General features: G+C 67.6%; 47 protein-coding genes (1 of these 47 running past the window's edge). 34 read left to right on the top strand and 13 right to left on the bottom strand.

From position 1 onward, the window contains the following. From asnB to KY462_09150, 6 genes are all read right to left on the bottom strand, one after another. On the bottom strand, window positions 1–1684 hold the 5' portion of the coding sequence (gene asnB, locus KY462_09175; GenBank protein MBW3577894.1) for an asparagine synthase (glutamine-hydrolyzing). Its footprint begins 80 nt before the window's first position; only the first 1684 of its 1764 coding nucleotides appear in the window; its start codon is at window positions 1682–1684; its stop codon lies off the left edge, out of view. A 17-nt stretch (window positions 1685–1701) separates the two neighbouring features. Next, on the bottom strand, window positions 1702–2802 hold the full coding sequence (locus tag KY462_09170) for a glycosyltransferase family 4 protein (protein MBW3577893.1): 1101 nt from the start codon (window positions 2800–2802) through the stop codon (window positions 1702–1704). Further along, window positions 2799–3362: a glycosyltransferase gene (locus KY462_09165; protein ID MBW3577892.1), complete on the bottom strand. Its 564-nt coding sequence runs from the start codon at window positions 3360–3362 to the stop codon at window positions 2799–2801. The genes KY462_09170 and KY462_09165 overlap by 4 nt, the downstream gene beginning before the upstream one ends. Window positions 3363–3763: 401 nt before the next feature. Further along, window positions 3764–4978 carry a hypothetical protein gene (locus KY462_09160; GenBank protein ID MBW3577891.1) on the bottom strand — a complete coding sequence of 405 codons (1215 nt, stop codon included), beginning with the start codon at window positions 4976–4978 and terminating at the stop codon, window positions 3764–3766. 338 nt (window positions 4979–5316) lie between these two features. Then, on the bottom strand, window positions 5317–6507 hold the full coding sequence (locus KY462_09155) for a glycosyltransferase family 4 protein (GenBank protein MBW3577890.1): 1191 nt from the start codon (window positions 6505–6507) through the stop codon (window positions 5317–5319). Window positions 6508–6933: 426 nt separating this feature from the next. Continuing rightward, window positions 6934–8088 (bottom strand): glycosyltransferase, encoded by a 1155-nt coding sequence (locus tag KY462_09150; protein ID MBW3577889.1) that lies wholly within the window; start codon window positions 8086–8088, stop codon window positions 6934–6936. 726 nt (window positions 8089–8814) lie between these two features. Between KY462_09150 and KY462_09145 the strand changes: the two genes are divergently transcribed. Next, on the top strand, window positions 8815–9537 hold the full coding sequence (locus KY462_09145) for an FkbM family methyltransferase (protein ID MBW3577888.1): 723 nt from the start codon (window positions 8815–8817) through the stop codon (window positions 9535–9537). Window positions 9538–9551: 14 nt separating this feature from the next. Here the strand turns inward: KY462_09145 and KY462_09140 are convergent, their stop codons facing one another. After that, on the bottom strand, window positions 9552–11660 hold the full coding sequence (locus KY462_09140; GenBank protein MBW3577887.1) for a bi-domain-containing oxidoreductase: 2109 nt from the start codon (window positions 11658–11660) through the stop codon (window positions 9552–9554). A gap of 158 nt (window positions 11661–11818) precedes the next feature. Here KY462_09140 and KY462_09135 point away from each other — a divergent pair, with 158 nt between their 5' ends. The 8 genes from KY462_09135 to KY462_09100 all read left to right on the top strand — a co-directional run bounded on the left by KY462_09135 (window position 11819) and on the right by KY462_09100 (window position 23400). After that, window positions 11819–12742 carry a glycosyltransferase family 4 protein gene (locus KY462_09135; GenBank protein ID MBW3577886.1) on the top strand — a complete coding sequence of 308 codons (924 nt, stop codon included), beginning with the start codon at window positions 11819–11821 and terminating at the stop codon, window positions 12740–12742. Between the two features lie 4 nt (window positions 12743–12746). Then, window positions 12747–13988 (top strand): glycosyltransferase family 4 protein, encoded by a 1242-nt coding sequence (locus tag KY462_09130; GenBank protein ID MBW3577885.1) that lies wholly within the window; start codon window positions 12747–12749, stop codon window positions 13986–13988. Beyond that, complete coding sequence (locus KY462_09125; protein MBW3577884.1) at window positions 13985–14854, top strand: NAD(P)H-binding protein; 870 nt, start codon at window positions 13985–13987, stop codon at window positions 14852–14854. The genes KY462_09130 and KY462_09125 overlap by 4 nt, the downstream gene beginning before the upstream one ends. A gap of 236 nt (window positions 14855–15090) precedes the next feature. Then, a complete protein-coding gene (locus KY462_09120; protein ID MBW3577883.1) occupies window positions 15091–16539 on the top strand; it encodes a heparinase II/III family protein in 1449 nt (482 codons plus the stop codon). Between the two features lie 198 nt (window positions 16540–16737). Further along, complete coding sequence (gene wecB, locus KY462_09115) at window positions 16738–17778, top strand: UDP-N-acetylglucosamine 2-epimerase (non-hydrolyzing) (protein ID MBW3577882.1); 1041 nt, start codon at window positions 16738–16740, stop codon at window positions 17776–17778. A 282-nt stretch (window positions 17779–18060) separates the two neighbouring features. Next, a complete protein-coding gene (locus KY462_09110) occupies window positions 18061–19911 on the top strand; it encodes a DUF4012 domain-containing protein (GenBank protein MBW3577881.1) in 1851 nt (616 codons plus the stop codon). Between the two features lie 179 nt (window positions 19912–20090). Then, the gene (locus KY462_09105; GenBank protein ID MBW3577880.1) at window positions 20091–22085 is read left to right on the top strand and encodes a polysaccharide biosynthesis protein; all 1995 of its coding nucleotides are present in this window, start codon (window positions 20091–20093) and stop codon (window positions 22083–22085) included. Beyond that, window positions 22078–23400 (top strand): nucleotide sugar dehydrogenase, encoded by a 1323-nt coding sequence (locus KY462_09100; protein ID MBW3577879.1) that lies wholly within the window; start codon window positions 22078–22080, stop codon window positions 23398–23400. The genes KY462_09105 and KY462_09100 overlap by 8 nt, the downstream gene beginning before the upstream one ends. A gap of 69 nt (window positions 23401–23469) precedes the next feature. Here the strand turns inward: KY462_09100 and KY462_09095 are convergent, their stop codons facing one another. Together KY462_09095 and KY462_09090 are read right to left on the bottom strand one after the other, a co-directional pair. Further along, window positions 23470–23730, bottom strand: a complete 261-nt coding sequence (locus tag KY462_09095; GenBank protein MBW3577878.1) for a hypothetical protein — start codon at window positions 23728–23730, stop codon at window positions 23470–23472. Window positions 23731–23852: 122 nt separating this feature from the next. Further along, complete coding sequence (locus KY462_09090; GenBank protein MBW3577877.1) at window positions 23853–25448, bottom strand: hypothetical protein; 1596 nt, start codon at window positions 25446–25448, stop codon at window positions 23853–23855. Between the two features lie 235 nt (window positions 25449–25683). On the opposite strand from KY462_09090, the gene KY462_09085 reads away from it, so the two are divergent. From KY462_09085 to KY462_09075, 3 genes are all read left to right on the top strand, one after another. After that, on the top strand, window positions 25684–25884 hold the full coding sequence (locus KY462_09085; GenBank protein ID MBW3577876.1) for a hypothetical protein: 201 nt from the start codon (window positions 25684–25686) through the stop codon (window positions 25882–25884). Window positions 25885–26054: 170 nt separating this feature from the next. Then, complete coding sequence (locus tag KY462_09080) at window positions 26055–27668, top strand: hypothetical protein (GenBank protein ID MBW3577875.1); 1614 nt, start codon at window positions 26055–26057, stop codon at window positions 27666–27668. Between the two features lie 189 nt (window positions 27669–27857). After that, window positions 27858–28238 carry a hypothetical protein gene (locus tag KY462_09075; GenBank protein ID MBW3577874.1) on the top strand — a complete coding sequence of 127 codons (381 nt, stop codon included), beginning with the start codon at window positions 27858–27860 and terminating at the stop codon, window positions 28236–28238. Window positions 28239–28319: 81 nt separating this feature from the next. Here the strand turns inward: KY462_09075 and KY462_09070 are convergent, their stop codons facing one another. The 4 genes from KY462_09070 to KY462_09055 are packed head-to-tail and all read right to left on the bottom strand — an operon-like array spanning window position 28320 to window position 31729. Beyond that, window positions 28320–29459: an RnfABCDGE type electron transport complex subunit D gene (locus tag KY462_09070; GenBank protein MBW3577873.1), complete on the bottom strand. Its 1140-nt coding sequence runs from the start codon at window positions 29457–29459 to the stop codon at window positions 28320–28322. Between the two features lie 10 nt (window positions 29460–29469). Next, complete coding sequence (locus KY462_09065; GenBank protein MBW3577872.1) at window positions 29470–30348, bottom strand: DM13 domain-containing protein; 879 nt, start codon at window positions 30346–30348, stop codon at window positions 29470–29472. 3 nt (window positions 30349–30351) lie between these two features. Further along, a complete protein-coding gene (locus tag KY462_09060) occupies window positions 30352–31278 on the bottom strand; it encodes a hypothetical protein (protein MBW3577871.1) in 927 nt (308 codons plus the stop codon). Between the two features lie 52 nt (window positions 31279–31330). Further along, a complete protein-coding gene (locus KY462_09055) occupies window positions 31331–31729 on the bottom strand; it encodes a hypothetical protein (protein MBW3577870.1) in 399 nt (132 codons plus the stop codon). Between the two features lie 254 nt (window positions 31730–31983). Here KY462_09055 and KY462_09050 point away from each other — a divergent pair, with 254 nt between their 5' ends. From KY462_09050 to KY462_08945, 22 genes are all read left to right on the top strand, one after another. Then, window positions 31984–32598, top strand: a complete 615-nt coding sequence (locus tag KY462_09050) for a hypothetical protein (GenBank protein MBW3577869.1) — start codon at window positions 31984–31986, stop codon at window positions 32596–32598. A gap of 305 nt (window positions 32599–32903) precedes the next feature. Next, window positions 32904–34661 carry an ATP-dependent zinc metalloprotease FtsH gene (gene ftsH / locus KY462_09045; protein MBW3577868.1) on the top strand — a complete coding sequence of 586 codons (1758 nt, stop codon included), beginning with the start codon at window positions 32904–32906 and terminating at the stop codon, window positions 34659–34661. Between the two features lie 83 nt (window positions 34662–34744). Beyond that, complete coding sequence (locus tag KY462_09040; GenBank protein ID MBW3577867.1) at window positions 34745–35932, top strand: alpha/beta hydrolase; 1188 nt, start codon at window positions 34745–34747, stop codon at window positions 35930–35932. Window positions 35933–36148: 216 nt separating this feature from the next. Next, window positions 36149–36766, top strand: coding sequence for a hypothetical protein (locus KY462_09035; protein MBW3577866.1), 618 nt, complete (start codon window positions 36149–36151; stop codon window positions 36764–36766). Window positions 36767–36836: 70 nt separating this feature from the next. After that, window positions 36837–38498 carry a glycoside hydrolase gene (locus tag KY462_09030; GenBank protein ID MBW3577865.1) on the top strand — a complete coding sequence of 554 codons (1662 nt, stop codon included), beginning with the start codon at window positions 36837–36839 and terminating at the stop codon, window positions 38496–38498. Between the two features lie 41 nt (window positions 38499–38539). Then, window positions 38540–40225, top strand: coding sequence for an exo-alpha-sialidase (locus tag KY462_09025; protein ID MBW3577864.1), 1686 nt, complete (start codon window positions 38540–38542; stop codon window positions 40223–40225). Window positions 40226–40248: 23 nt separating this feature from the next. Next, entirely contained in the window at window positions 40249–41805 is a 1557-nt protein-coding gene (locus KY462_09020) for a glycoside hydrolase (protein MBW3577863.1), read from the top strand. A 140-nt stretch (window positions 41806–41945) separates the two neighbouring features. Further along, window positions 41946–43310 carry a hypothetical protein gene (locus KY462_09015; protein ID MBW3577862.1) on the top strand — a complete coding sequence of 455 codons (1365 nt, stop codon included), beginning with the start codon at window positions 41946–41948 and terminating at the stop codon, window positions 43308–43310. 256 nt (window positions 43311–43566) lie between these two features. After that, entirely contained in the window at window positions 43567–43893 is a 327-nt protein-coding gene (locus KY462_09010; GenBank protein MBW3577861.1) for a hypothetical protein, read from the top strand. A 206-nt stretch (window positions 43894–44099) separates the two neighbouring features. After that, the gene (locus KY462_09005) at window positions 44100–45425 is read left to right on the top strand and encodes a PASTA domain-containing protein (protein MBW3577860.1); all 1326 of its coding nucleotides are present in this window, start codon (window positions 44100–44102) and stop codon (window positions 45423–45425) included. A gap of 63 nt (window positions 45426–45488) precedes the next feature. Beyond that, complete coding sequence (locus KY462_09000; protein MBW3577859.1) at window positions 45489–46805, top strand: PASTA domain-containing protein; 1317 nt, start codon at window positions 45489–45491, stop codon at window positions 46803–46805. A gap of 17 nt (window positions 46806–46822) precedes the next feature. Beyond that, on the top strand, window positions 46823–47428 hold the full coding sequence (locus KY462_08995) for a glycine zipper family protein (protein MBW3577858.1): 606 nt from the start codon (window positions 46823–46825) through the stop codon (window positions 47426–47428). A gap of 216 nt (window positions 47429–47644) precedes the next feature. Further along, entirely contained in the window at window positions 47645–48322 is a 678-nt protein-coding gene (locus KY462_08990; GenBank protein ID MBW3577857.1) for a carboxypeptidase-like regulatory domain-containing protein, read from the top strand. A gap of 1 nt (window position 48323) precedes the next feature. Beyond that, complete coding sequence (locus tag KY462_08985) at window positions 48324–49568, top strand: phage tail sheath subtilisin-like domain-containing protein (GenBank protein ID MBW3577856.1); 1245 nt, start codon at window positions 48324–48326, stop codon at window positions 49566–49568. Between the two features lie 10 nt (window positions 49569–49578). Continuing rightward, on the top strand, window positions 49579–50085 hold the full coding sequence (locus KY462_08980; GenBank protein ID MBW3577855.1) for a phage tail protein: 507 nt from the start codon (window positions 49579–49581) through the stop codon (window positions 50083–50085). A 715-nt stretch (window positions 50086–50800) separates the two neighbouring features. Further along, on the top strand, window positions 50801–51181 hold the full coding sequence (locus KY462_08975) for a hypothetical protein (GenBank protein ID MBW3577854.1): 381 nt from the start codon (window positions 50801–50803) through the stop codon (window positions 51179–51181). Then, on the top strand, window positions 51181–51921 hold the full coding sequence (locus tag KY462_08970) for a hypothetical protein (protein ID MBW3577853.1): 741 nt from the start codon (window positions 51181–51183) through the stop codon (window positions 51919–51921). Before KY462_08975 ends, KY462_08970 begins: the two co-directional genes overlap by 1 nt. Then, window positions 51918–53435, top strand: a complete 1518-nt coding sequence (locus KY462_08965) for a type IV secretion protein Rhs (GenBank protein ID MBW3577852.1) — start codon at window positions 51918–51920, stop codon at window positions 53433–53435. The genes KY462_08970 and KY462_08965 overlap by 4 nt, the downstream gene beginning before the upstream one ends. Beyond that, window positions 53435–53782 carry a hypothetical protein gene (locus KY462_08960; GenBank protein ID MBW3577851.1) on the top strand — a complete coding sequence of 116 codons (348 nt, stop codon included), beginning with the start codon at window positions 53435–53437 and terminating at the stop codon, window positions 53780–53782. The genes KY462_08965 and KY462_08960 overlap by 1 nt, the downstream gene beginning before the upstream one ends. Beyond that, window positions 53775–54209 (top strand): GPW/gp25 family protein, encoded by a 435-nt coding sequence (locus tag KY462_08955; GenBank protein ID MBW3577850.1) that lies wholly within the window; start codon window positions 53775–53777, stop codon window positions 54207–54209. The genes KY462_08960 and KY462_08955 overlap by 8 nt, the downstream gene beginning before the upstream one ends. Beyond that, a complete protein-coding gene (locus KY462_08950) occupies window positions 54209–56836 on the top strand; it encodes a baseplate J/gp47 family protein (protein MBW3577849.1) in 2628 nt (875 codons plus the stop codon). The genes KY462_08955 and KY462_08950 overlap by 1 nt, the downstream gene beginning before the upstream one ends. Further along, a complete protein-coding gene (locus KY462_08945) occupies window positions 56836–57402 on the top strand; it encodes a phage tail protein (GenBank protein ID MBW3577848.1) in 567 nt (188 codons plus the stop codon). Before KY462_08950 ends, KY462_08945 begins: the two co-directional genes overlap by 1 nt. Window positions 57403–57671: the final 269 nt, after the last annotated feature.

The following is a 57671-nucleotide window of genomic DNA, read 5'->3' as shown; positions in this document are numbered from 1 at the left end:
AAATATTGACAGAGTTGAGCATCCCTGCACGCCATCGGTTCACAACTTCTGAGACGCCATCTACGTCGAGTAATCCATTGAGAGGCCCCTTATCAAGTTGCCGAACATGAGAAGACAACGGGCCACGGAGATAGTCTCGGTATGGTATCCGAAAGCCAGTCTTCCGGCGCCTCGCTCGATCTCGCAGCAACTGATCGTTGAACCGTGCAGTGAGGACTCTCTTGCGTCGGAGCATGAGTTCCAATGGGGATTGCTCCCTGAGATGTCGATGAAAGACGTGATCCACGAAGGGCATCCGGAGCTCAAGCGAATGGATCATGGAGTAAGTGTCAGCGTCTCTCAGGAGCGTGAACCGGAGGTAGTTCTCTATTTCAAGAGAGGCTAGCCGAAAGTGCAGAGGCAGCTCATCCGACACTCCAACTGGGGGATGAGGATCGCGCCCCGCCAATTGCCTGACATCCTCTATGGTAAACACTGAGCGTAGTACTCCGTACGTGGCGACTAGAGATTGGCGATGAGTGGCGATTTCGCGCGCCTTGTCAGAGGGGCCCCCCAAGGCACGTAAGACTGGGTGTGTGAGCGGCCGGCCCAGTCGTGCAAGTGCGGTGAGCGCAGGGACTAGCCAATGTTTCGAATATCCTCCGAGTATTTCGTCTGCTCCTAAGCCGGTCAGCGCCACCTTCAGTGATTGTTGACTTGCCGCTCTTGAGACCAGATAAGTGTTGAAACCATCGATCGATGGGAGGTCACCGGCGACCAAAAAGTGGTCTAAGTGCTGGGTGTCTATGTCTTCTCCTGCGACAACGGTGTGCCGAAGCCCGTAGGCGGCCGCTGTAGATCTCGCCAATCCCGACTCATCGATGTGGAGGTCTTTGAATCCCAGGGTCACGGCTGTGAGATCTTGTGTGGACTCCTTTGCGATCAGTGCAAGCAGAGTTGAATCGACACCGCCGCTTAGGAAGAGGCCGACAGGGACGTCGGAGACAAGATGCGCGGAAACTGACTGGCGAAAGGCATCTTCGAGGGAGTTGCCGTCTGAAGCACTGTTGCAAATGAGTTGGGAACTAAGGTTCCAGTAGCGTCGTACTCGGGACTGGAGTCCCCGCCCGCATCTCTTAACCGATCCTGGGTCGACCTCTTCGACTCCCTTGATGAGCGTTCCCTTGCTCCAGACCGATCCGTAGCGCAGGTACTGCGCTAGCGCCTGCGTGTCTATCTCTTCGAGTCTCGCGATAGCCCCTACGATCCGTGCAGACGATCCGAAGACGACATGGTCTGGGCGCTCGGCGACATAGAGCGGTTTCATTCCATACCTGTCGCGGACCAGCCAGAGTTCGCGAGCAGCGCGATCCCACAGTGCATATGCAAACATGCCTCGAAGCAGTTCTGGGCTGGTGGCGAGCGGGCGGCCTTGGAGCAGTGCCTGGGTGTCTCCTCGGGCGCCGGGAGCGAGAGCACGGAAGTTGTAGATCTCGCCGTTGAAGGCCAGTACGAAACGGCCATCTGGGGAGGCAAGTGGTTGATCGGAAGAGGATGTCGGGTCGATAATTGAGAGTCTGCGGTGAGTTAGAGCGAGATCGTCGTCGTGCCAGGTTCCCTCGGCATCTGGTCCGCGATGCTGGATCCTGGCGCTCCACTCCTCAAGACGAGAAGCCCATGCAGATGCCTCTCCGAAAGCGAGCACACCGATGAATCCACACATCAGACGGAGACGCCGACTTCGTGTAAGGCAACTCGTAGTCTCTCTGCGAAGGCAGCCAAGCCAAAGCGCCGCTTAGTCCACGTTGAGATAATCTCCGGCCTTTCTGCCGCCGCAGCAGTGTCTACGTACAGTAGCGCTTGGACGGCTCTGGCTATCGCGGATGGGTCACCTGGTGGTACCAGTAGGCCTGTCACGCCGTCTTCAACGGTGTCAACGGATCCGCCCTGCTGACCCACCACGACCGGCACGCCCGCTGCGGCTGCTTCAAGGGTGGCGAGACCCAGGCCTTCACCCATGGGATTCGGCCCCTCGGCGTATCGGCTAACCAGCACGAACACGTGCGCGCGGCGGTATTGAGTCAGTAGTTCTGCTTCGGAGACGGCCCCGAGTACCTCGACGCAGTCCGAGAGGTCCTTGTCATCGACCATCGTTGCAAGCGCCGCTCGAGCGGGCCCGTCTCCAACGATGACGTAGTGAACTTCGGTTCCTGTCTTGCGCAATAGCTTAAGAGCGTCGAGGACGACGTCGATCCCCTTGTACTTGAGATCATCTAATCTGGTAACCGTCAGCAGCGTCGGAGGGCATGTGCCGGCATCTGTCAGTGGTTCGAAGAACGAGTTGCGTATTCCGGTGCCGATCATGACGGGCCGCGATGCACTTGGGTAGAGTTCGCCCACCTTGGCTGCTGTGAACGTTGACACGGCCCAGGTTCCGGCTGCATTCGAGAGCAATCTGTGCTTCTTGCAACTCTCGATGCCCCATATCTCAACGCCGTAAACTATGACCACGTAGGGAGTGTTCAAGATGCGGGTGGCGAAGAGACCGATCGGGGCAAGACCGACATGCGTGCACAAGACTAGGTCAGGGCGGGAGTGGAAGAGGTGGAAGAGGCCGCGGCTCAATCCCGCTACACGACGTATCCAGGTGCCGTCGAGACGTAGGTCGCAAGTCTCAACCGCTAGTCCGAGGTGCCCGCGCAGCACCTCGATCAGTGTTCGGGAGTGCCGTTGTATCCCTCCGCGCCCTCCGAGATCGGAGGTGACCACTAGTATGTTCCACTGCCGCGAGTGGCTCATCTTCGTCCCATCTCCGCTGCTCACCGGATTCCGAGCTCTGCCAGTACCGAGCGTGCTCGTGCCGCGTAGGTATGGGCGTACAGCCACTTGGGCGGCTCGGTTATGTCAAATCTGGGTCGCGAGAGCGCAGAGTCGACCGCCGTAGCTAGCTCTTCATAGGAGTCAAACAAGATGCAATCTTGCGGGGTCAGCCACCGTTCATGGTCGTGCGTCCGCGGCGCGACCTGAAGAGCGCCACACGCTGGCAACTCGAACGTACGCATGTTGTGTGAGTCGGCATTCTGGGTACGGAGAAGGTTGATCGCACATCCTGCAGACGCAACCACGGTCCGATAGTCATCTTCGTAGACGGCGGGCATCACTTCGAATCCAGAGTCCCTCGGCCACCGGTGACCAAAGACCACTACTGCGGAGGAGCGCAGCGAAGAAAGTGCCCGCTGACGCCGCTGCGTCCAAGTTCCCACGAACACCGGTCTCTCGACAAGTTCTTTGATGCGATGCTTAGGAGGGAAGTACGACATGTCGTCCCATCCGAACGGAACGACGATCGTCCGTTGGCCGAGTCGCGCCAAGTCGTCGGCCAAGGATTGACTCCATGTGACATAGAGATCGTAGTGACCGACGGCATGTCTGAGGTGCCCGCCCCGGTTGGAGACTGCTGAATCGAATGGGCTATCAGGATTCCAGCAGACGACAGGAGCGTCAGCTTTGCTCCGGATGGATGCTATGGATCTGGGAGAGAGGAGGCCTCCTTTCACGACGATTACGGCATCCGCGCCGTCAATACGAGACATCTGAGAAACGAACCGCTCTCGCGCTGACGTGGCGATGAGGGGCCAACGAAAAGCGATCCGCTTGACGCTCGGACGCAGGTAGGCATCGGGCCAATTGAAGTGAGTTACGCGAGCGCCGGACTGCTCCAGTCCTCGATGAAGAGACCGAATAAGGCCCCCGGGCACTCTCTCGCCCACGAGGACAACCTTGGTCATGGCTTTTCCGTGCGAAGAGGCGTAAGCCAGCGGACCAAGGGCACTCCTAGTACGAGGATGGCCGGCAGGAAACCTATGGCGTGTGTACTGTCCGTTTCGATCCCAGAGATCACAACCGTGCTGGCCATCGCCGATAGAAGCACAGCGCTAGGAGATCGTCCCCGCAAAACCAACGATAGCACCCCCAGGAGGCCTCCCAGCGCGATCGCAACCGTCAGGATCCCTGTCCACCCGAACGTGATGTATGCCTCGGCGACCATCGGCAGATTCGCTGACGTCCTGAAGTCGTTCCCGGCCAGAAGTCCGAAGGCACGGCCGAACTCATTTCCGAACGTGGCTTCTGGCTTCCATGGAAACAGGGCGCGAGGAACGATCACAACTGGTAGGAACGCGTAAGTCCGGGCATCCCACTGATCGTAATGGTCGCGATTGTCGCCCATGACGACCGCTAGTAAACCGCCAGACGAGTAAGCGAATCGACGGGCGGACCATGATAGCCCTTCTTCGGTTCCAAGGGCCGACATCCCCTCCGGGATGTTGCGGACGAACTCTAGGCCTGCTGGGATAAGTTCAACGTCAGCGGTGTTACCACCGACGCCATATGTAACTCTGAACTGGCTCTTCTGTGCATTCAATGCGAGCCCTGCGACCAGCGCGGCGACCAGCAGCATCCATGGAACCCGTCGCCAGCGATGGACGACCAGTGAGAAGGCGGCAATCGGAGCTAGTAGTCCCGCATAGAGGCTGCCGGTCCCAAGCCCTGTGACGACGTCGATAGCGACGACGACGAGGGCCAGCAGCAGATGTGGGAGGGGCAAGCGACCGTCCTGCCAGAGAAGGAGGAGCGCCAAGAAGGACAGGATCCATGCCCAGCGTGCCAGTGAAGGGATCTGCCCAAGCTGAATGACGTCAGACATTGCGTGAAGCGAGAGGTAAGCGACGTATCCGATCGTGACGCCTATCCATGCGCGCCGAGCGGAAAGCCCTCCCCCGGTACGCAACCAGTCGTGGGAGTCTATTCTCGCACGATGAGCGACGAAAATGGCAGCCAACACAGATATCAGGAGACTGCCCGCGAAGACCAACGTGCCCATGGCTCGCTCCTGGGCTGAGACATGGGCGGCTAAGAAGCTCTCCTCAGAGCTAAGGATAGCGCCGGCGAACGCATACATGCCAGCTACAACCGCATAGACGTGGATTATGGGTGCCACGTTGCTTCTTCGAAGGGGCAGTAGTAAGAATGGGAGGGATGCCACCGCCAATGCGGCCAATCCAGACGCCCGGAGTGGCCAGGATATGTCGACTGGATTAAGTCGCACGACGGCTGCGGCTAGTAGGATGAAGGCTACGGAACTCAGCGTTGGCAAGCTGGGCCGCAACAAGAAAGCCAGTATCAATGATACTGTCAGCGCCGCAATGATCGGAAAGGTAGGAGAGAGTCCGGGGGACACCAAAATCGGTACCGTGAGTCCAATCGTGCTCACCCAGTAGCACCGCTCGCGCGACAATCCCTCTTGACGCAGGTTGATCCTGCGTGAAACTACGGCGCTCATCTGGCCTCCTGGGCGTATTCGATCGCACGCTCGATGCCTCGCGCTGTAGTGTCGATGCTGAAGCGGCGGACCCTCTCTCTTGCTCTATCCTTCATCTCCCCAAGGACCAGCGAATCCCCCATCAGCGCGCGGAGCTCATCTGCGAGGCGTTCGATCCCTGCAATCGGGAATATCAGTCCAGCACCGCCAGCGACCAAGTCTGGCGCGCACCCGACGGCCTCAGAAACTGCGGGAACGCAACCGCCAGCCATCGCCTCGTTGACGGCCAAGCCCCACGGTTCATGTTCTGATGGAAGAACAAATACGTCCGCCACGCCGTACCATTGGCCGATCTCCGACTGGTTCACAAAGCCGAGCAGCCGGACGTTCGGAAGCACTCTGGCTTCCTCGGCGAGTCGTCCTCGCAGTGGCCCATCACCGATGATGACGACGTTGAACTCCGGACATGCGTGAGCTAATCGGAGCATGTCGAGCGGTCGCTTCCAGGGCTGCAGCTTCGCAGCGAATAAAATCGTTGATCGCTGGGGATCCAGTCCCAGCCCACCGAGCCGGCGATCTCGGAAAGCGCGACCTATGCGCCCTGCCTCCGCAAAGGAGTCATTGGATACGGAGTAGGGCGAGAAAAAGATGCGCCGGTGTGGGACGCCGTGCATTCGATAGAAATCCGCGTTGCGTTGACCGATCGCTAGGCAAGCGCCGCATCGCTCGAGAAGCCAATGGATGAGCGAGTCTTTGACCATACGCTTCCAGCCCCGCCGGATGCTTCCCGTGTCTGTCCGGGACTCCCCTCGGAGGAGAAGAGGTACCCCCTGTCGTACACAGGCGCCGAAGGTGAGCCAATTCGAGATGTGAGCGTAACCATGAACGAGGACAGCATCGAAGCCGTAGCGTCTGATCGCCCTCGCGATGCCGAAGTTCACAAGTCCCCAAGGCCGATCCACGCCTGGCTTCGGTGAGACGTTCGGTAGGAACTGGTGAGGATACCCCTCCAGAAGATCAACGTCATATCGGATCGTCTGATTGAACCCACCGTCATACGTCGGATCCACCCCGTGACGGCTCAGGAATAGGACAGTGGGTGAAAGAACGTCCGACTCAACCAGACGACGATAGAGCGGGACGTGGTACTGGATGGGGTGTGAGACCACGATGCCGAGCTGATATTTGTTCTCGGTCCCCTTGGTCAAGTTGCCAATCTCCTTGGAAAAGGCTGGATGCGATCCTGTCACCGTAGGTGCCCCAACCGCCGACTCCACGCGTTCGTGTCGTCGCCGCGCTTCCGATCTGCTCACGCCGCAGCGGGTCACCGCGGAGCCGGCTCAGGCTGTGACAAGGGCGTCCGCGTCGCGCGGGGGGAGCAGGAACCCGTGCACTCCGTCGGCCACGAACTCGGAAGCGCCTGCGGCGGTTGCGAGCGATTGCTTCGAGAAATCACCCGAGCCAGACGTTCTTGGACGGAAGCTAGCGCGAACACCATATGCTCTCCGCCGGGATCCCGGATATGCCCGACCGAGGCATCGGCGTGTAGAGCGCATGAAGCATACCATGTCGCTGAGGTTGGGCTGCTTGTGCGAACATGTGCAACCGGTGAGCACTGGCGACTGAGACCTGCATCAAGCGCGCAACTGGAGGGACGGCTGCAAGGATTCGATGATAGCGACGACACGCTGAGCGTTCGCGGACCAACTAAAGGATTTGGCTCGCGCGACTCTTCGGTGCACCAGCGCAGGTGGTCTTCCAGAAGCCAGTGCTCGCAGTGCTGCGTCCCCCGCGGAGTCAGGATCCTGTGGATCGTGGTATGTAGCCAAGTTCGCTGCGACCTCGTGGTTCGAAGGAATCGAACTGGCGGCGATGGGCGCTCCTCCTCCCATTGCCTCAACCAATGGAAATCCGAAGGATTCAGTCAGTGATGGATAAAGAACGAGATCCGCCTCGCTGTAGAGTTGGTATACGGCGTCTTGTGCGACCGTTCCGAGGTAGACGATCGATTCCCCAAGCTGATGACGTTCCACCCGATCTCGGAACAGATCAACTGCTGGCCACTGTGACTTTTGGTTGAAGGTGACGCCAAGCCCAGCATGGGGATGTACACGCTTAACGCGTTGCAGGATCTCCGGAAGGAGCTCGACATTCTTGTGTGCGGCCGGAGTACTGACGTAAAGAAGTCGAGGCTCGAACCCTCTCCAACGCTTGGCAACGCTGGGAAGCTGAACGGAGGCAGGTTGCGTTGGCTTCCAGCCGTGTGGGACGATATGGAATCTTTCATCGATTGAAACGAAGCTGGCCAACATGTCGAGCATCGCCTGGCTAGGAACGATGATCGCATCGGCCCGCCGGACACAGAGCAATGCCCATTGCCGGTAGGCCGCGACTACAGTCCGACGTCGGATGTCGCAGGTGTGCAAGTAACCCTCATCGAAGTAGGTAGGATTGCGCTGCCACAAGACATGAGGCACTGTCAATATTGGTGGGCCGAAGTTCATAGGCGACAGGAGGGCGGAAGCTGTACTAGCCAGCCGTGTCGCGTCCCATAACTCCCACCTAAGCCGGCGTGGATGTGCGCCTTGGGGTATCTCTGTCGGTATGTGCGTCACTCCTCGAACGGGGAGACTGACGCTGGGCGGCGCCAAGACGTCGATGGCGACATCGCTAGACAGCTCGCGTCGTAGCGCGTCCGCGAAATTAGCGATGTGTCGAGCCCCGCCACCGATCCGGGCGGCCACGGCATTGACCAGGATTCTACGCTGCGGGGTAGCGGCTGACTTCATGTGTGCGATTCCGTCCGAATGAACTCTCGTCCTTGTTTCGACCGACTACTTCGCAAGGGGCAAGGCTGGGCGAATCGACTCGAGGGGCAACAAGTTGAGTGACGTGTAGGGCAGCCAAGGCGAGGGAAACACGACTGCTCTCCGTTCGGATGATCGTTTCGTCATCGGAGCAGCCAGATCCGAACGAGTGACCAGTGTAGCGCACTTCACCGACGTGACCCTTTCGAGGGTCGGTAGTCGGAGCCGACCAGCCACTAGGTAGCGGCGATCCTTCAGTAGACGCCTGAGGCGTCGGTCGGCATTGCCTCCCAGACCTGTATGCTACGCGTGATCAGAAACGCCTTCGACGTCGCGGACGGATTAGTGGCAAGATGGCCCGCGAGCTCAACCGGTCGCACCGGCACCCAGCGATCAGACCGTCGAGGGACGCCTCCTTGAGTTCTTAGAGACGTGGGGCGGGACGGTACCCGGCGACCAGCAGTTGGGCCAACGCCTGACCGAGTCCCCGCTGTTCGTGGACTACGGCCCGCAAGATTCCGAAAGTCATCCACCTAGTGTGCGGTCCCGCCGAATACGCTAAGCTAATGGCTCGGCGGGTGTAGATTCCCGTGCGGCAGGCTCATGGCTGGATAGGATGTGCCAGGCAATCTCCGTAGCAAATTGCGCTCTATTCCATGGCTTCGTCACCCTAGAAGCGCATATCGTGCTCTATTCGTCCGGCGACGAATGCTGAAGGATGCACCCCGTCGCGCAATCGTCCAGGTCGCAAATCGAGAGATCGTATTCGAAGGCGAATCGTGGGAGACTGCGAATACGCTTATCAACCATGCCGTCGGTGGCGAACTAATCTACGAGCCGGCAGAGACTGCCGTATTCCGGGACCTGATTTCACCCAATTCCGTTGTCTTCGATGTTGGCGCGCACATCGGCTACTACTCGCTTATGGCGGCTGCTATCCATTCGTCCGTCCGGGTCTTTGCCTTCGAAATATTAGACAGGTTCGCGTCCGAGATCGCTCGTCATGCATCGCGGAATTCGCTAGCGTCGCAGATTGAAATCATCCCAGAGCCGATCGGAAAGACTGGGGCGCCGGTGGCTTATGAGAGCTTCGCAGGCTATGGAAGAAAACAAGCTACGAGCTTAGACGACTTCTGCTTCCAACGTGGTCTTAGACCCGATGTGATCAAAATGGATATCGAGGGGTATGAAGTCGATGCACTGAACGGGGCAAATTGGATTCTTCGTGAGGCGCGTCCGACTCTGATTGTAAGTATCCATCCAGCAATGATTATAAATCTGGGCTCAGAACCGGGTGCCCTCCTCGACATCCTTCGGGCGCACCAATATGCCATTTTTCGATTGGCGGGTGACGAGTCAGAGCCGCTTACGTCGGTCCCACGCGAGCTGTGCACCTTGCTGTGTCTCCCGGACATATCCGCTACGACTTAACGTGACTTGGTTGCTCATCGTTGCGCGGCATGCAACGTAAGCGCGGACACTTCTAGGAGTTCGTCGACGGGGATGGGGGGTGGTCCACCAGCCTGGACCGCTTGGATGAAGGCCGAGAGACACGATGCGTGGCCCTTTTCCTGGCTGCGTAGCTTCTCACGCTTGAAATCCGGCCAGCCGAACCCACGCAGGGCACGGAAGTTATCGAGCTGCAGAACGCGGCCCTGTACGAACGCTTCGACGCGCTCCTTGGGGAAGCGCCTGCTACCCGTGGCCACATAGTGCACAGTAGCGATCGATCCGTCTTCGAAGGTCATCTGGATGCTGGCGGTGTCATTCGTGGACGTATCGAGGTAACTGCTGTGCACATGCTGTACGGGGTTGTTCGCTAGATGCCGCAGCAGATCGATGAAATGACAAGCCTCGCCGACGATCCTGCCACCGCCGATATCCAAGTCCTGAGTCCAGTGATCGTCGGGGACCCGACCCGCATTGACGGTGGCGATCAGTGTCTTCGGTTGACTGACCATGGAGAGGAGGCGCTTCATGGTAGCCGTCAACGGAGAGAAGCGTCGGTTGAAGCCAACGCAGAGGATCCGGTTGGGATGGTCTGCGACTACCCTCCGTATCTGGTCGACGTCCTGGAGTGCTAGCGCAAGAGGCTTCTCGACGAAGACGTGCTTGCCCGCTTCGAGGCCTCGAACCGTGAGGGCCGCGTGCGTATCGTGCCGCGTAGCGACGATGAGGGTATCGATCGACTCGTCGTCGAAGAGCGAGTCGATGTCAGTGGTCGCTCGCTCGAATCTGAACCGTTTCGCAGCTCGGGCGGCGTCCGATCCCCCGCGCGAAGCGACGACGGCCAGCCGCGCGTCGGTCTTCGCCAGGGCCGGAAGGAGCACGCGTTGAGCGTAGTTGCCCGCACCTATCACACCAACGACACCGTTGGCTCGCTGGATCGGCATGGGTCGGGAAGTGGAACTTGTCGTGACGGTCCTCGACTCGGTAACGCCTGAGACCCGCGGATACCTCAGCAGGACGCCGATAGCCGAGGGCTCGCTGAGTTCCTTGTATGCGGTGGCCGCATCGGCCAACTCATGGTGCGAGGTAGTGAGCGATGCAACATCCAGCCGACCCTGTGCCATAAGGCCGAGCACGGCTTCGAAGTTCCGTCCTGCAGTCCAGCGGACAAACCCCTGGGGATAATCTTGACCACCTCCCTCGTAATCCGGGTCGTAGCGGCCCGGACCGTACGAGCAGGAGACTTGGAACCTAAGTTCCTTCTCATAGAACTGCTGTCGCTCCAGCTCTAGACCCACGACTCCCACCAGCACGATGCGGCCCCGCTTCCGGCACATCTCCGCCGCTTGCCGGATGGGGTCGTTCGAAGACGTGGTGGCCGCGATGATGACCCCATCGACGCCAGCGCCGCCTGTGAAAGCTTCGGCAGCGGCAACAGGATCCTCTCCGGCGGACAGGTCCACCGGCGCAGCACCGAACCGCTCCGCGAGTTGCAGCCGCTCCTTCCGATGGTCGATCCCGAGGACCTGGCAACCCTGCACCCGGAGCAGCTGCACCGCGAGCTGTCCGATGAGTCCGAGACCCGTGACGACGAAGCGCTCACCGATTGTGGGTTCTGCAAGACGGAGACCTTGAAGAGCGACCGCTGCAAGTGGCGTGAAGGCGGCCTGCTCGAACGCAACGTGGTCGCCGGGGATGCCCGCGCAGAGGTTCGCCGGGACGCTAACGATCTCAGCGTGCGGCCCGTTCGTTGCGACGCGATCACCCACCTTGAAACTTCGAACGCCCTTCCCAACGTCGATCACCTCACCTGCCGCGGTGTAGCCGAGCGCCACAGGTTCAGAGAGCTTCGCCTTCACCGCATCGATGGTGGGACGGATCCCATCCGTCGCCATCTTGTCCAGTACGTGGCGTACCCGTTCCGGGTGCTGGCGCGCCTTCGTGAGAACGTTCGCTCGTCCGAACTCAACGAGCATCCGCTCCGTCCCAGCAGATATCACCGAGGAATTAGTGCGGACGAGCAGGTGGCCGGGCCGCGAAGCAGGAGCGGGGACCTCTTCGACCCTGGTCGCGCCGTCCTTCAGGTCCTGGAACACCTGCTTCATGCGGTCGCTCGATCCGTCATAGCGCTGAGCCGGCGAGTGCGTAGGATACTGCGAACTGTGGGGGGACCGCCGCGCTGCCCAGGCGATCGTGTGAGGAGGGGAGGACGTCGCTGTACGGGTTCGCCGCCTTGCTCGGGACCCTAGCGTTGTCGCCGGTCGTGATCGATTTCCTGTCGTCCCGAGAAGTGTTCGACGTCCCAAACCATCGTTCCTCGCACGAAGGACGAGTCGTCCGTGGACTCGGGCTCTCGCCAGCCATCGTCTGCGGCACCGTAGGTGCCATCGCAGCCAGCAGAGGCGCCGTGGATCTCTGGACTGTCGTAGCAGCCGGAACGGTCCTCGCCTTATTGGGCTTTGTGGACGACGCTCGAGGCCTGTCGGTTGGCTTGCGATTGCCTGTGCAAATGGCCGTCGGAGTGGCGGTGAGCGTCGCGATTCTACAAGACGGTCTTCTGTCGGTGCCCGCCGTTATCTCTGTCCTGTGGTTCGCAGGGTACGTGAACGCGTTCAACTTCATGGACGGGATCAACGGGATCTCCGGTACGCATGCGGCGATCGCCGGCTCAACGTGGCTTCTGGCTGGCGCGCTGACGGGTGCTTCGACGGCTGCGGCGATCGGTTCGATCGTGGCGGCCGGAGCGTTGGGGTTCCTCCCTTTCAATTTCCCATCGGCCCGTGCGTTCCTCGGCGATGTCGGCAGCTACTTCTTCGGTGCTTGGTTGGCTGCCGGCGCGCTCATCATCGCTACCGAGATAGGAATCGCCGTTGCGGTTCTGCCGCTGAGCCTGTACCTGTCCGATACTGGTTGGACCCTTCTCGCCCGGCTACGTCGTGGTCTCCCATGGCACCAGCCGCACCGAGACCACGTCTACCAGCGCTTGGTTCGAGGTGGCTGGTCCCATGCTCGCACAACCGGTGTCGTTGCCGCCTTCACCCTGTTGCTTGGAGCATCCGGATTCGCTGCGAGCACGAGCGGGCTGGTGGGTGTACTTGTACCGGTTGTTTCGGCAGTGGTGCTCAACGTCCTGTACCTCTCCGTACCGAGCCTGGTGTTCGATGACGTACCCGCTGTCGGAGGATGACGCCATGCAGGTATTGGTGGTCACCCACTACTTCCCGCCGGAGATCGGGGCGCCCCAGGCTCGCCTGAGCGAACTGGCGGCCCACTGGGTGCAGGGTGGGTGCGACGTCACGGTACTGACCGCCATGCCGAATCATCCCACAGGGGTGGTACCGCCCGAATACCGGGGCGCATGGCGTCGTGATGAGCGCATCGACGGTTACAGGGTCGTCCGCACATGGCTCTACGCGACACCCAACGTGGGGGTCGTCAAGAAGACGCTCGGACACCTCTCGTTCATGATCACCAGCGTCATACTGGGCCTGTCTCGAGTCGGACATCCGGACGTCGTCGTGGTGTCGTCCCCGACGTTCTTCTCGATACTGTCGGCCTGGCTGATCGCTCGCGTGAAGCGTGCTCGTCTGATCATCGAGGTACGCGACCTATGGCCGGCTATCTTCGTGGAGCTCGGTGTCCTGAAGAACCGCGTCGTCATCCGTGCGCTTGAGGCGGTGGAGCTGGCTGCGTACCGTAGTTCGGACGCGGTGGTCGTCGTTACTGAGGGGTTCCAGCGGAACATCGTGGACCGAGGCATCGATCCGTCGAAGGTTCACACAATCCGCAACGGTGTTGACCTTTCGCTTTTCTCACCTGATCTACGCGTCGACCCGGACATGCGCGAGTGGCTGTGTGCCGGACCTGAGCAAGTGCTCGTCCTCTACATCGGCGCCCACGGGATCTCCCACGGCCTGCATTCCGTCGTTGAAGCAGCGGCATGCCTCGCGGACGAGCCCGTTCACCTGGCTCTCGTCGGCGAAGGAGCCGAAAAGCGAGAGCTAGAGGAGGAGGTCAACGAACGGGGGCTCACAAACGTCACGATGCATCCTGGCGTCTCGCGGGAGCAGGTTCCGTCCATCCTTGCTGCAGCTGATATCTGTCTGGTACCGCTAAAGGATGTTCCGCTGTTCCGGACGTTCATCCCTTCGAAGATCTTCGAGTACCTGGCGTCCGGGAAGGCGGTGGTCGGAGCGGTACGCGGAGAGCCCGCAGAAATCTTAAGCGAGGCCGGAGCCGTCGTTGTGCGGCCGGAGGCGGTAGAGGATCTGGTCAGGGCGATCATGCACTTGGCGAACGACCCGGAGCGACGGGCGGAGATGGGACGGAGAGGCCGCCGGTACGTCGAGGAGCATTTCGACCGGCGACAGCTGGCAGCCGATTACCTGGACATCCTCAAGGCCGCTGTCCATGAGCATACGGCGCTGCAGTGAGGATCCTGCTCACTGGCGGCAGCGGGTTCCTCGGAGGCCACGTCTTACCGAAGCTGGTTCAGCGTGGGCACCAAGTGGTGGCGATCGCCCGTAGCCGAACGGCGGCGTCCAAAGTCGAGTCTCGACGTGCTGAGCCACTGATCGGGGACCTCGGCGACGCGGATGGATTGAAGAGAGCTTTTCGATCAGCGAACGCGGATGCGCTCATGAACGTCGCCTCACTTGGCCTCGGCCACGCCCCGGGGATCATCGAGGCTGCGGAAACGGCCGGCATCCGCCGCGCCGTCTTCGTTTCCACAACCTCGGTATTCACGCGCTTGCCTGCCGGTAGCAAGGCGGTACGCCTAGCAGCCGAGGATGCGATCCGGAACTCGGAGCTGGACTGGACCATTGTGCGCCCGACCATGATCTACGGCACACCCGAGGATCGGAACATCGCCCGGCTGCTGCGATTCCTGAAACGGAGTCCGGTCTTCCCACTACCGGCTGGTGGAACGGGTTTGCAGCAGCCCGTGCACGTCGACGACCTCGCTGATGTCCTCGTGGCAGCCCTCGGGCGCAGTGCCGCAGTCGGTCGCATCTACGACGTTGGCGGTCCTGGAGCCATCACGTTTCGACAGCTTGTCCTCGAAGCCGGCCGCGCCGTTGGCCGAGAACCATTCCTCGTTCCCGTGCCGCTACGCGCGATGGCGTGGACAGTCCGCATGTACGAGCGCATCTCGTCGCAGCCGCGACTAAGAGGAGAACAGATCCTACGTCTGCAAGAACACAAGGTATTCGACAACTCCGACGCAGTTCGTGATCTCGGCTACGATCCGCGCAGGTTCTCGGAAGGGGTCCGCCAGGAAGCCGAGCTACTGCTGTGAAGTTGCCCTCGACCGAGGAGTGGGGGCTGCTTCTGCGAACAGCTCGACATCTCTCCCCGGCGCAGATGGCTCACCGCATCCGCCTGCGGGCCCAGAGAACAGTCCTCGGCGCTATGGGGGACCGGGCGCGGGTACTGTTGACACGCCGCAGCGTACCAGTCGAAGTTGGGTGGCCGAGATCATTCGAGCCGATCGGTACACGACTGTCCCGGGATCTTCAGAGCGCAGGTGCCCTTGTGGACGGCGCGATCTCCCTTCTCAACGAGCACCGTGAGCTGGGCTGGCCCCCCGTGCGGGCACCGGAGGACGCCTCGCAGCTATGGCGGTACCACCTTCATTACCTCGAGTGGGCCTGGAGCTTGCTCCGAGACTCCGGAGAAACGGGAAAACGTTTCGGACAGCTCTGGTTGTCCTGGCGCCAAGCCAACCGGTTCGGGGGCGGTGAGGCATGGTCGCCGTACGTCGCGTCAGTACGCGCGTGGGTGCTCTGCCATCTCTACGGCGAACTCGCAGACAACAGCGAACTCAAGCGCGACCTCGTTGAAGACCTCCGCCTACATGCCGGATTCATCCGGACACATCTGGAGCTCGACGTCGGTGGCAACCACTTGATGAAGAACCTGAAGGCCCTCGTCGGGCTCGGGATCTTCTTCGATGACAAGCTCCTACTACGAGCCGCACTGAGATTGCTCCATGTCGAATTGGATCGGCAGGTGCTGCCAGACGGAGGTCACTTCGAGTTGTCGCCCTCCTACCACGTCCAGGTCCTCGGCGACCTTACCGACATCGCTGGGCTGTTGAATGCTTACCGAGGGACCTGTCCTTCCACACTCTCGGATGCCATCCGCCGAATGAAGGACTGGATGGTGGCGATGCTCCTTCCGGACGGCGACGTTCCTCTGTTCAATGATTGTGTCAGCGTTCCACGCCGTTTAGTGGACGTACTCACCGGCGGCGCCCGCCCTTCAGAACTCTTCAGGCTCCTATCCGATTCCGGCTACTTCGTCGCGAGGATGGGACCGTTTCACCTGGTCGGTGACATCGGCTCGCCTTGTCCCGACGAACTTCCCGCTCATGCCCACGCGGATTGCCTATCGTTCGTTCTCACTGTCGATGGTCAGCGGGTCATCGTCGACACGGGGACCTCGACGTACGAAGGCGATCGCCGTCACTACGAGCGTTCCACGCGCGCACACAACACCGCCGAGGTAGGCGGTGAGAACCAGACCGAGGTATGGGGACGGTTCCGTGCGGCGCGCAGGGCGAGGCCCAAGGTCGAGGAAGTGTTCAGCCGGTGCGGACGCTCGGCCGTGCAGGCTGCGCACGATGGGTACTTGCGCCTCCCCGAGAGAGCCCTCCATCGACGTCGCTGGGATCTGCGCGACGATGCCCTGACGATCCTCGACACCGTCGCAGCGAAGGGAACTGTCCCCGTTGCTTTCTACCTACATATTGAGCCGGGTATCGAGCCCAAGAAAGTCGACGCCAAGACGGTTGTTGCCGATCCCGTGAGGATGCGCTTCGATTCCCGCCATCCGTTCAAGTTGGAGATCATCGATGCTGGGCAAGGAGAAGAAGGCTGGGTTGCCACGGACTTCAATCGGCTGCATCCCAGCTTCGCCGTTGTCGCTCGTACGGAGGTGTCCGGCTCGCTGGACCTGGCGACGACCGTCGAACGCCTGTAAGCAGTCGCTCCTGTCTGCCTAGATCGTCTCTCATCGCTACTGTTCCGTTGCTGATGAGTCGGGTCGGCGTGGGACGAACTGGCCCTTCGAGGGCGGTGCGGAAGTCGGGCACGGGGAAGCGAACGGGGAAGCGTGTTCGGACGGCGGCGAGGTTGGCATCCAAGGGTCGTTCTAGTCGCTGCCGCACGTCCGAACTTCATGAAGGTCGGGCCGGTCCTCCGTGCGCTCGACGGTCGGGCGGACGTTGCACTGGTCCACACGGGCCAGCACTACGACCGTCAGATGTCGTTGCAGTTCTTCGATGAGCTGCGCCTGCCTCACCCGGACGTCGATCTGGGAGTCGGGTCGGGGACCCATGCCCGGCAGACCGCCGGGGTCATGGTGGCCTTCGAGAAGTACATCCTCGCCGATCTCCCCGAGGCCGTCGTGGTCGTGGGTGACGTCAACTCGACGCTCGCCTGCGCGCTCACGGCCGTCAAGCTGAATGTCCCCGTCGCGCACGTCGAGGCCGGGCTCCGGTCCGGGGACTGGACGATGCCAGAGGAGATCAACCGGGTCCTCACCGATCGGATCTCACGGTGGCTGTTCACACCAAGTGAAGACGCTGACGACAACCTCCTGGCCGAAGGCATTCCCGCCGACCAGATCCACTGTGTCGGTAACGTCATGATCGACACGCTCCTCGTGAACCTCCCTCGCGCGCGTGAGCGCGCGGTGAGCGCGCGTAAGCGGTTGGGCTTGAGCGACCGGTTCGGGCTGGTGACACTGCACCGGCCGTCGAACGTCGACGAGGCCCGGCAACTGACCGCCCTCATGGGAGCGCTCGGCGAGATCTCGCGCGATGTGCCGCTCGTCTTCCCCGTCCATCCGCGCACCGAGCAGCAGCTCCAAGATCTCGGCGTCCCGATCCCGAACGGTCTGAAGCGGGTCGAGCCGCTGGGATACCTGGACTTCATCGGCCTACTCGACGCCGCCGCGCTGGTGCTGACAGATTCCGGCGGCGTCCAAGAAGAAGCTTCCGTGCTCGGTGTCCCGTGCTTGACGCTCCGGCAGAACACCGAGCGGCCGATCACCTGCAAGCTGGGGACCAACCGGATCCTGGGAACCGACTCGGCGGCGATCGCCACTGCTGCCGCCGAGGCGCTGGAGCGGCATCAAGAGCCGGCCGCGATACCTCTCTGGGACGGGAAGGCCGGGATGCGCATCGCCGACGTCCTCGTCCGTGACCTGCTCGGCTGAGAAGTGGCGCTCCGGACACCTGCCCAACTTGACGTCCAGCCCAAGCGGCGGCACAACAGGAGAAGGCGGCGTCGACTCGTCGGGTTCGTCGGCGCGCTCGTCGTTGCGGTACTCGCTCTCGGTGTCATCCTCCTGATCGATCTACTCGCGATCCGCGGTTCTCTCACAACCGCACGGGCCCAGCTCGCCACGACCGCAAGTGAACTCAGTGGCGGTGACCTGCGAGAAGCACGCCACGACGTGATCCGAACGAGGAGGCAACTGACGGACGCGATCGATCGCGTGTCGTCCATCCGCTGGCAGGTCGCCGAGCGGCTACCGCTCGCTGGTCGGACGCTCGACGTCATCGCCGAGATCGTTCAGACCGGCGACGCCGCCCTGGCACTGGCGGTCGATGCGCTCGAACGATCGGAGCCCTTCATCGCCGGAGAGGGCTTCGACATCGTCAGCGACGAAGGGAGGATCGATCTGATCGCCCTTCGGGAGGCCGGCGCAGCGTTCGGTGGCATCCAGAGTGATCGACTCGCCGATGCATCGGAGCGGCTCGCTGCGACTCCCGCCGCGTGGCTGCCGTCTTCCGTTCGGGACGCCAGGTGGGAAACGCTGGCCCTCGCTCGAGCCGCGCATCAGCGCGTGGAAACGACCCAGGCGCTGTTCCCCGCGGTGGTGGGCTTCCTCGGAGGGGACGGACCGCGTCGCTACGTCCTGGCGCTACAGAACAACGCCGAGCTTCGCGGCACCGGTGGGTTCTTCGGCGCCTTCGGCGCCCTCCAAGCGGACGGCGGGCGACTTCTGCTGTCCGACCTGATCCCGGCCGGTGAGTTCTACACCGACCGCGCCGGAGAGAGCTTCGTCGCCGTCCCCGCGCCGCGCGACTTCCTCGATCGCTACGGCCACGCGAACGCCTCGGGGTTCGTCACGAACGTCAACCTCGACCCCGACCTGCCGACGGTTGCCCCCGTCCTCCTCAACCTCTACGAGCAGCGAACCGGGCAGCGCCCCGACGGGGTGATCGTCATCGACCCCGTCGGGTTGTCCATCCTCCTCGCCCCCGTCGGACCGGTCACTGTCACCGACCCCGAGTTCGCCCAGGTCCCGGGCCTCCCCAACCCCGTCCCCCCGGCCGACGTACCCCGGGTCACCATGGTCGACGCCGTCCAGGTTCTGGGCGGTAGCGGCGAGGACGGCCAGGTGCGGAAGGAGTACCTCGAGGCGTTCGCGGAGGCAGCCTTCGTCCGGATCCTCGCTGGAGGATGGGAGGGCGACGACATGGCGCGTGCAGTCGCACGCGCCGCCTCCCAGCGGCACCTGCAGATCTACAGCCGACGCGAGGACGAGCAACGGGCCTTCGCATCCGCCCCGGCCCCCGGCTCCATGCAGGCGTTCGATCCGTCGGCAGACTTGCTGGCGCTAACGGCCATCAACGCAGGAGCGAACAAGCAGGACGTCCACGTTGGCCACACACTGCGCGGGGACGTCACTCTCCGGCCGTCCGGTGAAGCAGCCGTGCGCGAGTCGCGTCTGGAGATCGAGCTGGAGAACCCGTTGCCGGATTCGGGCATGGATGACACGATCCTCGGATCTTCTCCCCCGGCCGTTTCAATGCCAACACTGCGTGAACGTCACGACGGTTTCAACCGGACCTGGTTCACGATCTGGGCACCGCAAGACAGCTATGCGACCGCGGTCACAGATTCTGCTGGGGAAGAGCTAAGCATCGGAACAGGCAGGATCCACGGGCACTTCGCCGTGGACCATTTCCTCGAAACGCCGTCGTCTTCCAGCAATCACTTCAAGGTCGATCTCGAGGGACCGGTGCAGCTGGAACACGACGGGCCCGACCTCATCTACGAACTGACGGTCTGGCGACAGGCGAAGGCGATCCCCGACCGCCTCGACATCACCGTCTCCGCACCGGACGGTTGGTCGGTCGTCGACGTCGACGTTCGGGGCGGGGGAGATGGGTCCGGGATGGGCCCATTCGGGGAGCTGGGGCCGCCGGTCGCTGCCGCGGCCGACGATGATCGGGTGCGGATCTCAGGCGACGTAAACGCCGACCTTCACATCGAGATCCGCTTCAGTCGGTCCTTGCGGAACCGGTTCGCTGAATGGCTCCGTCAACCAGTCTGGTAAACCCCCCGCCGCCTTCGAGGCCCTTCAAGGCTCGCAAGGTGGCGGAGCTGAGAACACCGAAGCAGCCCGCTGGACAAACGACGACTGTCGTCTAACGTACCGCGCGTGGGTCGAACGGTGGCCCGGCAAAGGCGGGGGCCTGGGGCATGGGGTCGAGACTGCTGCGAACAGCGAGGACCGTGATCGACCTCGCCCTGCTATCGCTCGCGTACGCCGGCGCCTTCTTCATCCGGTTCGACGGCCCACCGCCGGCGGAGTACACCGAAACCCTCCTGGTCTCGTTGCCAGGCGTGGTCCTGTTGCGGTACGCCTCCTTGGCGGCATTCAAGGTCACCCGAGGGTCATGGCGCTACGTCGGCCTGCACGACATGGTCCGCGCCTACCTGGCCTGTGCTGTCCCCAGCGTTGTCTTGCTGGGACTGCGCCGGGCGGCTCTCACCACCGACGGCAGCGTTCTCGACCTCGTCGCAGTCCCCGGTGGGGTGATCCTCACCGACTTCGTCCTCGCGTTCTTCGCGGTGGCGGGCGTGCGCGCCATGCGACGGCTACTCGACGAGCGGCGAGCGACGCGCCTGCTACGCCCAGCCAGTGAGCGTGTGCCGACCATGCTCGTCGGGGCCGGCCAGGCCGGCTACCTCGTCGCCAAGGAGATCCAGGCCCGGCCGGATCTCGGGATCCACGCCGTAGGCTTCCTCGACGACGACAGCCGGAAGGTCGGCACCGCGATCCACGGCGTGCCTGTACTGGGCGCGACGAAGGAGTTGCCGCGGCTCTGCGCGGAAGCGGGCGCCCAGCAGGTCATCATCACGATCGCGAACGCCCCCGGCCACGATATCCGGCGCATCGCCGACATCTGCGAGGGCGCCGGCATCCCGGTCAAGATCATCCCCGGCGTCTACGAGATCGTTGGTGGACAGGTCAACCTCTCCCGGATCCGCCCTGTCGCGATCGAGGACCTGTTGCGCCGTGAGCCGGTCGAGCTCGACGTGACCTCGATCCGCCGGTTCATCGATGACAAGGTCGTCCTGGTCACGGGCGCTGGAGGGAGCATCGGCTCGGAACTGTGCCGCCAGATAGCGGAGTTCTCCCCGGAACGGCTCATCCTGCTCGACCGCGCCGAGAACGCGCTCTTCGAGGTCGACCGCGAACTGCGTGAGAGGTGGCCGTCGCTGGCTCTGGACGCGTGCGTCGCCGATGTCTGCGACGAGTCGAGGACCGAGGCGGTGTTCGGCGCCTACCGGCCCCACGTCGTCTTCCACGCTGCCGCGCACAAGCACGTTCCCCTCATGGAGACGAACCCCGGGGAGGCGGTCAAGAACAACACCTTCGGCACTTGCGTCCTGGCGCGGGCGGCCCATGTCCACCAGACCGCGGCGTTCGTGTTCATCTCGACCGACAAGGCGGTCAACCCCTCGTCGGTCATGGGCAGCTCCAAGCGGGCGGCGTGCCGCTACCTGGAGGGCCTCGATCGGATCAGCGACACCCGCTTCATCATCGTGAGGTTCGGCAACGTCCTGGACTCGGCCGGGAGCGTGGTGCCGATCTTCCGGCGGCAGATCGAGGCGGGCGGGCCGGTCACCGTGACCCATCCAGAGATGGTCCGTTACTTCATGACGATCCCGGAGGCCGCCCAACTCGTGCTCCAGGCGTCCTCCATGGGGCAGGGCGGTGAGATCTTCACCCTGGACATGGGCGAGCCGGTCAGGATCGCCGATCTCGCGAGCGACATGATCCGCCTGTCCGGCTTCCGTCCCATGGAGGACATCGAGATCGTCTACACCGGTGTACGCCCCGGAGAGAAGCTCTTCGAGGAACTCACGCTGGACGAGGAGCACGCCCAGGTGACACGGCACCCGAAGATCTTCATCGGCCGCGCGAACGGCGTGGAGCCACTCCAGGATCTCGAGCGGAAGTTCAAGCGGCTCGAAGCGGTCTGCGACCGGTTCGACGGTGCTGTCATCCGCGAGGTCCTCTGCGAGATCGTCACCGAGTACCGTCCGGCGGCCGGTGTCATCGGGAACGGTTCGCACGGCAACGGACAGCGTGACCCGGCAGGGCAGTCCTACGTGTCTCCGAACGGTCATCGCCGGCTGTCCGTGAGTGGCAACGGCAACGGACAGCCAGCCAACGCCGAGAAGAAGCCCTCGGCAGAGGGAGCCATCAGGGATGGCTGAGGTTCGCGATCCGCTCCGGTCGCTGCTCGAACGGATCTCCGCTCGGGCAGCCAAGGTCGCGGTCGTCGGACAGGGCTACGTTGGCCTGGTCGTCGCCATGCGGGCGAGCGAGGCCGGCTTCCCGGTCGTCGGCTACGACATCGACCGCGAGCGCGTGAAGTGGCTGCGTCGGGGCGAGAGCTACCTGGAGGACGTCACCGACCAGGAGCTGCGGGAGGCCCTCGACCGCGGGTACGTCGCGACTGACGACCCCGCCGACATGTCCGGCTTCGACGTGGCCGTCATCAGCGTGCCCACGCCGCTGCGCGAGGAACTCCCCGACCTCGGCGCGGTCGAGACCGCCGCCCGGACGGTCGGGCGGGCGCTGCGGCCAGGGGCCCTCGTCATCCTCGAGTCCACTACCTACCCGGGCACCACCGAGGAGCTCCTCGCCCCCGTGCTCACCGAGGAGTCCGGCGGGCTCGTCGCCGGCCGCGACTTCCTCCTCGGCTACTCACCGGAGCGGATCGACCCCGGCAACCCGACCCACCGGTTGGAGAACACCCCGAAGATCGTCTCGGGCGTCGACGAGGCGTCACGCGACGCGGTCGCGGCCTTCTTCGGCGCGTTCGTCGATGAGGTCGTGGCGGTCAGCTCCCCGGCGGTCGCCGAGCTGTCGAAGCTGATCGAGAACACCTTCCGCCACGTCAACATCGCCCTCGTCAACGAACTCGCCATGTTCGCCGCAGCGCTGCGGGTAGACGTGTGGGAGGCGATCGATGCCGCCTCGACCAAGCCCTTCGGGTTCATGCCGTTCCGCCCCGGACCCGGCGTCGGCGGCCACTGCCTGCCGATCGACCCGACCTACCTGTCGTGGCGGGTCAAGCGCCAGCTGGACGAGACCTTCCGGTTCGTCGAGCTCGCCAATGACGTGAACCGTCACATGCCGAGCCACATCGTCAGTCGCATCCAAGCCATCCTGAACGAGGCCAAGCTGGCGGTGAACGGCTCACGGATCGTCGTCCTCGGCTACAGCTACAAACCCAACACCGCCGACGCCCGCGAGAGCCCAGCCCGGGTGATCGTGAAGCAGCTGTCGGAGCTGGGGGCGGACGTCGCCATCGTCGACCCGCACGTGCGGGCCCCGACGCTGTCGAACGGGGCGCACGTCATGGCCGACGCGCCCGACGAGCTGGTCGCCGCGGCCGACCTCGTCGTGCTCGTCACCGACCACGACGCCTTCGATTACGACCGCATCGAGGGTCGAGCCGGACGGATCTTCGACACGCGCCGGCGGTTCGGAGGCCTAGGCCGCGGCAACGTCACCTACCTGTAACGGGTGCTCCTCTGGACGGCGAGCGCGGCGAGGCTCGCAGCAGCCACGTCGACTGCGTAGTCGATGGCCTCAGGGGTCCTGTCCGGTCGTAGCGACTGGAACGCTTCGTCCACGCCTGCCAGGAGAAAGGACGACGACCACGGTCACGGCCGTGGCTGGCCGGATGGTGGCCAGCGCCCACCGCAGGCTGGCGCCGAGAGCGGCGTACTCCACGGCGTGGCCGAGCAGCCCCAGGCCCGTCGGTGTGTCCGGGAACGCGTCCGCCGGCAAGGACGAGAGCCCGATGATGACCGCGTAGACGGCCGCAGGGAGGATCAAGCGCAGACGCATCCACTCAATCGAACTGGCACGGAACTGCTGGCTCCAGGCCTCGTCACTGCCGGACGGCTGTTCGCTGACCGCGGTCTCATGCAAGCCGTACGTGTGCGCCGGGCTCCGGGCGCGTCACGACCTCACGACGAACTGCGCCGCATCGCCAGGCTCATCGCGACGACGACCAGCCCGGCAAGGACCAGGCCGGACGCGCCCCCCAGCGCGAGAGACGTGAAGGACACCGCGGAGGCGCTGGCGGACGGGTCGTGGACGGCCGACGTGTAGTAGGCGTCCTCGGCGAGTTGGTCGGGCGGCCTGCCGTTGCGGGAATCCGACCATGTCACGTGGGTCCGGGCGTCGGTCGCCGCGACACTGATCGGGCCGCCGAGATGGTACTGGACGTGCATGGCGTAGCCGTCCTGCCGGTGCATGGAACGGTCACTGATGCGCACGTTGGGGGCCCAGGTCTGCCCGCCGTCGCGGGAGTAGGTGTAGTACACGTCCCAGTACAGGTCGCCCATGTGGTCGGCCGTGCCGCGGCTGTCCGGGTTGTACGCACGGTCGCTGCGGAAGTCGTACCACGTCACGTCGACGCGCCCGTTGGGAGAGATGTCGATGCCGGGGAACATCTGGTTGTTGTCGGGGTCGCGGTCGGGATCCAGTCCGTCGTTGAGGCGGACACGGTCGCTGAACGTTTCGCCACCGTCGGTGGACACGATCGCCCAGATGTCGCGGTCGTCGCGGGCGTTGGGCGGTGGGCTCTCGCTGAGTTCGAACACCACGTAGATGTTGCCGTTGTCCGGGTCGATCGCCGCTTCAGGGGTGGTGAGACAGGGCCCGCAGATGGCGACGCTGTCGTCGAGCACCCGCCCCTGCCAGCTGCGCCCACCGTCGGTCGACGTGGTCGCCAGCAGCCGCGGGAAACCCTCGGCGTCAGGTTCCGGCCGCTCCTTGGTGAACGCGTGGGCGGTCCCGTCCGGGGCCACCGCCAGGGCCGGCTGGTCCGAGCCGTACACCTCGTCTGGCGGCAGGTTCGCGAACGGGTCGACCAGCTCGCTCCACGACCGCCCGGCATCCTCGGACGCCGCTATCCGGGTGCGCCGGGGACCCTCGTCGAAACCGAGCGTCGCCGGCTCGTAGCGGTAGCCGACGTAGACGACGTCGGGATCGGTGGGGTGCACAGCGAGGCGCGTGTTGCTGAAACGTTGTGTGTCTCGTCGGGTCTGGCCCTCGTGGTCGGTGAACTCTGCCGTGTCGGTGCCGTCGGCGAGCATCGCGATCTCCCACGTCTCCCCGAGGTCGTCGCTGCGGGCGACGTAGGGGCTCGTGGGCTCATTGCTGCCCTTGGTCTCCGACGCCGCACCGGCGAAGTACAGGGTGCCGTCGGGCCCGAACTCCAGATCCAGGAACGCACCGAACGCCGGGCGCGCGCACGACGGAGGGCTATCGGGTTGGGGACGGGCCTCGCGCTGCGTCCACGTGTGGCCGCCGTCACGGCTGACGTGGGCGTGGCACGTCCCGGCCAGGAAGCTCGCTTCGACAATGACGAGCGTGTTCGGATCGTCAGGGTGAACCGCGATCTCCGGCTGTGTGTGAGCCCGGACAGGGTTCAGGTCGGTCGTGATCTGCCGTGCCGGGAGCACCGTCGGGCCGTCTTCGGCCGCGACGCCGCTCCCCGTCCCTCCGACCAGGGCGACCGCGAACGCCGCGCTCACGCCGACTGCGGTGCGTCGCATCGCCGTCCACTCGTTCGCGTGCTCCGACCGTCGTGGCCGACGGTTGCTCGTCCGACGCCAGCGCATGCACGATCTCCCTCGCCGAAGGACGTGTAACGAGGGGAAGCTACGAGGCGGTGCGATGTCGCGGTAAGTGCTCAACGCAGATAGCCGGGTGTCCCGGCGGCGTTTGTGCTCGCGGGCGATCCGAGGTACGACCCCGGCTGAACCTGGCCGCTACGGGAACGGTGCCGACATGACCCTGCTGCTGCGAACACTACTGGCCCACGGCGGCGGTGGTGCCGGTGGACTCGACGAGCTGATCGTCCTGGCCGTCCCGGCCGTCGCCTTCCTCGCGTTCATCGTCGTCAGCCGCCTGCGAGGGTCGCCCGGCATCCCGGAACACGAAACGGACGGCGTCCACGGCGGGGACACATCTGAGCCCGACGGCGGCTAACCGCCCGCGTGTCCTACTGACCGCGTCGCCGTCACACGGATCCCCGAAGGCGGCCCGGCAGCGCTCGACTAGGTGCACGCCACATCTATATGCGGAGTGCCTCTATTGAGCCACTCCGCCGCGGGTGGGAGGCTCCCGCCCTGAGCTTGGCGACGAACCGGAGGCGACCCGTGTCGCGATGCAGACCGCTGGCGATCTGTGTCGTGGTGGTCCTGGCCGTGCTGGCGCCTCCGGCGGCCGGAGCGGAGGACACCGATCCTCGTGCCGACGCCGCCGTGCAGGTCACGGCCACACCCGCCGCGACGCGGGCCCACGCGGTCCCCACGGTCGCCACCCACCCCGACGACCCCAGGACGATCGCCGTGGCCCAGGGCGACGCCTACGCGGCGCGGTGCACGCTGCACGTCTCCACCGACGCGGGACTGACCTGGACGGCGCGGCCCCTGCCCGACGTGGCGGAGTGGCCACGCTGCAACATGTTCGCCAGCTTCGGTCCCGTCACCGGCGTCGCCTTCGCCCAGGACGGCACCCTCTACGTCGTGCGCAGCGGGATCGACCCGACCACCTACCACCAGCGGGTCCTCCTCGACAGGACCACCGACCTGGGGGCGAGCTTCGAGACCACGGTGCTGCCGTGGGTGGAGCCCGACCTCGACGCCGGCCAGTTCGGCGCGGATGCTCTGCCGACCGTCGTCGCCGATCGCGACGAGGCGGGCCGCGTGTACGTCGGCTGGATGTCCAACAACGGCACGTGGAACCTGTCCGAGGAGGTGCTCGAGGGCAAGGAGTACTACTGGGACATCAAGAGCCGTCCCTACGTCAGCGTCTCCGACGACGGGGGACGAACCTTCTCCGATCCGGTGGACGTGGCCGGCGACATGGACGGCTGGTTCAGCGAGCCTCACCTGACGGTCGCAGCCGACGGGGCGGTGCACGCCTTCTTCGGCCAGAACGTGCGTCCCCCCAAGGACGCCCCCGAGGGCACGCTGGCACCACCCGCCAACCTGTGGCTGGCCACCTCACGCGACGGCGGACGCACCTTCACCCAACAGGCGATCCACACCCGCCCCGCCAAGGAGCGCGACTGGCTCAGCGGTCCCTCGCCGGCGTTCGACCCGGCCACCGGCGCGCTGTCCGTCGTGTGGGAGGAGACCGGCGAGGGCAAGCCCATGGTCGCGTTCATGCGCTCCGACGACGGTGGACGCACGTGGGGCGAGCCGGTGCGGATCAACGACGTCGAGCCGAAGCGTGAGTGGAGCTACAACGAGATGTTCCCGTCGCTGGCGGTCGCGCCCAACGGTCGCCTCGACGTCGCCTGGTACGACTGGCGCAACGACGTGGCCTTCGACCCGCAAGCCGACGAGAACCGCTGGCAGGACGTCTACTACAGCTACTCCACCGACGGCGGCCGCAGCTGGGCGCCCAACATCAAGGTCACCGACCGGGCGATCGACCGCAGCCTCGGCGTCGCCGAGACCTACGGGGTGAAAGGCCCGATCGGTCTCGCCACCACCGACGAGGCCGCCTACGTCGCCTGGGACGACACCCGCAACAGCAACGAAGACACCAGCAGCCAGGACGTGTACTTCTCCCGGGTGCGGTTCGCCGATCCGCAGACGCTGTTCTCGACCGCCGGCGCCGGTGGGGACTCACGGGCGCTGTGGGGCGCGTTGGGGGCCGGAGCCGCGCTCGCCGTCGGGGGCCTGGTGCTGCTGGTCGGTACCCGCGCTGCCCGGCGCGAGCCGCGCGCGGCGCCCCAGGGTGCGGAACCGGTCGTCCGCTAGCTGCGGAGGCGCCCCGGCGAATCTCCGCTACCGGGAGTAGGCCACCGAACGCGGCGTGGTACTAGCACCCATGTTCACGGTCATGTCATCTCGCACCGATCGTTCCTGCCTCCACCATCGCGCCCGGCTACCAACTCAAGGACGCTGTGAACGCCCGAGGGACGGGCTCCGAACGGAAGGACGTGGAACGTGAAGCGAAGGCTGATGACGATCTGCGCCGTGGCAGGGGCACTGATGATGATCGGCGGCCCGGCGCTCGCTCACTACTGTGCTCAGGAGAGCAAGCCAGCAGGCAACGGCAGCGCCGGGTGGTTCTTGGTGTCGGCCGATTGCGAGAGGTTCATCGCTACCAACATCACGCTGAACGCGCAGGGCAAGCCGGTCGGCGGAGGGTTCGTCGACTTCTACCGCGACGCCAACTCCAACGATGTTCGGGACGTCGGCGAGTTGGTCGTTCAGGACATGTTCCTGAACACGGGGCTCCCGCACCAGGCGTGGGACGCTGGTGGCGAGGGCTACGGCGTCACCTCCGAGATCCAAGCGATCATGAAAAAGTGCGGCGGACACTGATCCGCTGCCAACGGTGGGCCCGCAGACCTGGGCCCACCGTTGGCCGTCCCAGGTGCTGCTGCACTCGAGATGCTGGCGCCTCTACTGGGGGTTGGGGTCGCCCGATACGCCCCGTTCGATCAGGATGAGGTGCTCGTCGTCGGCCAGGCTGAGGGTGTCCAGCGGTGCGGCGACCGCGATGATCACGGCGGCGATCACCGCCGGGCGGCGGGCGGCGGCGGCCAGCCGGCCCAGCGCCGGTCGCGGATCGGCGGATATCTGCAGGGCCTCCTCGCCGCGCTCCCGACGCCGCGCAGCACGGTCGATGAACGGCACGACAGCGCAGGTCACGGTCAGGCTCGACAGGATCGCCAGCTTGACCCCGAACTCCGTGGGTTGGGGGTAGACCAGTGCGGCGGCCAGCACCGCGGTGAGCATGCCGAACCAGATGCGCCCGCGCGGGGTCCTGGGTGCCGTGGCCGGGTCGGACATCATGAAGAACACGAAGATCAGCACCTCGGGGGACAGCACCACGTTGACCCAGTAGAAGGCGCCGGTCACCGGGACGGGGTGCCAGATCGCCCAGAAGCTCTGCCCCGCCGCCGCGAACACCCCGATCAGCACCGCGAAGGTGGCGGTGAACGCCGCGGCCATCGCCGCCATCTTCACCTGGCGCAGCACCCACACCGCCCCGGCCACGATCACCACCAGGGCCGCAGCGACCGGCAGACCCAGAGGACCCCACCACAGGTACTGGGGGAACACCCCGGCCGGGCCCACCACCAGCAGGACCCACACCAGCCCGAGGTTGGACGGGTTGAACACGTGGCGGCCGGCGGGGCGGATCAGGTACTTGGAGGCCATGGCCAGCGTCACGGCCGCGATGAAGTAGCCGATCCCGTTCAGGCTCCACCAGTCGCCGTACTCGGTGCCGGTGGCGCGCAGCAGCAGAGCGACGCTGTTCCCGGTCAGCATGGCGCTGGCCGGCCACACCAGCATCCCGTCCCGGCGGACCGTCACCGCCAACTCGATCGCGGCCGCCGTGGCGATCGACACCAGGATCTGGGCGATCGACAGCTTGAAGTTCAGCACGGTCTGGCCCAGCACCTGCACGGTCAGCAGCACGACCGCCAGGTGCAGCCGCGGGTCGCGGCGGCTGGGCAGCACAACCGGGATCTGGCGCCCGCCGACGGACAGGTGCGGCCGGTCGGCCAGCGCAGTGGCGGGGGTCGGGGCGCTCACAGACTGGCTGTCATCGGTCCGGCGGGGCGAGGCTGGCGGCGGCGTACGCGCTGTCGATCGGTGGGCACCAGATGACCACCGACCGGAACGCGGTCGGGTCGATGCCGGCCGGCACCGGGAAGTTCATCGATCCGGCGGTGGCGTCCAGCACCGCCACCAGCGCGGCGTCGGCCGACAGGTAGTCCTCGGTGGTCTCCGGAGCGGCCAGCGGGCTGAGGCGGATCTCGAGGTCGACGTTGGGGGTCACGAAGAAGTCCTCGAGGCGCAGCGCGTGGCTGCCGTCGCCGAGCCGGTAGATCGCCACCTGCCCGCGTCCGGTCTGGTCGATGTCGTAGAAGCTGCCGGCCGCGACGACCTCTGCCTCATCCGACTGCATCTGCGGCAGTGGCGGCTCGACCAGCGGCACGTCGATCTGCTGCTCGACCACCAGCGTCCACGCCCCGTCGGTCTGGACAGCCAGGTGCGTCGGTCCCGTGTGGGTCGCGTAGCCGACGTCCTCACCGGGACAGGCGGCCTGGATCAGCGGATCGGCTCGCGAGGCCACGGTCACGGCCAGGTTGCCCGATCGGCAGCTGACGCGCGCCCGCCACTGCAACGCCCCGTCGCCGATCGCGACCTCTTGGGTGGCCGGGCCGGTGCCCTCCAAGGTGTCCACCGTCTGCCACCACGCCGCCGACCGCACCCGCGTAGCCGCCGGCGTCGCCGACGGGCTGTCGCCCGCCACGCGGCCCACCGCCGGGGACCGCTCGGCGGGTGCGGCCGTGTCCTGCAGGGCGCTACGCACCCCGAACAGGTCCCCGCCGTAGGCCGCACTGGCCGCCAACGCCACCAAGCCCACCACGGTGGCGGCCTGGCGCAGGCGGGCGCGAACCCGGTCGTTGCCGGCCACCGGTCAGTGCCACGGCAGGGTCGGGAACCAGCCGTAGCCGAACACCGCCGGGACCCGCACCACCCAGTAGACGAACGTGAACCCCCCCGCCACCAGCAACGCCGCGCCGGTCAACCGCGCCACCCGCTCCGGGTCGTGCTGCAGCCACCGCACCAGCCGGCCGCGACCGGCGACCACCAGCACGACGAAGACGAGCGCCAGCACCACCACGTTGCCGAGCGACTGCAACGCGAACACCGCCGCCCCGTACAGCGGATCGCTTCGGTCCGCGGCGTAGCGGAACAGCTTGAAGAACAGCCCGAACGGACGGCCGACCAGGAACGCGCCGATCAGCCCGCCGAGCACCACCGCATCCACCGACCGGAACCGGCGCCGCACACCGGCCAGTGGATCGGCCACCACGCCCAGCGCAGCCAGACCCAGCCACACGAGCACCGCCCCGACGACCCCGAACACCACCGTGGACTGCACCAGCCGCACCGGCATCCCCGCGGCCGTCGTCGCCATCGACAGCTGCGGCAGCCGCTCGCCCAGCAGCACACCCACCGCCCCGTAGGTCGCCGAGACCGCCAGCATCCCCACCGCCAGCCACCCCAACGGCCGCAGCAGCACCGCCACGCGCCGGCCCGTGGAACGTCCCTCACCCAGCAGCGGGGCGACCGCAGCGAACGCCGCGATGTTGCAGGCGGTGAACGTGGCTGCCAGCCCGGACACGAACGCGAACAGCGCTCCCGCAGCCGACCCCGCGATCACCGACCCGGCGGCGTCGTAGCCCAACAGCGCGTCCGCGACGTTGCCCCCGACGGTCCGGTCCGCGAACTCGAACGACCACGCGACCGCGACGGCCACGCCTGCCAGCACACTGCCGGCCACCACACGGAACCTGCCCGCTGTCGCCGACAGGCCGCCCGCCGTCACCGCGGCCCCCACACGTGCGGATCCGCTCAGCGTCACCGCACTCCCCGTCCTTGGCCGGCTCATGCTACGGCCTCCCCTCCGCGGATTCGTGGCGCCACGCCGTTGCGGCCACGCCGACCGTGGCCGCGAACAGCACCGCCCCGGGCACCGAGTGCCACAGCGCGGTCGCCCACGGCACGAACCCGCGTCCCGCGTCGACCAGCAACGGAACGTGCGTGGCGAACGTCCACAAGGCCGCCAGGACCGCCACCAGCGTGACCGACCACGGCAACCGCGAGGTCGCCACTCCGAACGCGGCGACCGCCAGGACGGCCACAGCCGGCAAGACGTGGTCGACGACCTCGACCACGGGTCGGGTCGCAACCCTGAACCCGAACCAGCGCCCCGTGTAGGGCGCGACCCCGACCCAGACGGCCAGCAGCGCCAGGGCAGCCGCCACGGGGCGGACGATCAGCCCCCGCACACGTCATGCCTTCCGACTTCGGATCCGCGCCGTGAGGGTAACGGGCACCGAGGCCCGGTGGTATATGTCATCGACATATAGTCACGGCGCACATAGATGTGTTCTGGCTATAGCTATCGGACACCTATCGACAGCTTCCTGGCCGGCCCCTACAGTGTTCTTCGTGTCCCGGACGGTGCGACCCGACGGGCGACGTCCACGGTACGCGACATTCGCCGTGGAACACCGACATCGAATGCAAGGGGAGGCCCAGGATGAAGTCACGCAGGCTCAGTACGACCCTGTTCCTAGCGGGGGTGCTGATGGCGTTGGGGTCCATGGTCGCTTGGGCGTGCACGAACCTGGCCACGCTGAACCTCAGCAGCTCGCAGTCCGCCGCGGGTGAGGGGATCGACGTGACCGGTTCGTCGTTCGCCACGGCGGCGCGCGGAGGACAGGGCGTCGAGTTCCACTGGGACGCGGTCGACGGCCCGGTGCTGGCCACGGCGACGCCGGACGCGACCGGGGCCATCGCCACGTCGATCACCATCCCGGGCGACGCCCAGCCGGGCTACCACGTCCTGATCGCGACCCAGAACGTCGTCAGCGAGGAGGGTGAGGTCAGCGCCGCGTACGGGACGCCCGCACGCGCCAGCGTCCTGATCGGGAACGTCAACGCGGCGGATGCAGCGCAGCAGCCCAGCGCTGCTGATGCGGCACCCGCGACGGTCTCGGCCGAGACCGCCTCGACCGGCCTGATCGCGGCGACCGCGCTGCTCGCCCTGCTGGGCATCGGGCTGTTCGGCGCGGGTCTCGGGCTCTTCGTCCGCGAGGTTCGCCGGCGCGGTGCCGTTCCGGCGCCCGCCGAACGGGAGAACCCGCAGGCGTAACCGCCCGAACCACCAACGATGGGAGGCGCCGCCAACCGCGGCGCCTCCCATGACGTCGGGCACCACCCGGCCCCCGGACGGTGCAAGGCTCGCCGATAGCATCCTCGAAGATTCCCCGAACCGCGAGGTTCCGCCCCATGACGTTCAACCCGTTGCGCCGAGACCGCTCCGCGAGCGACGGCGGCGAGAACACCGAGGGTCAGGGGGACGAGACCTCCAACCGGCGCACCGCCATCGTCCTGCTGACCGCGGCGATCCCGGTCCTGATCGGCCTGTACGCGGTGGCCCTGTTCTGGTCGCGACCGATGACCTACGGCGAGGAGGTCCGCCTCGACGAGTTCCTCGCGATGGCGGCCTCCGGTCGGGTCCAGGACGCGGTCATCCTCGACCGCGACCGGCGGGTGCTCGGCGAGTCGGACCGCGGCAAGTTCTGGGTCTCGTTCGGCCAGACCGAGACCGCGATCCAGCGGGTGCTCGGCTCGCTGGAGGCGGCTGGCGTACCGACCAGACTCAACCAGCAGTGGGCCAAGGGGTTGATCGACCCCCTGACCGTGCTCCTGCCCGCGCTGCTGATCGTCGATGCGCTCGTGCTGGTGTTCCTGCTCGTCCGCGGTCGTGGGGACTCCCTGTTCGGTTTCGGGCGATCCGGAGCGCGCCAGGTCGGCATGGACGAGTCGAAGATCACGTTCAAGGACGTCGCCGGGCAGGACGAGGCGATCGAGGAACTCGCCGAGATCCGCGACTACCTGTCGGCGCCCGAACGGTTCCTGGCGATGGGCGCGACGGTGCCGAAGGGGATCCTGTTGGCCGGTCCCCCGGGGTGCGGCAAGACGCTGCTGGCTCGGGCGGTCGCCGGCGAGGCCGGCGTGCCGTTCTACTCGATGTCGGGGGCGGGGTTCGTGGAGATGTTCGTGGGTGTCGGCTCCGCACGCATCCGTGACCTGTTCAAGACGGCCAAGGGCAACGCACCCTGCATCGTGTTCATCGACGAGCTGGACGCGGTCGGCCGCGGTCGGGTCGCGAGCTCTGTGATGGGACAGGACGAGCGCGAGACGACCCTCAACCAGCTGCTGGTCGAGATGGACGGCTTCGAGATGACGAGCGGCGTCGTGGTGCTGGCCGCGACCAACCGCCCCGACGTGCTCGACCCGGCGCTACTGCGTCCGGGCCGTTTCGACCGGCGCATCACGATCGAGCGTCCCGATCTGCGGGGCCGGCTCGGGATCCTGACGATCCACGCCCGTGGCAAACCGCTGGCCGACGACGTGGATCTCGATGTGATCGCCAAGCGGACCCCCGGTTTCTCCGGCGCCGACCTGGCCAGCGTGGTCAACGAAGCGGCGCTGCTGGCGGCCCGCCACAACCGCGACTCGATCGGGCAGGCGCAACTGGTCGAGGCCGTCGAGCGGGTCGTCGCCGGCCCCGAACGCAAGACACGGATGCTCAGCGATCCCGACCGGCAGCTGATCGCTCACCACGAGGCCGGTCACGCGGTGATCTCCGCCGCGATGCGCGACACCAACGTGGTGCACAAGGTCTCGATCATCAGCCGTGGACACGCGGGCGGGCTGACCTGGTACGCGCCCGATGAGGAGCTGGCGTTCGCGTCGCGTTCGCAACTCGAGGATCGCCTGGCCGTGCTGCTGGCAGGTCGGGCCGCCGAGGAGGTGTTCAGCGGCGAACCGAGCAGCGGCGCGCAGAACGACCTCGAACGGGCGACGGTGTTGGCCCGCAAGATGGTCACGGAACTGGGGATGGGCCGAACGGTGGGGCCGCTGTCGGTGACCGGACTCAGCGGCGACCGGTTCGACGGCCGCTTGGAACAGGTGGGTGCCAGCGTCAGCCGGGACGTCCAGCAGCTGCTGACCGACGCGCTCGACCGCGCCCGGAGCCTCCTGGACCAGCATCACGACACGTGGAGCGAACTGGCGGCCAAGCTGGCCGTGGACGAGAGCCTCGAGGGACCGGAACTGGAGCTGTTCCTCGACGGGGTGCGGACACCGGGCCCCGCCGCCAGGGGAGCTGCCAGGGAAGCCGTCGGCGGCGAGCTGTCACGCGGGTGACCGGCGCCCCGTGCGCGACGCATCCGCGGCGCCCCGGCCCGGCGGTCTGCGCAGACTGTGGCCGGCACCTGTGCAGGGACTGCGTGGTCCCCACCGGGGTGGGCCTGAAGTGCCAACGGTGCACCGGCAGCGCCCGGCGAGGCGGCCGGGTCCTGACTTCGCGTCGACGGGTCGTGCAGGCGATCGCCGGGGTCGCCGTTGTGGCGCTCGCGGTCGCCGCGGTCGTGTTCGCGGTCAACCGTCCCTCACCGACAACCGATCGCCAGGCGCAGGCCGCCGGTGTGCGGGTCGACCACGTCCCCGTCAGGTTCGAGGGCGCGGGGGGCTTCACGCTCCACGGGGCCATGGACCTGCCCCAGGGGGTCGACGGCCCCCTGCCCGGGGTGGTGATCGTCCCCGGCTTCGGCGACACGACCCGCGACGGTGTGGTCGGTGACGACGGTCCCGGCGACCTGCTGTACCTCGACCTGGGCGTGGCGCTGGCGCAGGAGGGCTTCGCCGTCCTGCGCTTCGACAAGCGCGGCACCGGCGAGAGCACCCCGCTGACCGACGACCTGCGGTTCGACCAGCGGGTCGAGGACGCCGTCCGCGCCGTCGCGTTCCTGCGCGACCAGCCCGACGTCGCTGACGACGCGATCTCGGTGATCGGTCACGACGGCGGCGGAGTGATCGGCCTGCGCATCGCCGATCGCGCGCTGGACCTGGACGGCCTCGTCCTGGTCAACGTCCCGGGCCGGCCGCTCAGCGAGGTGCTGATCGCCGAGTTCCGCTCGCGCGGTGACCAGATGCACGACGACGCGGCCGAGGAGCTGCAACGCGCCTTCCAGACGCTGCGCGAGACCGGTGAGGTCCCGCAGGTCAGCGACATGCTCCGGCCGGTGTTCACATGGACCCAACCCGGCTACCTGCGCGAGATCATCGACGTGGACCCGGCCCAGGCGGCCAGCCGGGTGGTCAGCCCGGTGCTGATCGTGCACGGCCAAAGCGACCCGTCCATCACCGACGAGGACGTGCAGGCGCTGCGGGCGGGCCTGAAGGCGGCACCGGAGGTGGAGGTGGTGCACCGGCCCGACGCCGACCACACGCTCCGGCTGGCGGGTGGAGGGCGAGACGACGGGGCGCACGGCGACACCGGGGCGCCCGCGCAGCGGTCGGGTCCCGACGCGCGGGACCGGGCGGCCCTGGAGGAGATCGCCCGCTGGCTGCGAGGCGTGGCCGGTCGCGGGGCGCCGGCGGCCGACCGCGGCGACCGGGTCGACACCGCCGCCTGATCGACGTCCCCACCTGGCGGGCCGCCGCCCTGCCGTCCGCGACCGCTAGATGTTGGCTGCACTTACCGGTATATGTCAGCTGCACTTACCGCTAGATGTCGGCCGCACTTACCAGTATATGTCGGCCGCACTTACCGCTAGCGGACAGTGTGCATTTGCTGGTCTTGCGGTTGGTGGTTATCGTCCGCCCAGACTCCGGATGGGGGATCGGCACCGATGCGACGCGTTCACCGCATGTTGACGGTCTGGCCGGTCACGGTCGGCGTCCTGGTTCTGACCGCGCTACCGGCCTTCGCGCCACACGTCGCCCAGCTGCACGCCGACCCGACCCGGGTCGAGCCAGGCGCCCAGGTGAGGGTGTGGGGTCCCCGCGGCTACGCACCCGAGAGCACGGTCGAGATCCGCTTCGGCGCGCCCGACGGTCCGGTGCTCGGGACGTTCGAGACCGACTCGCAGTTCTACGCGGCGTTCACGCCGGGCACCGTGACGATCCCGCAGGACGTCGAGCCGGGCGTCTACACGCTGTTCGCCACCCAACAGCTCAACGAGGACACCGCCTACATCCGTGGCGTGCCGGCCAAGACGGTGATCCGGGTCAGCGCACCCGGGGTGGCCGCTCCCGTGGCCGACGCGCCGTTGTTCGAGGAGGGGTTCGGTCGGTTCCCGCTCGAACCGCGCCCCGCCGGGGTGGCCGTGCAGGACCAGACGGTCGGCTGGTGGCCGCTGGCCGCGATCGCCGTCGGGGTCGCCGCCCTGGCGGTGGGGGCCGGCATGCTCGCTGGTCGGTTGGCCCGCAGGCGCAGCGAAGCGGCGCCACAGGCCTCCGCGGAGTGAGCGGGACGTCAAGCACCGAGACGGGCACCGAGACGGGCACCGAGACGGGCACCGAGACGGGAGAGCGGTCATGACGGGACACGACGGGCACGTGTCGCGGCCGATCGGCCGACGTGCCAGGACCACGGTCAGCCGGTGGTTCATCGCGGCGATGGGCGCAGTGGTCGTGCTCGGTGCGAGCCCGGCCGGCGCCCAGCATCCTGCCCGCGTCACCCGGTCGGTGAACGCCACCGTCGACGACGTCGCGCCGACGAGGACCTACGCGGCGCCCTACGTCCTGGTCGACCGCGCCGACCCGCTCACGGCGGTGGCGGGGACGGTGGACATGCGGGCCAGGACCTGCCACCTGCTGCGCTCGCGCGACGGCGGGCAGACGTGGAGGCTGCTGGACGCATCGCCGTCGCCGCAGGACTACCCGTTCTGCTTCCACACCTCCGGCATGACCACCATGACCCCGATGGCGATGGGACGTGACGGGGCCATCTACATGGGCATGGTCGGTTGGGGTCCCCAGGACGAGGAACCGGGGCGGGACGCGGCCCACGCCGGTTCGCGTGGCAACCTCAGCATCATCGTGTCACGGTCGGACGACCTCGGTGACACCTGGCAGCCGGTGGTCGCGCACGACACCCGCGGCCTGGAGGGAGAGGACGTCCAGAACAACCGGCCGGTGTCGTCCCTGGCGGTGGACCGCACGACCGGCGGCCAGGACCGCGTCTACGTCGGGTACGTGCAACGCCAGCCCAACGCCGACCCGGAGGTCCCCAACGAGCCGATGGTGATCGCGTCGACCGACGGGGGCGAGACCTTCTCGGCGCCGGTCAGCGCGTTCGGTGACTACGAGCGCGTGCTGTCCGCCGAGGAGTTCGACCTCGAGGAGGACCATACGATCGGGGTGTCGTTCAGCGCCGCGCCCCAGCTCGCCGTCGCCGACGACGGGACCCTGTACGTGATGTTCGCGGGGAGCGCCCCCCGAGGTAGCGACCTCGAGGATCTTCTGCTACTGGCGCGCTCGACCGACAACGGGCAGACGTTCACCGTGAACGAGATCGGGACGTTGGGGCCGTCCTTCGACTACCCGACCTTCGCGTGGAGCCCGGTCGGGGGCGAGCAGGGCACCCTGCACATGGCGTACGAGGACAAGCCCGACGGGCCGCTGGGCGACCGGGACATCTACCACCGCCGGTCAACCGACGGTGGGGCGACGTTCAGCGCACCGCAGCAGCTCAACGACGACGCGGCCGAGCAGCTGGCCGGCCAGTACCAGGCGCAGGTCAGCGTCGCGCCCAACGGCCGCGTCGACGTCGCGTGGTGGGACTTCCGCAACGACCCGGGGCTGTTCGCCAACGACGTGTACGCGACCTGGTCCGACGACAACGGCGAGAGCTGGGCACCCAACGTCCGCATCTCTGACCAGTCCATCGACCGGGACATCGGCACGTGGAGCAACGGCTTCGACATGCGCCAACCTCCCGGCGTCGGCTCGGCCGACGACTACGCGCTGTACGCCTGGGATGACACCCGGCTGGCCGACGCGGCCGGTCAGTCACAGGACGTGTTCGCAGCGGCGTTGCAGTTCTCTCCCGTCACCGTCGGGAACAGCACGCTGCGGTACGTGATCGCGGGGCTGATCGGGTTGGCGCTGGGTGGAACTGCGCTCCTGGTCGTCGGGAGCCGGATGCGCACCGGCCCGCAACCGCAGCAGCGCGAGCGGGTCCCGGCCGGCGTTTGACCGGCGGACACGGCGACGGGACCAGGCGGAGGCGCGAGCGGATGACACAGCGAACGCCCCTGGCCGACCGCGCGCGCCAGCGGTGCACGTCGAGGTGGTTGGGGGTCGCACTGGCGGGGCTGCTGGCCGGGGCCGGGCTGATCGGCGGCCAGCCGGCCGTCGCCGGTGACGGTCAGACCGGTGACCGGTCGGCGACTCCTGCGGTCACGGCGGCGGTGCAGGTGACCGACAACCCTCGGCCGTCGCGGGCGCACTCGTCACCACAGCTGGCCCGCAACCCCACCAACGGTGAGCTGGTGGTGGTCGAGTCCGAGGTACGCCACGACTTCGGATGCGTCGTGCACATCTCCAGCGACGGCGGGCGCAGCTGGTTCCGCGGCGGTGACATCCACGAGGACCCGTGGACCAAGTGCTCGCAGAAGCCCATCAACGGGCCCTACGCGACGCTCACGTTCGATCCTGACGGCGTGCTGTACGTCGCCTTCTACGCCAACGACCCGACCTACGCCGACGACGAGTTCCTGCCGCTGCACGTCTTTTTGGCCCGGTCGGAAGACGGTGGGCGCACGTTCGAGACCAACTTCGTGTTCGAGGCGCCCGAACCGGTCACCGAGAACCGCGGGCTGCACAACAACGACCGCCCGATGGTCGCCGTCGACCACTCCGACCCGTCCAACGTCTACGTGGCGTGGATGGGCCGGGGCGGTGAGGACGACGACAAACCGACCAAGGCGCTGGTCGCCGCGTCGCACGACGGGGGGCGGAGCTTCGGCGAGCCGGTCGACGTCAGCGACGAGCGGGGCGCCTACCAGCCGCGTCCGGCGGTCGACCCCGACGGGACCCTCCACGTCATCTTCCCGATCGGCCTCGGTGCCGTCCCCGAGGGCACCGACCCCTTCCAGGTGGCCCGGACCGTCTACCACCGCCGTTCCGCCGACGGCGGCCAGACCTGGTCCGAACCGGTCCAGGTCGACGCGGGCAACGCCTCCTTCTTCGGTGGTCGCAAGTACGTCCTGGCCGCCGACCAGAACGACGGCACGCTGTACGCGGCCTGGTACGCCCACGAGGACACCCATTTCGACCCGGCGGTGGAGGACGTCGACATCTTCCTGCGGTCGTCCACCGACGGCGGCCAGACCTGGAGCGAGCGGGTCACGATCAACGACGACGCGAACGAGGACCGCCACATCAACCACTACAACCCGGGGGTCTCGATCGCGCCGAACGGGCGGGTGGATGTCGCCTGGTACGACTTCCGCAACAGCCCGTACCCGGAGCGCTTCCCCGACGGGTTCTCGCCGCCGTTCAACCACGACGGGTTCCAGGACGTCTACTACAGCTTCTCCACGGACGGCGGCCGGACGTGGGCGCCGAACGTGCGCATCACCGACCGGATCATCAACCGCGAGATCGGAGTGTGGTCCAACAACGTCCACAGTCACATGAGCGTCGGCATCGCCTCGAGCGACGACGGCGCGTACGTCGCCTGGCAGGACACGCGCAACGGTGACCGTGACCTGCAAGCCGAGGACGTGTACTTCGCGACCGCGCGGCACGAGCGACCGGCCGGGGCGGCCGGGGCGGCCGGGGCGGGCACCCCCAACTGGGCGCTGTTCGCCGTCGGCGGCGCCGCCCTGGTCCTCGGGATGGGTTTGGCGATGCTGATCGCGTGGGCGGTCACACGCCGCGGCGGCGTGGCGACGGCGAACGCCCCCGACCGGGCGTGACCGCTGGGGAACGCGGACCGGACGTGACGACCGGCGGTGACGCTGGTCGTGGCGCTGGTCGTGGCGCTGGTGATGGGGACGGTCCGGGACGCTCCGCCATCGGCCTGGCACGGCCGGTGCTGGCGCTCGTCGCGGCGCTGCTCGGGGCGGTCGGGGCGGTCGGGGCGGTCCTGTGGCTCACGGCCGACCGCGACGTCGTCGTCGAGGGCAACCAGTTCGTCAACCCCACCGGCCCGATCGACGCGCACAACTCACCGTCCACCGCACGCAACCCGCTGGACCCCGACAACCTCGTGGTGGTCAGCCGGGTCGACCGGCCCGAGTTCCGCGCGTTGCTGCACTGGACCGTGGACGGGGGCGGCACGTGGCGGACGACGTCCCTTCCGCTCCCCGAGGGCCTGGACCGCCCCTACGCCCCGGACGCCGCGTTCACCGCGGACGGGATCCTGTACGTGACGTACGTGAACCTCACCGGCCCCGGCAACGTCCCCGACAACCTGTGGATCGCCCGCTCGGACGACGGTGGGCAGTCGCTGACGCAGGTGGGGCGGGTCGCGGGTGAGTTGGCGTTCCAGGCCCGTGTGGTGATCGCCCCCGACGGCGCCATCCACGTGACCTACCTGCAGGCCACCGACGTGGGGACGCTGCAGCTGGTGGGCGAGGCCCCGATCGTGGCGGTCCGGTCTGACGACGGCGGTCGGACGTTCTCCCAGCCGACCCGCGTCAGCGACCCCGACCGCCAGCGGGTGGGTGCCGCGTCACCGGTCGTGGATGCGGCAGGTGATCTGGTCGTCGTCTACCAGGACTTCAAGGGCGACGTGCGTGACTTCCAGAACCTCGAGGGGCCCGCTTGGGACCAGCCGTTCGCGCTGGTCGTGACCCGCTCGGGTGACCGGGGCCGCAGCTTCTCGGAGGGGACGGAGATCGACTCCGAGGTGGTCCCGACCGAACGGTTCCTCGTGTTCACGCCGGCCTTCCCGTCGATCGCCGCACGTCCCGGGGGAGGACTCATCGCCGTCTGGGCCGATGGCCGCAACGGCGACCGGGACGTGTTCCTGCGTCGGTCACCCGATGGCCGCAGCTGGAGTGGGCTGACGCGGGTCAACAACAACCCGGCCGACGACGGCACCGACCAGTACCTGCCGCAGGCGGCGGTCTCGCCCGACGGTCGGGTCGACGTCGTGTTCTACGACCGGCGCCGCGACCCGCAGAACGTCATGACCGACGTGTTCCTCGCCTCCTCCCCCGACGCAGACCAGCCGTTCCGAAACGTCCGTGTGTCGTCCGCGTCGTTCGATTCCCGAGTCGGGCCCCAGGCGGCCCCGCACCTGCCGGTCGACTTCGGCTCCCGGCTGGGGCTGGACAGCTGGGATGCCGCTGCGCTGGCGGTCTGGACCGACACCCGGCTCGGCGACGAAGCGACCGGCCGCCAGGACCTGGTCGCCGCCCAGGTGCGCATGCCCGACCGCGACGCGCTGGCTGTGCGACGCACCGTGACCCTCGGGGCGCTGGCCGGGTCCGTCGTCGCCCTCACGGCATGGTGGTTGCTGGGAGCCCGACGTCGACACAGCGGTGCGTGACCCGGCTCGCCGCGCGCCTCACGACGACCCGACCGTGCGGTTGTACCGTCCGCCCGGACCGCGGTGCTGCGCGAGACGCCGACCTGGCGGGGCCGCGACCGGCTCGGATCGGCGCAACCCGTTCGTCGCAGGAGACGGTGATGGCCGACCAGGTGTTGGAGTGTGAGCGTCACGGCGCGCGCACCAAGCTGACGTGCGCGGAATGCGACGCCCCGATCTGTCCCCGCTGCATGGTGCGCACGGACGTGGGACTACGTTGCGAGGCCTGTGCCACGCCGTCGGTTGCCTCCCAGGCGCCGACCTCGCGTCGTCGGTTGCTCCTCGCGATCGGGGCGGCCGTGCTGGGCCTGGGGATCCTGACCGGCGCCCTGATCCTCGGCGGGATCCTGCCCGGGTCGCCGGCCGAGACGGAGCCGGCCGCCGCTCCGGTCGGGGACTGGTCGAAGCTGCCGGCGCTGACGGCCGTGCGCGGATCGACCAGCGCGGTCAGCCTGCCCGACGGGCGGGTCGCGGTCGTCGGAGGCGGCCTCGGCAGCGTTCCCGTCCCGGCCACCGAGATCTTCGACCCCGGCAGCGACGCGTGGACGCGTTCGGGGGATCTCGGACAGGCACGCCGGGGACACCGCACCGTCCTGCTCGACGACGGCAGGTTGCTGGCCGCCGGCGGCATCTCGGCCGAGGGGCTCCTGGCATCGACCGAACTGTGGGATCCTGCCACCGGCTCCTGGGAACCCACCGCCGGGATGCGCCATCCCCGCCTCGGCCACACCGCAACGGTCCTGAACGACGGCATGGTCCTGGTCACCGGCGGCACCGGTGACAGCGGGGCGGCCAGCGGCGGGGGCCAGACGGTGCGTCCGACGGCCACCGCCGAGGTCTACGACCCCGCCTCGGAGACGTGGACGCCGATCGGCGACATGCTCGTTCCGCGCTTCGAGCACACCGCGACGCTGTTGCCCGACGGGCGGGTTCTGATCGCCGGGGGGCTCGGCGTCGAGGGCGACGAGGTCGGTCCGGTCGCGTCCGCCGAGCTCTATGACCCCAACACCCGGACGTTCAGCCGCACCGGGCGGATGGCGCAGCCCAGGACCGACCATGCGGCGGTGCCGCTCGACGACGGGCGTGTCCTGGTGGCGGCAGGAGATGCGGGGACGAGCGCGATCGCGTCCGCCGAGGTCTTCGAACCGGCACGGGGCGCGTTCTCCGAGACGGCGACGCTGCGGCAGGCACGTCGCGGCCACACCGCCACCGTGCTCGGCGACGGCACGGTCCTCGTCGTGGGCGGGGAATTCTTCAACCAGGGAACACGGACCTCGCTCGCATCCGCTGAGCGGTACGACCCCGGCGAGCAGGCATGGGTCAGCGCCGGGGAGATGAACTGCCCACGCAGCGAGCACGGGGCGGCCCTGCTCCCGGACGGCTCGGTGCTGGCCGCAGCCGGCGACGCGACCTTCCCCGGGGAGGCGCCGATCGCCCAGAGCTGCATCGACGCCTACCGGCCGTGACCGAGAGGAGGTCGTGTCGTCGCCGGCGCGGACCCAGTGGACCCGCCAACCCTTGACACGGTATTGCTGAGCGAGTATGACAGTCGCATACCACACCGAAGCACGCCAGTCGGAAAAGCACTGAGTCGACCACTTTGGCGGCTCCCCCGGTCGCAGGCCCCGGGGCTCCTGGCAGGTGAGGGGGAGAAACCCGCGGTTCATCAGCTCTAAGTCACAGCTTGCGGTTCTACGGTAAAAGCGGCGTAGGCGGAGAAAAATGAGCAGCGCAAGTCCGGCAAGCGGGCCCTTCACGCGCCTCCTCGATGCCATCCCGAACTGGGTCGGCTTCGGGCTGATCATCTTGGTGGGTGTCGTGCTGGTCATCGTGGGCGCCCTGGGCCCAAATGGGGGTGCTATCGCATTCGGTGTCGCCACGGTGATCAGCGCGATCATCGCGTGGGTCTCTGGGGCGCGAAGTCAGCCCAGGGTCGACCCGTTCAAGCGCCGGTTCGGTGGGACCGTCAAGGAGATCGACCAACTGCCCTGGATCGTCATCTTCGGGCTCTATGTGATCGCACTGGTCGTCTCACTGGTAACCGCGTAGCGCAACCTGCTCACGCCGCGTCCGACGGTCGATCGATCCCCATGCGGTCCGGCGCGGTCACCCCAGCACGCGCCGGCGCCAGAGCCGAGGGCTGGGGAGGCATGCCCCACCGGGTTCGGTGACGGTCGTCTAGATTTCCCCCGTCCAGCCGGATCGTCCAAGGCGCGATGGGCGCGCACCGTGACGCAACGCCGGAAGGAGCCGGGGTGCCGTACTTCACCATCGATCCAGGGACCGACCACGTCGCTGTTGACACGTCCACGCGTCGCGGATCGGTGGTGTTCAGCGTGCAGAACAAGAGTGGCGTCGCTCGACAGATCCGTTCGCGCGTCTCGGTCGAGGACCCAGCCCAGGAGGACTGGTACACCGTCAAGGAGCCCGTGCAGCAGGCTCGTGTGGACGAAACGCTGCAGTTCTCCGTGGACGTCGCGGTGCCCCCCGAGGTCGAGGCCGGGAGGTACCACTTCCGCTTGACGGCGGTCGCGGAGGACGACCCGGACGACGTCCACGACGTCAGCCAGCAGGTCCCGGTCGAGGTCCCGCCGGACGGTGGGTTCCCGTGGTGGATCGTCGCGGTGGTCACGGTCGCGGTGGTCGCGGTGGCGGTGGTGATGTGGGTCGTCCTCGGCAACGATGGCGCGGTTGGTGTTCCTGACCTGGGCGGGCTCACCGTCGAGGCGGCGCAGGAGCGGTTGTCTTCCGCCGGTCTGGCGCTGGGTGAGGTCACCGAGCAGCCCTCCGCTGAGCAGCCTGAAGGTCGGGTCGTCGCGCAGGATCCTGCGGCCGGCTCCGACGTCGAGCCGGGCACCGCCGTCGACCTCGTCGTGTCGTCGGGCCGCTCACCGGTCGCGGTCCCCGCAGTCATCGGCCTGGCTGTCGAGGCGGCGCAGGAGCGATTGTCGTCTGCCGGCTTGGCCCTGGGTGAGGTCACCGAGCAGCCCTCCGCTGAGCAGCCTGAAGGTCGGGTCGTCGCGCAGGATCCTGCGGCCGGCTCCGACGTCGAGCCGGGCGCCGACGTCGACCTCGTCGTGTCGACAGGGCCGGAGCCCATCGAGGTCCCGGACGTGGTCGGGTCGGGCCTTGACGAGGCGATCGCCGAACTCTCTTCCCTCGGGTTGGAAGCCGAAGTCGGGGCAGAGGTCTTCAATGAGACCGTCCCAGAGGGGGTCGTCGTCGAACAGGAGCCCGTGCCGGGCGCGATCCTGCGCCCGGGTGGGACCGTCCGCCTCACCGTGTCAAAGGGTCCGCGACCCACCCTGAACGCCGCTCCTGACTGCGCCGAGTTTGGTGGCGCGTTCGTCTTGACCGTGACGGGGGCGAACTTCAGCCCGGGCAAGCAGGTGGCCGTCACCTTCTTCGGCAGAAACTCTTCGGCGAGTGCTCCCAGTGTCACCGCAGACGAGCGCGGGGGCTTCCGCGTTGAGCTATTTGTCGGGCGGAGGCAGCCCCCGGGGACTTACCGTGTCACAGCGGCCGACCGTGACACCGACGAGGTACTCGCTGAGTCGGCCGTTCGCGTCGCATGCCCCTGATCGCCACCGGGATCAGCCATCCCTGACACGTGGTGGTCTCGCGAACATGAGGAAGGAACCGGGGTGCCGTACTTCACCATCGATCCAGGGACCGACCACGTCGCTGTTGACACGTCCACGCGTCGCGGATCGGTGGTGTTCAGCGTGCAGAACAAGAGTGGCGTCGCTCGACAGATCCGTTCGCGCGTCTCGGTCGAGGACCCAGCCCAGGAGGACTGGTACACCGTCAAGGAGCCCGTGCAGCAGGCTCGTGTGGACGAAACGCTGCAGTTCTCCGTGGACGTCGCGGTGCCCCCCGAGGTCGAGGCCGGGAGGTACCACTTCCGCTTGACGGCGGTCGCGGAGGACGACCCGGACGACGTCCACGACGTCAGCCAGCAGGTCCCGGTCCAGGTCCCGCCGGACGGTGGGGGGAAGTTCCCGTGGTGGATCGTCGCGGTGGTCGTCGCGGTGGTCGCGGTGGCGGTGGTGATGTGGATCGTCGTCGGCAACGACGGCGGGGTCGGTGTTCCTGACGTGGGCGGGCTCACCGTCGAGGCGGCGCAGGAGCGGTTGGTTTCCGCTGGTCTGGCGCTCGGGGACGTCACCGAGCAGCCCTCCGACGAGGAGCCGGAAGGTCGGGTCGTCGCGCAGGACCCTGCGGCTGGCACGGACGTCGAGCCGGGCACCGCCGTCGACCTCGTCGTGTCGTCGGGTGTGCCGAACGGCGCCCTGCAGTTCGACGGGGAAAACGACTTCGTCAGCGTCCCCAACACAACAGGCGACTTCAACTTCCAGACCCAGTTCACGGTGGAGGCGTGGGTCAGACCACAATCGGTGGCATCTAACGGAAGCTTCGCTGCGGTCGTTCAACACGCCAAAACCCTCCCGCCCTTCTCCGGCTCCGCGTGGACCCTGTTCCTTGACCGCAACGACCACAGTCGATGGGGGCTGAGCGTCTGCGTTCCCGGATGCGACTCTGCGAGCTCAGGAGTTGGCAACCTCCAGGTCGGCCAGTGGCAGCATCTGGCAGCCACCTACGATGGCGCCCAGATCCGCATCTATCGGGATGGCCAACTGCTCGACGTCGCCCCTCACACTGGTCAGGTCTCGAATGCGAACGTGCTGCTCATCGGCATCTGGGAAGACTCCTTCCACGGCTTGATCGATGAGGTCCGGGTCTGGAACGTGGCACGTTCGCAGAACGACGTCACGGCAACGATGAACGAGACGCTGAGCGGTGACCTTCCCGGCCTTGTCGGTTACTGGCGGTTCGACGAACAAACCGGGCAACTTGCGGAGGACTCCAGCGGGGCGGGGAACGACGGCCACCTGGGTGCCGGCGCAGGCTCTGAGGCCTCGGACCCGCAGCGAGTTCCATCGGATGCGCCGGTCGACTGACCGGGAAGACAACTCCGATGCCGACAAGTTACGCCGCCACGGTCGCGATCGTTCGTGTGATCACGAACACGGCCGCGCTCGGTCTGGGCGGCGCGGCCATGAACCCCGCGAGCGGTGTCGCGTTCGGTGCCGTCGGGCTGGCGCTGGGCGTCGTGCATGCCGTCGCCGTCGTCGTCACGAAGAGCTACGGCAACGATGCGCGCGGGGTCTGGCTCTTGATCGTCGACCACACCTGGAGCCTGCCGAACACGATCCTGGGCTCCCTCTTCTTGACGCTCAACCTGGTCCTCGGCAATCGTCCAGACAAGACGCAGAGCGAGTCCCGCAGCACGGTCGTGCTCCGGGATGGTCTCTTTCCCGGCTTCGCCACGACCATCGGCAACGTCGAAGCAGGAACCTCCAAGCACACCGCCAACCACGAGTACATGCATGTCGTCCAGGCCCGCATCTTCGGTCCCACCTACGTGCCCCTGGTGATGGTCAACTACGTCCTGGCCACGGTCCTGCCCTACTGGCTCCTCTACCACGACCACCAGAGCAAGCCGATCCGTTCCTTCAAGGACTACTTCATGTGTGGCGTCTATCCCCACACGTGGCACGAGGAATGGGCGTACGCGGTGTAAGGGTCAGCTCCGTGCTGAGGTCGATCGAACCCCGACGGCGCTGGCCCTCGCCTGGGGCGCACCGGATTCGACCGTCGACGGCCGTGAATCCGAACTGCATCAGGTCTGCCTTATCCGCACGGATTGCGCTAGGATCCCGACGGGCGCAGATGTGCGCGGGGTTGACCTGGGGCGTCGGTACGCGGCGCGTGTTCCCGTGTAGAACGAGACTCGAGGGTGGAATCCGTTCGCCACGTAGAGGAGGCTCTGCGGGAGTGGGCGCAGTCGGTTCTGGGGCCGGTCACGATCAGCAGGGAGGAGCCCGGTTCGGCTGCGGACGCCGACGTCGTCCTGTACCCGTTGGCCTTGAGTCCTCGTCAGGAGCTGCGCGACGCCGGCCACCGGGAGCCGCTGAGGTTCGGGCTGCGGTGCCTGGTGCTCACGCAGGGCGAGGACGCCGCCGGCCGCCTGCAGGAGCTGTTGGTGACGGCCCTCCAGGTGCCCGACTGGGACGTCGACCTCGGCGCGCTGCCGCCCGAGGTCTGGTTGGCCCTTGGGGTGCCACCTCGCCCGTCGTTCGTCGTGGACGTGGAGGTCACCGTGCCGCGGCCCAAGCCGCAGGTCTCCCTGGTGGTGCGGCCGCTGGCGGTCGACCTGTCGGCGGTCGGGACGCTGGAGGGGCGGATCGTCGGTCCCGGGTCGGTGCCGATCCCTCATGCTCGGATCGAGCTGGTCGGCCTCGACCGTCGTGCCTACAGCGACGAGCGCGGGCATTTCGGTTTCCCGTCGGTCCCCCGCGGGGAAGGCCAGCAGCGGTTCCGCATCAGCGCCAAAGGCCGGCAGTTCGTCGCGACCGCGGACGTCGCGACCGACGGCGAACCGCTGGTGATCCGCTGCGAGATGCAGGAGGAATGACGTGACCACCTACCTGACGCCCGGCGTCTACGTCCGAGAGGTCCCCTCAGGGGCCCGTCCGATCCAAAGGGTCGGCACCAGCACCGCAGGGTTCGTCGGCGTGGCGCCTGACAGCAACGCGCGGGTCAACGAGATCGTGGCCGTCGAAGGGTGGCCCCGGTTCGTCGACACTTTCGCCGACGTCGACGATCCCCAGCCGACCGCGCTGGCGCTGGCCGTCCAGGGGTTCTTCGACAACGGTGGCCGGCGACTTCACATCGTCAACCTCGGATCCGAGGACGCCGAGATCACAGGTCCCAGGCAGGGGCTCAGCCTGTTCGAGGCGGTCGACGAGCTCGCGATCGTGGCAGCGCCCGGCCGTACCGACATCGAGTCGTACCAGGCGCTGATCACCCACTGCGAGAAGATGGAGGACCGCTTCGCGATCCTGGACGCCCCGGCGGATGTGGATCGCGTCGAGCGCTTGACCGAGGTGGCCACCGCCGAACCCACGACGTCCCGCCGCAGCGAGCGTGGCGACGAGGACGAGGACACCACAAGCGAAGGCGGGGGTGGCGGCGGTGGCCTGTCTGGCGCGGGCGGGTACCGGCCGCCCAACAGCACGCATGCCGCGGTCTACTTCCCTCAGGTCGTCGTCGGCAACCCGTTCGGTCCCGGGCAGGTGACCGCACCGGCCTCCGGCAGTCTGGCTGGGATCTACGCCCGCACCGACGCGACGCGGGGCGTCCACAAGGCGCCGGCGAACGAACCGGTCCGTGGCGCGCTGAACCTCACCTACCGCGTCACCCGCGAGGAGCAGGGGGTCCTCAACCCGCGCGGCGTCAACTGCCTGCGCTACTTCCCGGCCGAGGGGATCATGGTGTGGGGGGCGCGAACGCTGGCCGACGCGGCCAGCGAGTACCTCTACGTGCCGGTGCGCCGGCTCGTGAACATGCTCAAGGAGTCGATCGCCGAGGGGACACGGTGGGTCGTCTTCGAGCCCAACGACTACCAGCTGTGGAACCGGATCCGCCGTGACGTGCGCGCCTTCCTGACGCGCGTCTGGCGCGACGGGGCGCTGATGGGCCGGACACCCGACGAGGCCTTCTTCGTCCGCTGCGACGAGCAGACCAACCCCCCAGAGAGCGTCGACGCGGGCGAGGTCCGATGCGTGATCGGCATCGCCCCGGTCAAGCCGGCCGAGTTCGTCATCTTCGAGATCACCCACACGGAGCGCGGCGTCGAGGCCGGCGAAGGCGAGAGCTGAGGAGTGCAGCATGGCTGAGATAGGTGCAACGGCCGCACCGGGGAGCGTCACCGATCCACTCCGGTCGTTCCGTTTCCACGTCGAGGTGCAGGGCATCGGCAACGGCCACTTCACAAGCGTGTCCGGCATGGGCGTCCAGGTCGAGGCGATCAAGTACCGGGAGGGCGGCGCGAACGTCACGCCCCGGTACATCCCCGGGCAGGTCGACTACGCGGAGATCACGCTGTGCTACGGGCTGACCCAGTCCGACCAGATGTGGGACTGGCTGATGTCGGCGGCGGCCGGCGAGATCGACCGGCGGGAGGTCTCGATCGTGATGCGCGACCAGGACGCCGTCGGGGAGGTGCTGCGCTGGAACCTCACCCGGGCCTGGCCCACGCGCTGGGTCGGGGCGCCGCTCGACGCCATGAGCAAGGCGCTCGCCATCGAGTGTCTGACGCTCGTCTACGAAGGCATCGAACGTGACACGACAGGTCGGCCGGCTGAGGGACCGCCTCCTGGCGCGCCTGGCCAGTAGGCTCCGGCGGGTCGCGACGACCCTTGACGGATGGGTCGCGACGCCGACGACGCAGCCCCCGCCGGGGGCCTCGCCGAACGCGCCGGGATCCGCGCTGGGATCCGCGCCCGACCACTGGGTCGCGCTGCTTCGGGAACGCGCCCCGCATCTCCTCGATGCAGGACTGCGCACCCACCAGAGCCCGGTCGGACCGCCGCGCGCGGACCTGCCGCGCGCGTCTGCCCGTCCAGTGCAAGGCGGGGCTACCCAACCGGACGGGCCACCGCCCTGGGAAGGAGGATGGCTCCCGTTCGCGGTGGTCGCGGACGGCACCGCCTGGCCGCAACGATCAGGCGAGACCGGGAACCCCGGTCCGAGCGCTGGCGCGCACGACCCGGCCGAACAGGGATCTCCTGGCACCGCGGGTGCCGTCCCCCCGCCGCCGCCGCGACAGATGCAGACCTCCTTCGCGCAGCCGGACGCGCCAGCTCGGACGCCGTCGACCGCGGGGCCCATGGACCACGCCGACGCCCGCCCCCGCCCCAGATACCCCGAGGTATCCGGCCCGAGCGCAGGCGCGAGGGGGAGGCTCGAACCGCAGCCCCCGCGCGAAGCAGACCCGCCCCCACAGCCGCCCCCACAGCCGGCCTCCGAGCCAGGCGCCGGTCCGGCCTCCGCCGCCGACACGCACGCTGCGCCGTCCGACGCCGGCCGGCTCGCCGATCACGGCACCGGGATGGCCGCGACCAGCGCACCACAGCCCGTCTCCCCGGCCGCGTCCGGGCCGGCCGCCTGGCCGCCGCACGACGACCCCGGCGGGGGCCGCGAGCGCCACGTCACGCCCCGCTTCCCGCCGGAGCCCGCGCCGCAGAGCCCATCGGTCCGGTTCCCGGCCGACCCGGCCAGCGCCCCCACCCCGTTGCCACGGTCGGCCGACAGCCCCGCAGGCGCACCCGGCAGCGCGGCCTTCCAGGCCCCGCGCCGAGCCGAGGAGCTGTGGCCCGCCCTGCCCGACCTGCCTGCCCTGCCGGCGCTGTCGCCGGGAACGGACACGCAGCCACTGGGCGACGGCACCGAGCACCTCGCCAGGCTCGATCGCGAGCAGGAAGGCTTCTAGTGGAACGGGTCGCCTTCCTCATCGAGGAGACCGGGCAGCGGATCGGTTGCCTGCTCAACCCCAGCACGGTGGTCGTCAGCCGGGCGGCCGGGGTACGACCGCGCAGCACCGCCGCTGGCCAGCTCACCGGCAGTACCTTGATGGACGACCCGTTGCTGTTCACCGGTGGTGGCCGGACCGAGCTCGACCTCGACCTGCTGTTCGACATCACCATCAGCGAGCGCACTGCCGAGCTGTACCAGGACGTGCGTGAACTCACCCGGCCGCTGATGATGCTGGCCGAGAACACCGCCCGGCAGCAGGGCGTCCGCCGCCCCCCGTTGGTGCGGTTCGTGTGGGGCAAGTCGTGGAACGTGCCGGGGGTGGTCGCCGCGGCGGCCGAGCGGTTCGACGACTTCACCGCCGAGGGAGTCCCCCGCCGGTCCTGGCTGAAGCTGAAGCTGCTCCGGGTCGCCGAGGAGTCCGAGGAGATGTTCCGCGAGTTCCCGGAACCACCGCAGCCACCCAGTGCCATCGATCTCGACGCGGAGCCGGTCGGGGTGGTCAGAGCCATCGGCGACGGCGACGACGCGGGCGGGTACGCCGGCACGCGCCCCGACCTGGTTGCGGCCCAGGCGCTGGACAACCCGCTCAGTTGGCGACTGCTGGCCGTCTACAACGACTTGGACGACCCGTTCGGGATCGAGGCCGGCACCGCGCTGAGGATCCCGCCGACCCGGCCACGGCGGTCCACGCGGTGACCGCGATCGCCAGCCTGCCCGAACTGCTCGTCCGGGTCGACGGAGCCGCCCTCAACGAGGGGGAACGGCGGCCGCTGAGCGCGTTGCGGATCCGCCAGCGACTGTCGGTCCCGACCCAAGCGGAGCTGACGTTCGTCGACCCGCCGTCGACGTTCGACGTGGGGCGCCGCCTCCAACCGGGCACGCAACTCCAGGTCGGGCTGGCCGCGGACGGCACAGCCCTGTTCGAGGGCGAGACCACCGTCGTCGAGCATGTCTACGAGGGTGACCGCGGCGTGGTGGTGCGGGTACGCGCCTATGACCTGCTGCACCGCCTACGCAAGCGGCAGCAGGTCCGCACCTTCGCGCAGCTGACCCCGGCGGAGCTGGCGGAGCAGCTCGCAGGGGCGGTCGGCTTGGACGTCGACGTGGCGGAGAGCGGCCCCCGTTGGCCGCAGATCACCCAGCACGCGCAGAGCGACCTCGAACTCCTCCAGGAGGTCACCGCCCGGGCGGGCCTGTTCTTCACGGTCCACGACGGGGCGCTGCACTTGATCACACTCGAGGGTGCCGGGGACGAGATTCGTCTGGAGCTGGGAAGGAACCTGTGGCAGGCCCGCACGGAGGTCAACGCGGAGCGGGCTGCTCGCCGGGTCGTCGCGCTCGGGTGGGACCCGCGGCGGATCGATGTCCACCGGGAGGAGGCTGGCGACGCGCGCACGTCCAGAGACGTCGGCGCCAGCGTCACTGCGACCCAGGTGGGGGGCAGCGACGAGCGGGTTCTCGCCCACGTCGGGGCGCCCACGGCCGATCTCACCCGGGGCGAGGCGCAGGCCGAGCTGGACGTGCGCTCGGCTGGCGAGGTGACGCTGTGGGGGGTCGCCGAGGGCGACCACCGGATCCGCCCCGGAACGCCCGTCCGCGTCGACGACACCGCCCCGGGGCTCGCGGGGCGCTACGTCGTGACCAGCGCGACCCACACCGTGGGGGAGCCGGGCTTCCTCACCGAGTTCAGCACCGAACCGACCCGCGACCGCCGGACGGACCGCCCGGCGGCGCTGGCGCCCGGTCGTGTCGTGGACGTCGATGACCCGGAACAGCTCGGCCGGGTGAAGGTCCACCTCCCCACCTTCGACGACGCCCCGACCGAATGGCTGCAGGTCGTGCTGTCCGGAGCCGGAGCCGGTAAGGGCCTGGTTGCACTGCCCGACGTCGACGATCGCGTGCTCGTCGCCTTGCCGCACGGCGACCCGGCGCGGGGCGTGGTGGTGGGCGGCCTGTACGGTTCGGAGCCGGCGCCCGACGCCGGCGTGCAGGACGGTCGGGTTCGCCGGTACACGTTCACCACGCGGGCGGGGCAGCGCATCGTCCTCGACGAGACCGCCGATCGGGTGCGCGTGCAGAACGCTGCCGGGAGCTTCGTCGAGTTGACACCTGACCAGGTCCGGTTGCACGCAGCATGTGACCTGCTGATCGAGGCCCCGGGCAAGCGCATCACGGTCGTTGCGGACGCCATCGACCTGGAGCGCGGTTGATGCGCGCGATGACCGACGCGGCCGTCGTGGTGTGCGACCACCAGTTGGGCGTGGTCCGCAACCGTCCGTCCCAGCGGTGGGTCACGGTGGAGGGACGCCCGCTGCTGGTCGCCACCGATCCGGAGGACCGCACCATTGTGGGGTGCCCGAACCTCAACCCCCTGACCGGCCAGAAGCCGTGCATGACGACGCTTCGGGTGCAGACCGGCTACTCGGCGCTGGTCAGGATCGATGGGCACCCGGTGTGCCTGGATACGGTGAAGGGACTGACTGACGGTGCGCCTCCGGGCACCTTCCACTACTCGGTCCGCACCCCCGGGCAGACCCTGCTCAACGCTGATGCCTGACGGCGGTCCCGTCAGCTCGTTCCGGTTCGCCCATCCCGAATGGGAACCGGGGGTGGCCCGCCCTGGCCTGCAGGTCGCCCCGACCGGGGCGCTCGAGCTGGTCGACGGACCCGCGGCGGTCCGGCAGTCGATCCTGCTCCTCCTGTCGACGGCCCCCGGCGAGCGCGTGATGCGGCCTCAGTACGGGTGCCGGATCCACTGGCTGGTGTTCGCGCTCAACAACGATACGACCGCGGGTCTGGCCATCCATTACGTGCGCCAAGCCCTGCGCCGATGGGAACCCCGGATCGACGTCTTGGACGTCGACGCCAACCGGGATGGCGCCGACGCCGAGACGCTCGTCATCACCATCCGGTACCGGCTGCGCGCGACGCAGGAGCTGAGCGAGTTCGTGTACCCGCTGCGCCTGCACGGGGAGGAGGTCTGATGCCGATCCCGACTCCCGATCTTGACGACCGGGACTTCCTCCAACTTCTGGAGGAAGCCCTCGAGCGCATCCGGTCGTCCGGCTCGCGATGGACCGCCCAGGCGGGTCCTGGCGATCCGGGGATGACCCTCCTCGAGGCGTTTGCCCACCTCACCGAGGTGATGATCTACCGCCTCAACCGCGTGCCCGAGAAGGCGTACCGCTCCTACCTCAACCTGATCGGTGTGAAGCTGCTCCCGCCGCGAGCCGCTCGGGCGACGCTCCGGTTCAGCCGTGCCGATCCCGCGGAGACGACGGCGTCGCTCGAGATCCCGCGCGGCACGCGCGTCGGCGCCTCCGACGGTGAAGGGGACCAGCCCGTATTCGTCCTCACCGCAGCCACCGCGATCCCAGCCGGCCAGCAGCACGTCGAAGCGCTCGCGTACCACTGCGAGCTGGTCGAAGGCGAGCACGTCGGCGTGACGTCGGGGCAACCGGGCCAGGTCCTCCGGGTGTCGCGACCGCCCATGGTCATGACCGCGGACGACGACCTGATCGTGGCGGTGGAGGTCGCAGACACCGAGGGAACGGTCCGCGGCGCGGCACTCGAACATCAGGGCAGGACCTACCGGATCTGGCAGGAGGTCGAGCACTTCGCCGACCTGGAGCCCGACGCGGCGGTCTACAGCGTCGACCGGATCGAGGGCACGATCATGTTCGCCCCGGCGGTCGACCTGGCGGCCCCAGGAGCGGGCGGCGCAGCGGAGCGGGTCCGGGGGCTCGCCCGGGTGCCCGGACCGGGCCTGAACGTGCTGGTCTGGTACCGGACCGGCGGTGGTCCGGAGGGAAACGTCGCGCCGGGGACCCTGACCACCTTCCTGGACGAGGTGGCTGGCGTCGAGGTCACCAACCCGATCCGGGCCATCGGGGGACGGGACGCCGAGTCTGCGGAGAACGCCGCGCTCCGCGGCCCGCACGAGTTCCACGCCCGCGACCGCGCCGTCACTGAGCGCGACTACGAGTTGATCGCGCGCCGGTCCGGGGCGGTTAGCCGGGCGCGGGCGTTCGCTCGCAGCGAGTACTGGTCGTACGCCCCGCGCGGGTCGGTGGAGGTGGTGATCGTCCCGCATGTGGAGCCTGGCGTCCGATCCCGCGGACGGGTAACCAGCGCGGACCTGGAGGCGCGCACCACTCCGCATGGGCTCGCCGAGGTCACCTCCCAGCTCGAGGCCAGACGGCCGCTCGGCATCGAATGCGTCGTCAAATGGGCCAAGGTCAAGGCGGTTACCGTCCGTGCCAGGGTGGGCATCCGGTCGGACGAGGACGAGAACGCGCTCACCCAGCGCGTCCTCGAGCGGCTGCACCGCACGATCAACCCGCTCCCGACCGGTCAGCGTGTCCGGGCCTCGCAGGGGGAGACGTGGCCCGGCTGGCCGTTCGGCCAGGCGCTGCGGGTGTCGGACGTCTACGACATCTTGCTGGCCGAGCCCGGGGTGATATGGGCCGACCGCGTCCGGCTGCACGTCGACGAGGTCCCCGATGCGGACGTCACCGCCGTCGCGGCCGATCCCTACCAGCCGTCCGCTTGGTATGCGGCCTGCGGCAGCGACGTGTTCCGTTCCCTCAACGACGGCATCGGGTGGGAGCCGCTCTGGCGGTTCGAAGGGGAGACCGTCCGCAGGATCGAGCCGTACCCGCGCGAGCCCGGTCGGATCGGCTTGGGACGCCGCCCGGGGTTCCTCGCGGTGACGACCCAGCCGGCTGGCGAAGAGGCGGGTCGCGTCTACGTCTCGACCGATCTGGGAGAGACGTGGGGGGATGGGCCGGTGGCGCAGTTCGCCTTCCCGATCGAGGACCTGGCATGGATCCAGCGTGACGAGACCCCGGCGTTGCTCCTCGCCACCGAGCAGGGCCTGTACGAGCAGGCGCTCACGCCGGAAGCCACCGCCGCCTTCAGCTCGGTCGACCCCGGACAACCCGACCTCGGGTTCTACCGTGTCGTCTCCTACACCCAGCCGGGCGGGAACCTCGCAGTCGCGCTCGCTGGCCAGCGAACGGCGGGCATCTACCGGTCCCGGCTCGAGGGCCGCGCCGGAACGTTCATCCACGCCGGTCTCGAGGGGCAGGACGTCCGCAGCCTCGCGGTCCAGTACGAGGGCAACGCCACGTTCCTGTGGGCCGGGACAGCCGCCGAGGGAGGTGGCCCCGGACAGGGATGCTTCCGGACCCGCCTCGAGGACGAGGAGTTGACGTGGCAGCAACTGGGTGACGGCTGGGAAGGTGGGAGCTGCTGGGCGCTCGCCTTCCTCGGTCACCACGCCTTCGGTGCCTCCCATCTGGCAGGGGTGCAGCGGCTGCCGCTACGCGGCGAGGAACGCCGGTGGTGGCGGCCGGCCGTCGATTCGGGCCTGCCGTTGCGGGAGGTCGGGCGCTTCCACCCGGTGCGGACGCTCGCCACCGACCCGGACACGTCGATGCTGTTGGCCGGAGGCCCGGCTGGCGTCTACCGCAGCGTGGGCGCTCCCGAGACGCCTCCCGGGGAGGAGTTCACGCGGGCATCCCGGTCGGAGTTCGATGAATCCGTCACGCTCCCTCCCACGTGGCTGTTCGTGTCCGGCGACCACGACGTCGAGGTGGTGAGAACCTGATGCGACGCGAGGCCATCCAGCGCCTTCTGCCAGGCGTCTACCAGACCGCCCTGAAACCTGGGAGCCCGCTGATCGCTCTCCTCGACGCGATGGATCAGTTCCACGCCCCTGCCGAAGCCGTCCTGGAACGGCTCGACGAGTACCTCGACCCCTACCTGGCGCCTCCCAACATGGTCCCGTTCCTCAGCCGCTGGGTGGACCTTGACTGGGTCCTCGCCGACGCGGCCGAGGGCGGTCCGCAACAGCGCTTCGCCGCTGGACTCGGCCGTCTGCGCAACCTGATCGCGCTGGCACCCCAACTATCGGCTCGCCGGGGCACCGCCGAGGGGCTCCTGCTGTTCCTGGAGACCGCCACCGGCGTTTCCGGCTTCCAGGTCGACGACGCGACCGATCCGGGCTTCCACGTCACGGTGTCCGTCCCGGAGGCTGCCGCGCACCTGGCGCCGCTGATCGAGCGGATCGTCCGTGTCGAACGCCCCGCGCATGCCACATACGACATCGTCTACCCGCGCACCGCCGGCCCAGACGAGGAACCAGCCCCGCAGGACGAGGACGGTCGCGCATGAGCTACTTCACGATCGAGCCGGGACCGACCACGTGCCCTTGGACGGGGCGTCACGCGCCGGGTCGGTGGTGTTCAGCGTGCAGAACAAGACCGGCGCGGCCCGCACGATGCGTGCGATGGCGTTGACCGATGATCCCGCTCACGAGCACTGGTACACGGTCCGCGAACCGGTGCGCGAGGCGGGGGTCGACGAGGCGGTGATGTTCACGGTGGACGTGGCCGTGCCGGCGGACGCGGCGGCCGGCACGTCACACGTCCGGCTCAAGGTGG

This window comes from Actinomycetota bacterium, assembly GCA_019347675.1.
Lineage (GTDB): Bacteria > Actinomycetota > Nitriliruptoria > Nitriliruptorales > JAHWKO01 > JAHWKW01.
This window is presented reverse-complemented; position numbering and strand designations above follow the sequence as displayed.

What these genes read in the sequence shown, in the direction of transcription:
- KY462_09150 (MBW3577889.1), bottom strand. Translation starts at nt 8,088, where the DNA reads ATGAAGTCAGCCGCTACCCCGCAGCGTAGAATCCTGGTCAATGCCGTG.
- KY462_09145 (MBW3577888.1), top strand. Translation starts at nt 8,815, where the DNA reads ATGCTGAAGGATGCACCCCGTCGCGCAATCGTCCAGGTCGCAAATCGA.
- KY462_09140 (MBW3577887.1), bottom strand. Translation starts at nt 11,660, where the DNA reads ATGAAGCAGGTGTTCCAGGACCTGAAGGACGGCGCGACCAGGGTCGAA.
- KY462_09130 (MBW3577885.1), top strand. Translation starts at nt 12,747, where the DNA reads ATGCAGGTATTGGTGGTCACCCACTACTTCCCGCCGGAGATCGGGGCG.
- wecB (MBW3577882.1), top strand. Translation starts at nt 16,738, where the DNA reads ATGAAGGTCGGGCCGGTCCTCCGTGCGCTCGACGGTCGGGCGGACGTT.
- KY462_09100 (MBW3577879.1), top strand. Translation starts at nt 22,078, where the DNA reads ATGGCTGAGGTTCGCGATCCGCTCCGGTCGCTGCTCGAACGGATCTCC.
- KY462_09095 (MBW3577878.1), bottom strand. Translation starts at nt 23,730, where the DNA reads ATGCGTCTGCGCTTGATCCTCCCTGCGGCCGTCTACGCGGTCATCATC.
- KY462_09090 (MBW3577877.1), bottom strand. Translation starts at nt 25,448, where the DNA reads ATGCGACGCACCGCAGTCGGCGTGAGCGCGGCGTTCGCGGTCGCCCTG.
- KY462_09085 (MBW3577876.1), top strand. Translation starts at nt 25,684, where the DNA reads ATGACCCTGCTGCTGCGAACACTACTGGCCCACGGCGGCGGTGGTGCC.
- KY462_09050 (MBW3577869.1), top strand. Translation starts at nt 31,984, where the DNA reads ATGAAGTCACGCAGGCTCAGTACGACCCTGTTCCTAGCGGGGGTGCTG.
- ftsH (MBW3577868.1), top strand. Translation starts at nt 32,904, where the DNA reads ATGACCTACGGCGAGGAGGTCCGCCTCGACGAGTTCCTCGCGATGGCG.
- KY462_09035 (MBW3577866.1), top strand. Translation starts at nt 36,149, where the DNA reads ATGCGACGCGTTCACCGCATGTTGACGGTCTGGCCGGTCACGGTCGGC.
- KY462_09030 (MBW3577865.1), top strand. Translation starts at nt 36,837, where the DNA reads ATGACGGGACACGACGGGCACGTGTCGCGGCCGATCGGCCGACGTGCC.
- KY462_09025 (MBW3577864.1), top strand. Translation starts at nt 38,540, where the DNA reads ATGACACAGCGAACGCCCCTGGCCGACCGCGCGCGCCAGCGGTGCACG.
- KY462_09015 (MBW3577862.1), top strand. Translation starts at nt 41,946, where the DNA reads ATGGCCGACCAGGTGTTGGAGTGTGAGCGTCACGGCGCGCGCACCAAG.
- KY462_09010 (MBW3577861.1), top strand. Translation starts at nt 43,567, where the DNA reads ATGAGCAGCGCAAGTCCGGCAAGCGGGCCCTTCACGCGCCTCCTCGAT.
- KY462_08995 (MBW3577858.1), top strand. Translation starts at nt 46,823, where the DNA reads ATGCCGACAAGTTACGCCGCCACGGTCGCGATCGTTCGTGTGATCACG.
- KY462_08980 (MBW3577855.1), top strand. Translation starts at nt 49,579, where the DNA reads ATGGCTGAGATAGGTGCAACGGCCGCACCGGGGAGCGTCACCGATCCA.
- KY462_08975 (MBW3577854.1), top strand. Translation starts at nt 50,801, where the DNA reads ATGGCCGCGACCAGCGCACCACAGCCCGTCTCCCCGGCCGCGTCCGGG.
- KY462_08960 (MBW3577851.1), top strand. Translation starts at nt 53,435, where the DNA reads ATGCGCGCGATGACCGACGCGGCCGTCGTGGTGTGCGACCACCAGTTG.
- KY462_08955 (MBW3577850.1), top strand. Translation starts at nt 53,775, where the DNA reads ATGCCTGACGGCGGTCCCGTCAGCTCGTTCCGGTTCGCCCATCCCGAA.
- KY462_08950 (MBW3577849.1), top strand. Translation starts at nt 54,209, where the DNA reads ATGCCGATCCCGACTCCCGATCTTGACGACCGGGACTTCCTCCAACTT.
- KY462_08945 (MBW3577848.1), top strand. Translation starts at nt 56,836, where the DNA reads ATGCGACGCGAGGCCATCCAGCGCCTTCTGCCAGGCGTCTACCAGACC.